The sequence below is a fragment of the Streptomyces sp. NPDC047971 genome, from assembly GCF_040653355.1.
Lineage (GTDB): Bacteria > Actinomycetota > Actinomycetes > Streptomycetales > Streptomycetaceae > Streptomyces.
On record NZ_JBEZNW010000002.1, the window covers coordinates 113,848 to 170,228 of the forward strand.

Below are 56,381 nucleotides of genomic sequence, written 5' to 3' on the forward strand. Positions count from 1 at the left end.
GACTGGCTGGTCGGGTCCGGCCTCGGTGCCGGCCCGCGCGGAATCGCCTGCGACGCCGGCTGCCGCGCCTTCGACATCCGGGGCATCGTCACGGACGACATCTACGCGGCCGGGGATGTCGCAAGGTCTCCGAACGCTCTGTTCAACTACCAGTTCCTGTCCCTGGAGCACTGGGGCAACGCCGTGTCGCAGGCCGAGGTCGCCGCGCACAACATGATCAACGTCAGCGCGGAGCGCCGCCCGCACATGGGAGTTCCCTCCTTCTGGTCCTCCCAGTTCGGGGTGAACATCAAGTCGGTCGGCGTGCCCCCGATGGGCGACGAGATCATGTTCACCCAGGGCTCGCCCAGGGAGCGTCGCTTCATCGCCGTGTACGGCCATCAGGGCCGCGTCATCGCGGCCGTCGGCTTCGACAACTCGCGGTGGCTGGACTTCTACCGGCGCCTGATCGAGACGGGCGCGCCCTTCCCGGTGGAGTTCCCGACCGTCGACCGGCGGCCGGAAGGCCGCCGACCCGTCCCGGCCGATTTCCCCGACCCGTCCCTGCCGACCCACGGCCCGACGGTGACCCTCAGCGGCTACTCGCCCACCGACCAGCAGCTGGTCTTCACCCCGGCCCATCGCTGACCGACGCCCGTCCGGCCCTCTCGCCCCGAGGACACCCCATGACGCATGCCACCTCGCTCCTGCGCCAGATCACCGACTACGCCCATCGCGCGAACCCGTACCCGCTGTACGCGAAGCTCCGCGAGACCCCGGTGCTTCAGGAGGAGGAGGGCGGCCCCTTCGTCGTCAGCTCCTACTACGACATCCTCGGTCTGCTCCACGACCCCCGGATCAGTTCGGACGCCGCCAACCTCGCCGCGTCGAGCGCCGACGGGGGCTCCGCCGACATGGGCGGCCCGGAGGAGACGGGGCTGCCGCCGAGCTTCATCCGGCTCGACCCGCCCGAGCACGACCGGCTGCGGCGGATGGCCAACCGGCCTTTCGGGCCGCCGCACAGCCCCCGTCGGATCGACTCCATGCGCGAGGAGTTGGCCGAGATCGTCTCGGATCTGATCGACGGCCTCGGGGGCGCCGGGGAGATCGATCTGGTCGACCGGTTCGCCTACCCGTTTCCCGTCACCGTGATCTGCCGGCTGCTCGGCGTGCCGCGTGAGGACGAACCGCGCTTCCGCTCCTGGGTCGACCCGATCGTGGCCAGCCTGGACCCGGACGCGGACGGTGACACCGCCGAACGGCGCGGCGAGGCGCAGGAGGCCCGTCGGCAACTGGGCATGTACCTGGCCGGACTGGTGGAGCAGCGCGGCAACGACCCTCGCGACGACATGCTCTCCGAACTGGTCACGAACCGGGGCGGGGACGGCCCCATGACGACGATGGAGGTGCTCAGCACCGCGGTCCTGCTGCTGATCGCGGGCCACGAGACGACGGTCAACCTCATCACCAACGGCATGCTCACGCTGCTCCGGCACCCGGACGTCCTGGACAGGCTGCGCCACGAGCCGGACCTGGTCGTCAACATCGTGGAGGAGCTGCTGCGTTACGAGCCTCCGGTGCAGCTGGTGCCCCAGCGCACCTGTATCGCGGACATCGAGCTGCGCGGCGTCACGATCCCGAAGGGGTCCAGGATCTGGCTGGTGCTCGCCTCGGGCAACAGGGACCCGGAGCGCTTCCCGGATCCCGACCGGTTCGACCCGGACCGCGAGGACATCCAGCATCTCGGTCTGGGAAGCGGCATCCACTCCTGCTTCGGCGCGCCCCTGGCCCGGCTGGAGGCCCAGCTGGCCCTGGCGGAACTGGCCCGCCGCCTCGACGCCCCGCGGCTGCTGGAGGACCCGCCGCCGTACCGGCACAACGCGGTGCTGCGCGGCCCGCGCCATCTGCGCATCGCCATCGACGGAGTAAGCCCCTGAACCTCCGCGGCGACGCCCGCTCCCCGGTCACCCGGTCGCCTCCGCGGCGGCGAGCGGCTGGGGCCGGGTCCGCATGCCCCAGCGGGCAAGGGACGGGCCCGCGGCGCCCAGCCCCGCGAAGAACAGCGCCAGCAGCAGCCAGCCCGCCGTACCGAGGCCGAGCACCGTCGTGGTGAGGATCGCGGGCGCCAGGGCCTGGCCCGTGCTGAAGCCGAGGCCGAGGAGGCCCTGGTACTGGCCCTGGGCGTGGTCGGGGGCGAGACCGAAGCCCAGGGCGAAGCCCGCCGAGGACTCCCAGATCTCGCCCAGACTGTGCGCGAAGATCGCGGCGACGAGCAGTCCGGCCGCCGCCCAGACGGGGGCGTGCGCGGCGAGCGCCATCATGGGGCAGCTGACGAGGAAGAGCAGTCCCGCGGTACGGAAGGCCCTGCCGCCGTCGCGCGGGGTCTCGATCCGGGAGCCGATCCTGGTCTGCAGCAGAACGCAGAAGGCCGCGTTGACGGCGAAGACGGCGGCCACCGTCCAGCGTGGTGCCTCGGTGTGTTCGGAGATCCAGATCGGCAGGAGCAGGGACACCACCGAGTACTGCAGCCCCATGGCCCCGTACAGGGCCGTGAACGTCAGGAACGGACGGTCCGCCAACGCGATCCAGCGACGACTGCGCGGCGGTGCCGCCTGCACCGGGTAGTGGGGCAGCAGGAGCAGGAGCGCGGCGCACAGGGCGAAGCTCGCCGCGTTCCCGAGGATCAGCGCGACATAGGCACCGCGGGTGTCCACCGCCACCGCCAGCCCGGAGCCCACCGTCCCGAGGATGACGCCCAGGTTGACGAAGGTGCGCAGCTTCGCCCGGAACAGTGCCGGGCGTTCGGTGCCCACCCGGGCCACCAGAACGCCCCAGGCCGCCCCGCCGACCGCCGCGGCGATCTGGTCGACCGTCGCGATGAGCGTGAGGGCGGCCCAGCTCTCGACGAGGACGAGAGCGGACATCGACACCGCCTGGACCACGAGGGCGAGCATCATGATCGTGCGCGCGCCGCGCCGGTCGGCGAGATGGCCCCCGGGTACGCCCGCGAGCAGGCCGATCAGTCCGGCGATGGTGAGAGCGGCCCCGACCTGTGCCGCCGGCAGGTCCACGATCACCGTGAAGTAGAGCGCCGACGCCGCGTTGAACAGGCCGTTGCCGACCCGGTTGACGAAACTGGCGGCGATCAGCACGCGCTCCGGCCCGCTGCCTCCCGCCATGCGGGCTATTCGGCCCGCCGGGCTGCCCTTGATCATGATCGGCAGGCTAGCAGCGGGCCCGCCACCCATCGGGGCCGTACGAACACGCCGTACGGGCACGGCGTGCGAAAACGCCGCACGGGTCCGCCGGAGCGCGGACTCCCGAGGAGCCGTCGCCCCTGCCGACGAGGCGCCTCATGACGGACAATCCTCGTAGGGGCGGGTCTGTCCGCACCCGACCGACCGCAGGGACCGCCATGTCCGATCCGCCGGTACCCACCGCACGCACGCGCGTCTTCCTCGTGGACGACCATGAGGTCGTCCGCAGGGGTCTTCGCGACCTGCTCGACGACGAGCCCGACATGGAGGTGGTCGGTGAGGCGGCCACCGCCGACCAGGCCGTGGCCCGGGGGCCGGCTCTGCGGCCGGACGTCGCGGTTCTCGACGTCCGGCTGCCCGACGGCGACGGGATCGCCGTCTGCCGCGAACTGCGCTCGCGGATGCCGGAGCTGGCGTGCCTGATGCTGACCTCGTTCGACGACGAGGAGGCACTCCTCGACGCGATCATGGCAGGAGCCGCGGGGTACGTCCTCAAGCAGATCAAGGGCTCCGACCTGGTGTCGGCCGTACGGACCGTGGCCACGGGCCAGTCGATGCTCGACCCGGCCACCACCGCCCGGCTGATGCGCTCGCTGCGCCATCCCGAGGAGGCGCGGCCACCGGAGGACGAGCGGCTCGCGGTGCTGTCGGAGAGGGAGCGGGCCGTGCTCGATCTCATCGGCGAGGGTCTCACCAACCGCCAGATCGCCGAGCGGCTCTACCTGTCGGAGAAGACGGTCAAGAACCACATCTCGCGGCTGCTCGGCAAGCTCGGCGTGGAGCGCCGCGTCCAGGCCGCCGTCATCGCCGCGCAGGCCCACGAACACGACGCCGAGCACGGCTAGGGCGTGGGTTCGACGATCAGGGCTGGGGCATGGGTCGACGATCAGGGCTGGGGCATGGTTCGACGATCAGGGCTGGGGCATGGTTCGACGATCAGGGCTAGGGCGTGGGTCGACGATCAGGCGGGGCTCGCGGCGCCCGGCACACCGCCTTGGGCGCGCCCGACCGCCGCGACTCGGGCCGTTCACTCCCCCTCGGCCGGCAGCGGGATCCGCCACTCCAGCACGGTGCCGCTGCCCGGCTCCGCCCGCGCGGACACCGACAGGGTGCCTCCGAGCCGCTCGGCCCGTTCGGACAGGTTCCGCAGTCCGCTGCGGCCGCCATCCCGTGGCATGCCCACGCCGTCGTCACTCACCGTGACCGCCAGGACGCCGTCGGCGGCGACGACGGACACCTCCGCCCTCCCCGCCCGGGCGTGCCGCGCCACGTTGGTCAGCCCCTCCCCGAGGACGGCGAGCACTTCCTCGGCCGCGTCGGGCGGCACGTCCGTGTCGAGCAGCCCCTCCATGCGCAGCGCGGGAGCGAATCCGAGCGTCGACGCGGCCGAGTCCACGGCCTTGACCACGCGGTTTCTCAGCTTCGGGTCGGTTCCTGGGGTGTCGTGCTCCCGGAGGCCGAAGATGGTCGAGCGGATGATCTTGATGGTGGCGTCCAGGTCGTCGATCGCGCGCGTGAGCCGGTCGGCGGCTTCCGGGTGCTCGACGAAGCGCCGGGCGCTCTGCAGTGTCATCCCGGTGGCGAACAGACGCTGGATCGCCAGATCGTGCAGGTCCCGGGCGATCCGGTCGCGGTCCTCCAGAAGGCTCACCTGCTCCGCGTCACGCCGCCGGTCCGCCAGTTCGAGTGCCAGCGCCGCCTGTCCCGCGAATCCGGGGAGCGCCGTGACCTCGGCGCCCGCGAAGGGGGGCCGGCCGCAACGCCGGGCCAGCATCATCACACCGCTCAGGCGCTCCTTCGTGCCGACCGTGACGGCCACCGCCGGCCCGAAGCCCTTCCAGCGCTCCGGCCGCACCGTCACCCGTGCGTCGTTCTCGACGTCGACCACCGTGACCAGGCCGTCCCGCTGCGCGAGGGCGGCGGCGGCAAGGGTTCCCTCGCTGCTCGGCAGGACGACACCGCGGTGCCCGTCGGCCCCCTCACCGCGCGCCAACGAGCCCCGCAGCTCGCCTCCCTGGCCCACGAGGTAGAAGACCCCCACGTCGGCGCCGACGATGTCGACGGCCCGCTCCAGCATGGCGTCGAGCACCTGGGACTCCTCCGCGCCGGACAGCAGGGCGCTGGTGAGGTCCGAACTGGCGGCCAGCCACAGCTGCCTGAGCCGGCCCTCCTCGTAGAGGCGGGCGTTCTCGATCGCGATGCCCGCGGCGACCGCCAGGGTCGTGACCACGGCCTCGTCCTCGGCGTCGAACTCGGCCCCTCCCCGCTTCTCCGTGAGGTAGAGGTTGCCGAAGACCGCGTCGCGGACCCGGATGGGCACGCCGAGGAACGAGTGCATCGGCGGATGGTGGGGCGGGAATCCGTACGAGGCGGGGTGTTCGGACAGCTCGGAGAGCCGCAGCGGCTTCGGGTTGCGGATCAGTTCCCCGAGCAGGCCGTGTCCGGAGGGCAGGTCGCCGATCCGCTCGCGCAGCTCGTCGTCGACGCCGATGGGGAGGAACTCGGAGAGCCTCCGGTCGTCGCCGATGACGCCCAGCGCCCCGTACTCGGCGTCCACGAGGGTCACCGCGGCCTCCACGATGTCCCGCAGGACCTGCGGGAGTTCGAGTTCCCGGCCCACGGAGATGACGGCCTGGAGAAGCCCGTCGAGCCGGTCCCTCGTGCCGCGCATCTCGTCGACGCGTACCTGGAGCTCGTCGAGCAGCTCGTCGAGTCTCAGCCTCGGAATCCTGCTCTCCGTGGGCCCCGGACCCTCACGCCCCATCGACACCTCCAGCAGCATCGGGCGCATTGGCGGCGCTCATGGCGTGCCTTTCCAGCGTAGTCCGGACCCACCACCCGTTCCTGTCGATTCCCCCGGTGGAGGGAGACCTGACAGGACGCGGGCCGTCGTGGCGCGGGCCTGGGGCGGGCCTGGGGCGGGTTCCTCACCGGGAGGGTCCCGCGACGGTGTCGCGGCGTTCCCTGGTGCCACCGGTCATGACGTGCCACCGGTCATGACGCGCTACCGGTCATCACGCGTTGCGGGTCATCACGCGTTGCCGGTCATGACGTGCTGCCGTGTCCGGCTCCGTGCCGGGGTACGAGCTCCACCGGGCAGTGGGCGTGCTGCACCAGGCCGAGCGTGGTCCGGCCGAGCGTCGGTCCGAGGTACCCGGGGGCCCGTCGGCCGCCGACGACCAGGAGGTCGGCGTGGCTCGACGCGTCGACGAGGGCGCCGGGCACACTGCCGCTCCTCTCCACGTCGACGTCCACCGTCAGATCCGGGAACTCCTGCCGGACACGGCCGGCGACCGTGTCCGGTGCCGTGCCCGCGCCTCCGGCCGACCGCCCGTTCCCGATGTGCAGAATCCGGAGGGGAACCTCGCGCAGCAGGGCTTCGTCCGCCGCCTGCAGGGCGCTGCCCAGGTCGTTCCGGTCCCGGACCGCCACGAGAACCCTCCCGGCCGCGCCGGTCTCCCCGTCGCCCCGCACGACGACCACCGGGGTGGTCGCGTTCGCCACGGCTTCGAGACCGACCGAGCCGAGCAGGAGCGAGGAGAACCCACCGAGGCCGCGATGTCCCACGACGATCGTTCCGGTGATGGCGGCGGCCTGCCGCAGGCCGGGACCGGGCGCGCCGCCGGTCAGCGCGTCGATGACGGAGAGCGACGGGTGGCGCGCGGCGACGGTCGCCGCGGTCCGGTCGAGGAGCGCGCGGCCCGCGCTCCGGACCCGACCGGCCTCCTCGGAGGAGAGGTACGAGGAGCGCCCCTCCGTGTTCGTCGCGTGGACGAGGCACAGGCTGGTGCCGCGCAGTACCGCCTCCGCCTCTCCCCACGCCACCGCGTCCTGGGAGGACGGGGATCCGTCGACGCCGACGACGACCCTGCCGAGGCGGGGACGGTCTCGCGTTCCGTCCATCACTCCTCCTCACCGGTCCGTGGGGACTGATCTCACCGTGGCATCCGACGACGGGCGGCGGGAGGGCCGTCGGGGGCAAGGACGGGGCCGAAGGTCCCGCCCGGGTCGGCGGGGCTGGGCAGGGGCGGGCCGGTCGGTCCCGACGGTGGACCGTTCGGCCCTCGCGGGTCCAGGGCGTGCGAGGGACGGTGAAGGCGCGGGGCCCACAGCGCCCGCCGTCACGGCGCATGCCGGGGAAGCGGCGGCGGACGCCACGCGGCCGATGGTGCTCTCAGCCCCCGCACCGACCGCTCACGACCTCTCCCGGTGACTCCCTCACAGACAGGACGCACCGTGTCCACCACCGCTCCGACCCGACCGCTCGTGACCTCGCTGGTCGAGGACGCCGTCATGGCGCCCTCGATGCACAACGCCCAGCCCTGGAAGTTCGTCCACCGCACGGGCACCGACACGATCGAGCTGCACGGCGATCCCGAACGCGCCATGCCGCGCGAGGACCGCGACCATCGCGCCCTCCACCTCGGCTGCGGCGCCGCCCTCTTCGGCCTCCGCGTCGCGGCCGCCCACCGTGCCCGGGCCGCGGCCACGCGGCTGCTGCCCGACCCGGCGAACCCCTGGCATCTCGCCGACATCCGGCTCGGCGGCCCCGGGAGTGCCGACGGCGAACTGGCCGCACTCCACCCCGCCCTGCCGCGCCGGCACACCAGCCGCGCCCCGTTCACCGAGGAGGAGATCCCCTCCGAGGTCGTCGACGGGCTCCGCTCCGCAGCCCTTCTGGAGGGCTGCGAACTGGTCGTACCGGGGGCCTGGCACACCGACACCGTGCTCGGGCTCGTCCACGAGTCACAGATGCTCGAGGCCGCGGACGCGGCCGTCCGGGCGGAGATCGCCGCCTGGACGCGCACGGGCGCGGCCGGGGAAGGGCCCGACACCGAGGGAATCCCGTCGTACGCGTTCGGTCCCCGGCAGTTCGACGTGACCTCTCCCGTCCGGGACTTCGACTCCCGCCGCCGCGTCCCCGGCCGCGCCTCCGCGGTGTTCGAGAAGAGGCCCCGGATCGCGCTGCTCGGCACGGTCGAGGACTCTCGGGAGGACTGGCTGAGGGCGGGCCAGGCGATGCATCGGGTGCTGCTGCGGGCCACCCTGGACGGACTCGCGACCTCCCTCGTGTCCCAGCCGCTGGAGTGGCCCGAACTCCGTTCCGTCGCACGGGATCCGGGCTCCGCCCTGGGCTTCGTCCACATGGTGTTCCGGCTGGGCTACGGTCCCCCGGGCCGGGCCACGCCCCGCCGCCCCGCCGCCGACGTCCTCACCTTCGTCTGATCGTCCGTCACATCCGGAACCAGCGCTCCTCCCCCGGGGAGAGGGCGATCCTCCGCCCCTCGGGGAGCACGACGGCGAGCGGCCCCAGGGACGACTCCGGAACCCTGATGGCGAGCCGTCCGGGAAGCATCCGCAGCCGCACCCCCCGATGCCCGAGGACGCAGAGGGAGAAGGCGAAGCGGGGGACCTCGCGCAGCGCCACCGGCGCGATGCGCAGCCCCTCCGGCCCCGCTTCCAGGCCGGTGATCCCGCGCTCGACGAGATCGACCGTTCCCGCCATCGCGCCGAGGTGGATCCCCTCACCGGTCGTCCCGCCCTGCACGTCGGCGACATCGGCGAGCAGCGCCTCCTCGCAGTACCGCCAGGCGTCGGCACCCTTCTGGCGGGTCAGCACCCAGCCATGGACCAGGCTGCTGAGCGTCGAGCCGTGGCTGGTGCGCCGCAGGTAGTACGCGACGGTCGCGCGCCAGGTCTCCTCGTCCAGCGCGTATCCGAGCCGGGCGAAGAGGCCGTGCAGCTCGGCAGGGCGGAACAGGTAGCCGAGCATCAGGGTGTCGGCCTGCTTCGACGCCTGGTAGCGGTTGACCGTGTCGCCCTCGGCCTCCAGGATCCGGTCGAGCCTGCGGATGTCGCCGTACCGGTTCCGGTACGCGTCCCAGTCCAGCTCCGCCAGGTCGCCGTAGCCCTCGAACTGGCTGACCACGCCCCGGTGGAACGGAACGTACAGGCGGTGGGAGACCTCTTCCCACCGTGCGCGTTCCTCGTCGTCGACCGCCAGCCTCTCCGTCAGTTCCGCGCGCCGGGCGTCGGGCAGTTCGCCCAGCAGGTCGAGCCCTCGGGCGAGGACCCAGGCCGCTGTCGCGTTGGTGTACGCGTTGTCGTCGATGCCGGGATTCGTGGCGTCGGGATAGGCGTCGTGGTACTCGTCGGGGCCCATGACGCCGCGGAGCCGGTACCGGTCGTGCGCGGCGTCGTACGTGGCCGCGCCGGCCCAGTGGCGGGCGACCTCCAGCAGGATCTCGGCCCCCGCCGAGTGGAGGAACCCCCGGTCTCCTGTCGCCTGCGCGTACCGCCAGGCGTTGAGCGCCACGGCCGAACCGACATGGCGCTGGAGGTGCGAGTGGTCGGGGAGCCAGCGGCCCGATCGCGGATTGAGGTGCAGTGTCTGGGTCTCCTCGCGTCCCGAACTCGCGCTCTGCCAGGGATAGACGGCGCCCCGGCCGCCGGCTCGCCGGGCGGCCGCGCGTGCGGCCGGCAGCCGACGGTGGCGGTACATCAGCAGAGCGCGGGCCACCTCGGGGAAGTGGACGGTGAGATAGGGCAGCACGAAGAGTTCGTCCCAGAAGACGTGCCCCCGATAGGCCTCGCCGTGCAGCCCGCGGGCGGGGACGCCGACGTCGAGGTCCGCCGTGTTCGGGGAGAGCGTCTGGAACACGTGGAACAGGTGCAGCCGGAGGATGCGCCCCGCCTCCCCGGGAACGCGCAACTCGCCCTGCTCCCACAGCCGATGCCAGCACGCGCGGTGCGTGGAGAGCAGCCGGGAGAAGGCGGGGGCTCGCGCGGCGGCGTCCACGGCCTCGGCGAACGGGTCGGTGGCGGGCCGGTCGAGCGAGGTGCGCAGCGCCATCGTCTTGACGACCGTCGCGGAGCGCCGGGGCCCCACGGGCAGGCGGTAGGTCTGCACGGTGCCGGTCCTCGTGGCGTCCTTCCTCGCCGGGCAGACGGGGCGGGTGACCGTGCGGACGGCCAGGGCGACGCGGATGCCCGGATCGACGGTCCGACAGGTGAGCCAGCCGATCCCGTCCTGCTCGAAACCGGTGCGATGGTCCACGAGGTGCCGCCCGTCGAGATGCCGGTATCGCTCGACTCCGGCGTTGGTGACGTCGCCGTCCAGTACGGACTCCACCTCGACCACACCGCTCCAGCCGTAGGCGCGGAACGCGGTGCGCTGGACCGCCAGCCGGGGATCCCCCATGTGAACGACCCGTAGATGGCTGACGCGCAGACCGAGCCCACGGTCGTCCCGGTAGAACAGACGCCGGGCGAGCACACCCGCGCGCAGGTCCAGCTGTACGCCGTAGGTGCGCAGGGAATCGGAGTCGGGCGTCAGCCACGCCCCGGGTGGGGCGTCGTCCGGCAGGCACCGGTAACGCAGGAGCGTCCAGTTGGGGAGGTTGACGAGGTCCTCGTTCTCGATCCGCTCGCCCTCGACGACCGAGGTGAGCCGGTCGTAGCAGCCTGCCAGGTACGTCCCCGGATAGTGTGCGGGGCCGGCGGTGCACTCGGGCGCCGAGCCCCGGGTGGCGAACCGGCCGTTGCCGAGGGTGCAGAGGGCTTCCACCAGCCGCTCGCGCTCCGGGTCGTAGCGGTCGCTCCCGGTCCAGGTCCAGCCCTCGGTCATCCGGGCTCACCCCACACACGACGGACCAGCGCCGCGAGATCGGGGACCGTCAGGTCGGCGCCCTGTTCGCGGAGCCGGGTGGCGTGGCGCCGGTCGGAGGTGCGGTCGAGGCCGACGACGAGTCCGAAGCCTCCACGGCGCGCCGCCGCGACTCCGGAGAGTGCGTCCTCGACCACGGCCGTGGTCCCGGGAGGTGTGCCGAGCAGGGCGGCCGCGTGGAGGAACAGCCCGGGGTCCGGCTTCCCGGCGATGCCGAGACGGGCCGTGTCCCGGCCGTCCACGACCACGGTGAGCAGCCGGTCGAGCCCGGCGGCCTCGAGCAACGCCCGGGCGTGCCGGGACGCGGACGCGGCGGCGCACGGCACCCCGGCCGCCCGCAGGACGGCGAGTGCCGGGCCGGCGTCCGGGAAGCACGCGACTCCCCGGGTCCTGAGCGCCTCCTGGAACGCCTGCTCCTTGCGCGCGGCGACCGCCCAGACGGTGGCGCAGCCGGGCGGATCGTCGGGTGTGCCCGCCGGGAGCGCGAGGCCCCGTGCCGTCAGCAGGGCGTCCGCGCCGTCGAAGCGGGACTTTCCGTCGACGAACCGGCGGTACTCGGCGTCGGCGTCGAAGGGCGGCTGCGTCCCGTGACCCCGGCCCCCGAGAGCGAGGCAGGCGTCGAACGCGACCTTCCACGCCGCCGCGTGCACGGTGGCGGAGTCGAGCAGGACGCCGTCGGTGTCGAAGACGACCCCGCGCGGCGCCCGGGAGCCCGGGAGGGGCCCGCTCACCCTGCCGCCCCCGCTGTCCCGGGGGCGTGGGGACGGTCACCGGAAGGACGTTCCCGGTCGGGGGCGGCCATGGGGGGGGATCCTCCTCGACTGCGGACTCTTCCAGGGTTTCGCAGAGCCGCGGGGGCGCAACCGGAAGCGGTTCGCCCGGGGCGCCTCGGAGCCCGCGGCCGTCGTGGTCACCAGGGCCGTTGTGGTCACCGGGGTGGACGGCCCTCCCGGCCGCCGCGACGGTCAATGGCGTCGACCAGTGGCGTCGATCAGTGGCGTCGATCAGCGGCGTCGATCAGTGGCGTCGATCAGTGGCGTCGATCAGTGAGCGGCACCGAGTTCGGTTCCGATGTGGTGGGCCCACGTCCGGATCATCTGCGGATTGCGGAAGTCTCCGCCCTTGCCCCGGCTCACCATGTGCCGGGCGACCGGATCCGACGTCTCGGCGGTCAGGGCGCCGCCGAAGGTGATGTGTTCACGAGCCCCGAGCTTCTTCATCCGTCGCGCCACTCCGGGAACGGGCGGGATGTCGCGCTCCTCCGCCGAGTCGTCCACGGGGCCGCTGCTGAAGAGCCAGAGGGGTCGGTGCCTGAGTTGTTCGGCGTTGCGCCGGGCACACCGCCGGGCCTTGCCGTTCCAGTGCCCCGCGTAGAGGGCCCCGCCAAGGACGACCGCGTCGTAGCCGCTGACGTCGGTGACGGTGTCGGCGGGCAGCACCACGGCGTCGAATCCGTCGTCCCGGAGCGTCTGGCCGATCTGTTCGGCGATCCCTGCGGTCGCGCCGGACTTGCTGCCGTAGGCGACCAGGACCCGTTGGGTGTTCATGACGCCCCTCCCTCGCCCGTGGAGTCGGACCGCTTGACGGGGATGCTCCTGGCGGTCCCGGTCTCCTCGTCGGGCATCGGGATGCGGATGGTGAGGATGCCGTCCGCGTATCCGGCGTCGACGTCGTCCGCGGGAATGGTGGCCGGGAGGCGCACCGTCCTGCGGAAGGAGCCGTAGCGGAACTCCGAGTGCTCCCTGTCCTCCGTGCCCTCGCGGTGCTCCGCGGTCACGGTGAGGAGGTTGCCGTCGACGGTGACGCCGATGTCGTCGGTCGGGTCCACTCCCGGCAGTTCTGCGCGCAGCACGTACACGCCGTCCCCGCTGGTCGTCTCGATCGGGATGGAATGGGCAGCCGTGGCGGGACGCCACCCGGGCAGCCCGGGGAACTCCCTGTTGAACCAGTCGTTGAAGTCGGGGAAGCGACTGCGCCTGTGTTCGACCTTGCCTCCGGTCATGTCGTGCTCCTGGTGTGCGGGTCCGAGGACGGTGCCCCTGGGCGGGTGACCGCCGTGGCCTGCGGACCGGTTCACGGAGCCGGGTCCGACTCCGTCTCCCACTGTCGCGCCGGGGTCCGGTCAGGGGCAGTGCCCGACGGGGCCGTCGAGGGGGGCCGAACGGGCCTGCCCGGGGAGGGACCGACCGGCCCTGGCACGTCATCCCCGCGTCCCGGAGGTCGCGCCGGTCACCGGGCCGGGCGGTCGCCCGTGTCACCCCGCTGTCGGCGCCCGGGTCGCCCGCTTCCGACCGCTGTCGGCGCCCGCGGCGCCCGCTTCCGATCGGCTCATCCGGCCGGGGCCGGTCGTTCCGCACCGGTGAGGGACCGGACGGTCCCCACCCCGCCACCGGCCCACCGCTCGCGCCGTGCGAGGGGCACGGTGATCAGCGGGCACACGGCGCGGTGCAGCAGGCCGTGGACCGTCGATCCCATCCGCATTCCCGCGTAGCCGCCGCGGCCTTCTCGACCGACCACCAGAGCGGGGGACTCCTGCGACGCCAGGGCGAGTTGCTCGACCGGGTGCCCTCGTACGACCTCCTCGGAGACGACGACGTCCGGGTACCTCTCCGCCCAGCCCGCCACCGACTCGGCGAGCAGCCTGCGCCGCTCCGCGAGCCCCTCTTCGCCGTCGTCGTGGGAGAGGACGGATCGGGGCCAGACCCATACGGCGCGCAGCCGTGCCCCACGCAGGCTCGCCTCCTCGACGGCGAAGGCGACGGCGGCCCGGGAGGACTCGCTGCCGTCCACGCCGACGACGAGGGTGGGTGGGTACGCGGCGGTGGGCCCGGGGGCGTGGACCACGACGACGGGACAGTCGGCCCGTGCCGTGAGCGGTCCGGCCACGGAGCTCTCCGTGAACGTCTCGGCCGCCCCGCCCTGTCGGCGCGATCCCACGACGACCATCGCGGCGTGTGCCGCGAGGTCGCGCAGCACGGTCGTCGGCATGCCGTTCGCGAGGTCCGTCGCGATCCGCACCCCTCCGCACAGTTCCCGTACCAGGTCCTCCGCGTTGGCGATCGCCGACTCGGCCCGCATGCGCAGGGCGCTCTGGTGGGCGAGCGCGTCGAACCGCAGCCCGTCGGGGACGGGCGGCACGGCGACGACCAGGCGGAGCGGCAGTCCCCGCCGCAGGGCTTCGTCCGCGGCCCAGACGAGAGCCGGGATCGACTGCTCCCCCGGATCGACGCCGAGAACGATCTCCTTCGCGGCTCCTCCCCCGACGCTCCCGAGCTCCGGCCGGGTGAGGGTCTCGCTGGCCATGGCTCCTCCTCGGGGGCATGTCCCGGCCGGGCAGGCGTTCCTCCGGGCGACACCTCCCACTCTGCCGTCGGCCCGGGCCGCCTCGGGATGGGCCCTTCGGCCCCGATCGAGTCCGGTCGGCCCCCTCCCATGCCTGATCGCGGCGGCCGCGCGGGGCGTTCGCGTCGTGCGGTGTCAGCGGCGTACGCGGGGCATTCCCAGGCCGATCCAGGAGATGATCTCGCGTTGGATCTCGTTGTTCCCGCCGCCGAAGGTGAAGATGACGGCGGAGCGGTAGCCGCGTTCGAGTTCGCCGTGGAGGACCGTGCCGGCGGAGCCTTCCTTGAGGGCGCCGGCCGCGCCGACGACCTCCATGAGCCAGGCGTAGGCGTCGCGGCGGGCCTCGGAGCCGTAGACCTTGACCGCGGAGGCGTCCTGGGGGGTGAGAGTGCCCTGCTGGACGGCGTTCACCATCTGCCAGTTGAGGAGCTTCATCGCGTCGAGCCTGGTGTGCGTCCGGGCGAGGCTCCGGCGCACCCAGCCGAGGTCGATCACGCGGCGGCCGTCCGCGAGCTTCGTCTCCCGGGCCCAGCGCTGGACGTCGTGCAGCGCGCGGATCGCCATCGTGCCGTGGGCGGCGAGGGTGACGCGCTCGTGGTTGAGCTGGTTGGTGATCAGTCGCCAGCCCTTGTTCTCCTCGCCCACGCGGTGGGAGACGGGGACGCGGACGTTCTCGTAGTAGCTCGCGGTCGTGTCGTGCGAGGCGAGGGTGTTGATCAGTGTGCAGGAGTAGCCGGGGTCGCTCGTCGGTACGAGGAGCATGGTGATGCCCTTGTGGGCGGGGGCGTCCGGGTCGGTGCGGACGGCCAGCCAGACCCAGTCGGCGGTGTCGCCGTTGGTCGTCCAGATCTTCTGCCCGTTCACGACGTACTCCTCGCCGTCCCTGACCGCGCGGGTCTTCAGGGCGGCGAGGTCGGTGCCCGCGTCGGGCTCGCTGTAGCCGATGGCGAAGTCGATCTCGCCGGAGAGGATCCTCGGCAGGAAGGACGCCTTCTGCTCCTCGGTGCCGAACTGCATGATCGTGGGACCGACGGTGTTCAGGGCCATCAGAGGCAGCGGGACGCCGGCCTGGGCGGCCTCGTCGAAGAAGATGAACTGTTCCATCGGGCTCAGCCCGCGACCGCCGTACTCGGTGGGCCATCCCACCCCGAGCCAGCCGTCGGTGCCGAGCCTGCGCACGGTCTCCCGGTAGAAGCGCTTCTGGGCGGCGGGGTCGGCGTAGCGCGCGTGGACGTCCTCGGGGACGAGTTCGGCGAAGTACGCGCGCAGTTCCGCGCGCAGGCGGTGCTGAGCGGGCGTGTACTCGAGGTGCATGGGGGCCTCCCGTGGCAGCGTCCTTCGTACCGTGCGCGCGACGGCGGCCACGGTAGAACGTGTTCCACAAATGGGGAAGCCCCGTGACGCCTCCGCGAGCGCGCACGGCCCCGGCCCGGCGGGGGCCGGACCGAGGCGGTGTGTCACGGGGACGAGGTGATCCCGGGTCCGAGATGCGGGAGCCCGCGGAGTCACCGGCCCGCGGGGTGTCAGGGCAGGAGCTCGTCCAGGGAGGCGCGTCCCTTCTCCGCCATTCGGCGCTCGGCCCACGCGAGGCTCTTCGGATTCACGTCACGACCTGAGGCGAGGACCAGGTCCTCCGCCGTGTATTCGCCCTCCGACCCGGCATGCAAGAGGCGGTCGGGCGTCGGGCTCTCCCCCGGAGATGTCTTGTCGGACTCAGCGTTCATGCCGCCTCCTACTAGTTCTTCCGGCACTGGCCATTCTCGTGTCCGGCCCCCGGTCCCGCATCCGGGCCGGACGGGACCCGGTCCCGGGCGGGACGGGACACGGCGGCGGGGCGGTACGGGCGCTGCGGCGAGGTCTGAGGGGCCGGGGCCCACGGGGCCGGGGGCTGAGGGGGCGGAGGCTCAGGGGCCGGGGCCCACGGGGCCTGGGGTTGAGGGGCCGGGGGCTGAGGGGGCGGGGTCCGAGGGCCCGGGGGTCTGAGGGCCCGGGGGTCCGAGGGCCGGGGCATGGGGCAGGGGCAGGGGCAGGGGCAGGGGCAGGGGCAGGGGCAGGGATTCATGGACCCGAAGCAGAAGGCGGCGTTCGAGGAGTTTCTCGCCCGGCAGGGCCCCGTCGACGAGCCGTGACGGCGCGTGCGCGTGGCCCGTCGGCCGGAGCGGCGATCCGGCCGGTGCCGGTCAGTGACCGCCGCGGACTCCTCGGGCCGGCGACGGCTCTGGGCCGCTGATACGGGCCGGCCGGCCTCAGGCGGCCCGTACGAGAGCCGCCGCCTCGCGCACCGTGAGGGTGCCGCCCTCCGCGTACCTCCTCGTGTACGTCTCCGGGGGCAGCGCCGCCCGCAGCGCCCGCTCGGCCCGTTCCCGTACCAATGCCTCCGTCTGGCCGGTGAAGGGCCGGAAACCCGCGCCTCCCGCTTCTCCTCGATGGGCGTCGTACGCGCCGAGGAGCCGGGCTCCGTCCTCGGCCCGGGCCGTCGTGCCGTGCCCGGCGCTCGCCCAGGCCGCCGTCGCGAACTGGCAGACGACGAGGTCCGGCGCCACGAGGTAGGCCAGGGCCTCGACGTCCCGCACGGCCCGGGCCAGGTGCGCGGCGGCCTCGTCATAGGCACCGTCGAGACAGTCCAGCCAGCCCCGCAGCCCACCGGTCAGGCCCGCGAAGAGGTCGGGCGCGTTGCCCGGGAACTCGCCTTCGATGCGGTGGAGTTGTTCGCGCGCCAGGTTCGTGCGCCCGGTGTGGGCGTAGTGCTGGGCCAGCAGGAGCCGGGCCGTGCTGACGGGCTCGCCGGTCGGTGCGCCGGTCTCCTCCGCGGCTTCCGCGAGCAGGCGTTCCGCCTCCTTCCGTGCCGTCGCGTCGGCGGCCGGAAGGCGCAGCCGGACGGCGGCGAGTCGGGCCGTGAAGACGGGGACCTGGGAGCGGGCACCGAGCCGGGCCGAGGCCCGCGCGGCGCGCTCGAAGTCGGCGGCGGCCTCGGGGAGACGGTCCGCCCTCTCGTACGCCTGCCCTCTCGCGCAGAGTGACTCGGCGATGCCCCACGCGTCCTGCTCGCGTTCGAAGAGCGCGAGCGCCCGCTCGGCGTCGTCGAGTCGGTCGCCGAGGAGTTTGGCGCGCAGGAGGAAGGTGAAGGCGAGGTCCCAGCCCGCGCCGTGGGCGCGGCAGGCGGAGACGAGGGCGGCCAGCGTGTCGTCGAGACCGTGGAACTCTCCGGTCATCAGGCGGGCGAAGTACCACATCGAGCCGGGCTGGCGGCAGTTCTGCGGCATGCCGTGACCGTAGGCGGAGACGATGGCCGCCAGTCGGGCGCGGGTCTCGGGCCGCTCCATGGCGGTCGCGCCGTCGCCGCCCTCGGACGCGAGGACCAGCATCCGGCATCCGCGTCTCGCCTCCCACAGCCGCCCCTCGCTCCATGGGGGCGGTGTGTCGGTGCAGCGCCCGTCGAGGGGCACGGCGCGCCGGACAGGTGACGCGAACGGGTCGGGGCCGAGAGTTGCCGCCTCCCCGGCCCAGGATCGGGCGTCGGCCTGCCGGGCACGCAGCTGCCAGAACCAGTTCATGGAGAGGACGAGGCAGAGCGCCTCCTGTTCCTCCGCGCGGTCGACGGCGGTCCGCAGCGCCGCCGTCACGTTGTCGTGCTCGGTCTCGAGGCGGCGCAGCCAGGCGTCCTGCTCGGGCCCTCTGAGCCCGGCGTCCCCGGCGCGGGAGAGTTCCCGGTAGTGGGTGAGGTGGCGCCGCTCGGCGGCGGCGCGGTCGCCGCTCTCGTCGAGGCGTTCGGCGGCGTACTCGGCGACGGTCTCCAGGAGGCGGTAGCGCATCGTCCCGTCGCCGTCGGAGGGCACGGCGACGACGAGCGACTTGTCGACAAGCGCGCCGAGGAGGCCGAGGACATCGTCCGGCCGTACGACAGCTCCGGCGCCCCGGCCGGCACCCTTCGCGTCCTCCCGGACGCCCCCAGCGTCCCAGGCAGCGCCCCGCGCGTCCCCGCCCGCGCCGGTCGCGTCCCGGGCAGCGGCCCTCCCCTCCCCGTCGGCGCCCGATGCGTCCCGGGCAGCGGCCCTCGCGTCCACGTCTGCGGCCGATGCCTCCCGGGCAGCGGCCACCCCTTCCTGTTCAGCGCCGGCCGTCGCGCAGACCGCTTCCGCCGCCGGCAGGTCGCAGCCGCCCGAGAAGACCGACAGCCGGCGCAGCACGGACCGTTCGCCCGCGTCGAGGAGGTCCCAGGACCAGTCGACCACCGCACGGAGCGTCTGCTGCCGGGGCAGCACCGTCCGGGCCCCGGTGGTGAGCAACGGGAAGCGGTCGTCGAGCCGTTCCGCGATCTGGCGCGGGGCGAGCAGGCGCAGGCGCGCTGCCGCCAGTTCGATCGCCAGCGGCAGACCGTCGAGGCGGCGGCAGATCTCCGCGCACGCCGCGGGGTCGTCCGCCGGGTCGAACCCGGCCCGCGCGGCCGCCCCCCGCTCGGCCAGCAACCGCAGTGCGCCGTCCGGCGGCAGCGGCTCCACCGGGCGTACGAACTCTCCCGGTACCCCCAGCGGTTCGCGGCTGGTGGCGAGCACCGTGACGCCCGGACAGCGGGCCAGCAGCCGCTCCACCAGCTCCGCCGCCGCGCCCACCACGTGCTCGCAGTTGTCGAGGACCAGCAGCAGACGGCGTCCCGCGCAGTGATCCACGAGCCGGGTGAGCGGGTCGGGCGCGCCCGGCTCGACGACGGCGGTCCCGCTCCACAGTTGCGTCTCCCGGGCGCCGACGGCGGAGAGGACGGCGGACGGAACATCGGATTCGGCGCGTACGGAGGCGAGTTCGGCGACCCGTACGCCTTCCCGCCATCGCGGCGCGGCCTGCTCGGCCGCCTCCAGGGCGAGCCGCGTCTTGCCGACCCCGCCGGTGCCGAGCAGTGTGACGAGGCGCCGTTCCCGCAACTCGGCGACGAGAGCGTCCCGTTCCGCCTCCCGTCCGACGAAGGAGGTGAGCCGGGCGGGGACGCGGGGCCGTTCCGGCGCGGGGGCGTGCGGGCTCGGGGCGTCGCCTGCCAGCAACTCGGCGTGCAGTGCTCTCAGTTCCGGCCCCGGTTCCGTTCCGAGGCGGTCCGCGAGGAGCGCGCGCACGTCGGCGTACACCTGCAGCGCCTCGGCCGGCCGTCCGGCCGCCCGCAGCGCTCGGACACGGAGGGCCTGGAGGGGCTCGTCCAGCGAATGCTCCGCGGCCAGCGCCGCCAGCGGGGCGATGGCGCCGGCCGGCCGGCCGAGGGCCACGTCGGCGGCGAGGCGGTCCCTGCGGGCCTGCGCGTGGCCCCGGTCCACCCGCACGACGAGCGCGTCGGCGTCCCGGCCGGGGAGGTCGGCGAGGGCGGGTCCGCGCCAGAGCCCCAGCGCCTCGTCGAGGAGCCGGGCCGCGCGGGCCGGGTCCCCCGCCGCGAGCGCGGCGGAACCCTCGGCCGCGAGCCGTTCGAACACGTGGAGGTCGATGTCCTCGGGACCGGCGGCGAGCCGGTAGCCGCCCGCGGTGGAGGAGACGGCCTCCCTGCCGAGTGCCCGCCGCAGCCGCCCGACCAGCGCCTGCAACGCCCCTGCGGGATCCTCGGGCGGCGTGTCCTCCCAGATCAGGTCGATCAGCCCGGCCACCCCGGCCTCGCGCCCGGCGCCGGCGGCCAGGGCCGCCAGCAGGGACCGGAGCCGGGCACCGCTGAGCACGGCCTCGTCGCCGTCGGCCCTGAGGGCACGGCTCGGACCGAGGACGCGGTAGCGGAGGATCACCGGCCCATTCTCCCCCGGTGGGTCACAACTCCAGTACGCCGCGTGTCGCCGCCATGGCGTTGAGGGGGTACGGGTTCGACAATGGTGAGGATGACCGATGACGACCGGGGCACGCACAGTGGCGAGATCGGGCCCACCGAGCGGCTCGCCATGAATCGGACCGGCAGCTTCGACTGGGACCTCGACACGGGCACCATCGACGTCGACGAGGCCGGGCTGCTGGTCTTCGGGCTGGAATCGGGCGGGTTCGACGGACGCCCGACCTCGCTCATCCAACGCCTCGACCCGGAGGAGAGGGCCCGGCTCGACGCGGTGATCCGCCGTGCGATCACGAGCGGCGAGACCTCGTACGCCGCGCACTTCCGGACGGAGGACGAGGACGGTACACCCCAGTGGACGCATGTCCAGGCACGAATTCTGCGGACCGCCGACGGCATGGCCCACCGGATCGTGGGCATCGTCCGGGACACCACCACCGAGGTCGCGCACTCCGAGATCGTCCTGGAGCTGGAGAAGCGCCGCGAGGTGCAGACCAGCATCGTGGAGCGGACCACGCACGCGCTGTCGCGGGCCGTCACCGTCGACGACGTGACGGCGGCGATGACGGGCCCCGGCGGCCTCGCCCGGCTCGGCGCGGACGGGCTCGCGCTCGGTCTGGTGGAGAACGGCTCGCTGAACGTCATCGCGCTGAGCGGGGAGTCCCTTGACGCCCTGAACGACTTCCGTTCGCGGCGGCTGGACAGGGGCCTGCCGCTCGCCGAGACGGTGCTGAGCGGGCGGCCGCGGTTCGTGCCCGCGTTCGCCACGCTCGGCCGGGACTTCCCCGAGCTGGCTCCGTACATCGAGCGGTTGCGGTTCACGTCCGCCTGCTACCTGCCCCTGGTCGCCCAGGCCCGCTCGCTGGGCGGCATGGCGCTCTTCTACCGGCGGCGTTCGTCCTTCAACGCCGACGAGCGCAATCTGCTGCTCGGTCTCGCCGCGATCGTCGCCCAGTCCCTCCAGCGCGCCCTCCTCTTCGACGAGGAGCGAGAGCTCGCCACCGGGCTGCAGGAGACGATGCTCCCCCGCCGGATTCCGGCGATCTCCGGCGGCGAGATCGCGGTGCGCTACCACGCGGCGTGGAGCGGGCGACAGGTCGGCGGTGACTGGTACGACGTGATCCCGCTGCCCCGCGGGCGCGTCGGGGTGGTGGTGGGTGACGTCCAGGGTCACGACACCCACGCGGCCGCGATCATGGGCCAGTTGAGGATCGCGCTCCGGGCCTACGCGGGTGAGGGCCACGCCCCCTCGACCGTGCTGGCCAGGGCCTCGCGCTTCCTCGCGGAGCTCGACACCAACCGCTTCGCGACCTGCACCTACGCCCAGGTGGACCTGGGCACCGGCGCGGTCCGCGCGGTGCGGGCCGGACATCTGGGGCCGCTGATCCGGCACACCGACGGCCGGGTCGGGCAGCCGAAGCTCCGCGGCGGGCTGCCGCTCGGCCTGGCGACCGTGTTCGGGGACGAGGAGTTCCCGGAGACGCGGCTGGACCTGGTGCCGGGCGAGACGCTGGTGCTGTACACGGACGGCCTGGTCGAGCAGCCGGGCTCCGACATCCAGTCCGGTCTGGAGGCGCTGTCGGGGGCGATGAGCAGCGGTCCGCCGCAGGCGGAGGCGCTCGCGGACCATCTGTCGGAGCAGCTGTGGGAGCGGTGGGGCGCGGGGGACGACGTGGCTCTGCTGGTACTGCGGCGCAGTCCGGACCCGGGCACCCCGCGGGCGCCCCGCATCCACCAGTACATCCACCAGGCCGATCCGCAGGGGCTCTCGGACGCCCGGGCCGCCGTGGGCCAGGCGCTGCGTGACTGGAACATGCCCGAACTGGCCGACGACGCGGAGCTGTTGACCGGCGAGCTGCTGGTGAACGTGCTGCTGCACACCGAGGGCGGGGCGGTGCTCACGCTGGAGGTGCTGCCCGAGCCGGTACGGCGGGTGCGGCTCTCGGTGCAGGACCGTTCCAGCGCGTGGCCCCGACGGCGTACGCCGGGCGAGGCGGCGACCTCGGGACGCGGGCTGCTGCTCCTGGACGCGCTGGCCTCGCGGTGGGGTGTCGAGCCGCGCGGCGAGGGCAAGGCCGTGTGGTGCGAGATCGGCCCGGCGCGGGTGGCGACTGCCGAGTCACCGGTACGAGGGTGAGGTGCGCCGATGGACCCCGTGGCGGCGCTGGACCGGATCGCGTTCCTCCTCGAACGCTCCCAGGCGCCGACCTACCGGGTCCGGGCGTTCCGTATCGCGTCCGCGGCCGTCGCGGCGATGGCGGCGGGCGAAGCGGAGCGGCGGGCGAAGGCCGGCACGCTGGAGTCGGTGAAGGGCATCGGGCCGAAGACCGCTGCGGTGGTCCGCGAGGCCCTGGAGGGCCGGGTGCCGGAGTACCTGGAGCGTCTGGAGGCCGAGATCCCCGTGCCGGAGGTCAGCGGCGGCGAGGCACTGCGGGCGGCGCTGCGGGGCGACTGCCATCTGCACTCCGAGTGGTCGGACGGCGGCAGCACGATCGAGGACATGGGGCGCACCGCCGCGCGGATCGGGCACGAGTGGGCCGTCCTGACGGACCACTCGCCGAGCCTGAAGGTCGCGCGCGGACTGTCTCCGGACCGGCTGCGTGAGCAACTGGACGTGGTGGCGCGGCTGAACGAGGAGTGGGCGCCGTTCCGGCTGCTGACCGGGATCGAGTGCGACATCCTGGAGGACGGTTCGCTGGACCAGGAGCCGGAGCTGCTCGAACGGCTGGACGTGGTGGTCGGCTCGGTGCACTCGAAGCTGCGGATGGACGCGCCGGCGATGACCCGGCGGATGGTGAAGGCGGTACGCAATCCGCTGATGGACGTCCTCGGTCACTGCACGGGGCGACTGGTGAGCGGAGGGCGGCTGCGGCCGGAGTCGGCCTTCGACGCGGACCGGGTCTTCGCGGCTTGCGTCGAGTCCGGGACGGCGGTCGAGATCAACAGCCGCCCGGAGCGCCTCGATCCGCCGCGCCGGCTGCTGCGGCGGGCGGTGGAGGCCGGGGTGTGGTTCGCGGTGGACACGGACGCGCATGCGCCGGGTCAGCTGGAGTGGCAGATCTTCGGCTGCGCGCGGGCGGAGGAGTGCGGGGTGCCGGTGGAGCGGGTGATCAACACGTGGCCCGCGGATGAGCTGCTGCGCTGGACGCGGGACCGGTAGTGGTGACGGCGCTCGGAGGTCAGACGCGCTGCCAGACGGTCGTGGCGTTGCAGAACTCCTTGATGCCGTGGCCGGAGAGTTCGCGTCCGTAGCCGGAGCGCTTCACGCCTCCGAACGGGAGCGCCGGGTGCGAGGCGGTCATGCCGTTGACGAAGACGCCGCCCGCCTCCAGGTCCCGCACGAAGAACGCGATGTCCTCGGCGTTGCGGGTCCACACGTTCGAACTGAGCCCGAAGGGCGAGTCGTTGGCGACGGCGACGGCCTCCTCGATGTCGGCCACCGGGTAGACGGTGGCCACCGGGCCGAAGGTCTCTTCCAGGTGGATGCGCATCTCGGGGGTGATGCCGGTGAGCACGGTGGGCTTGTAGAACCAACCGCGGGACCGGTCCTCGGGGCGGCCCCCGCCGCACAGCACGGTGGCGCCCTTCTCCACGGCGTCGTCGACCAGTTCCTCCAGGTCCGCGCGGCCCTGCTCGGTGGCCAGGGGCCCGATGTCGGTGGACTCGTCGAGGGGATCACCGACCGTCAGGGCGTTCATGGCGGCGGTGAAGCGTTCGGCGAAGTCGTCGTAGACGTCGTTGTGGACGATGAACCGCTTGGCCGCGATGCAGGACTGGCCGTTGTTCTGGACGCGTGCCGTGACGGCCGTCTTGACGGCCCGTGGGAGATCGGCGGAGGGCATGACGATGTACGGGTCGCTGCCGCCGAGTTCCAGGACGGTCTTCTTGACCTCGTCGCCCGCGATGGAGGCGACCGAGCGGCCGGCGGGCTCGCTGCCGGTGAGGGTGGCGGCGACGATCCGGCTGTCGCGCAGTACGCCCTCGACGGCCGAGGAGCCGATGAGGAGCGTCTGGAAGCAGCCCTCGGGGTATCCGGCGCGGCGAAAGAGATCGCCGAGGTAGAGGGCGGTCCTGGGGACGTTGGAGGCATGTTTGAGCAGCCCGGTGTTGCCGGCCATGAGGGCGGGCGCGGCGAACCGGACGACCTGCCAGAGCGGGAAGTTCCAGGGCATCACGGCGAGGATGGGGCCGAGGGGCCGGTAGTGGACGCGGGCGGTGTCGGCCCCCGAGTCGTGTACGTCGGCGTCGGCGGGGTGCTCGTCGGCGAGCAGGGACTCGGCGTGATCGGCGTACCAGCGCATGGCCTTGGCGCACTTGGCGGCCTCGGCGCGGGCGGCGATGATCGGCTTGCCCATCTCCGTGGTCATCGTGTGGGCGATGTCCTCGGCGTCCTCGTCGAGCAGGTCCGCGGCCCGGCGCAGAAGGCGGGCGCGTTCGGCGAAGGACGTGGTGCGGTACTGCCGGAACGTCTCGTGAGCGGCGGCGATCCGCCGCTCCACCTCGTCGGGCCCGTGGGCGTCGTACGTCCGCAGCGTCTCACCGGTCGCGGGGTTCACCGTGGCGATACCCATGTCATCTCCTCTGCCCGTCCGTCCCACAGCACCCTCCCGCGCCCCACCCGTGCCCGCAAACGGGGAGGGGGCGCGGGAGTGACGCGATCCGGGGCGGCCGGCCGGGCGGGCTCCGGCGCCGGGGCGCTGCCGAGCCCCGGGAGACGGCGGCCCGGTGCGCCCGGGCGGTGGAACCCGGGAGACGGCGGCCCAGTGCGCCCGGGCGGTGGAACCCGGGAGACGGCGGCCCAGTGCGCCCGGGCTGTGTCTGAGGGCCCGGGGCGGAGTCCGAGGGCCCCGGGCCGTGTGCGGTGGCTCGGGCGCACCCACCGGGTCCGCTCCCCCGCTCCGGCGCCTGGGCTCCGGGCTCCGGGTTCGTCAGCGCTCCGGGGAGCGACGGGGTGGCGGAGATCCCCCGCCCGTCACCCAGCGCAGCGCGCCCGCCAGGTGGGCCCTGAACATCTCGTCCCGGTAGGCCGCCTCCTCATGGCCCAGCGCCGTGAACAGGACCCGCCCCCCGTCGCCGTCGCGGCACCACACCAGCGGGTGGTCGGGGCCCAGCGTCCCGCCCCGGTAGGTCGACTCGTCCGCGCGCGCCAGCACGCGTATCCCTGGCCCCCGCGGGTTCGAGGTGAAGTTGTACCACTCATCCGTCCACTCCCACCGCCCCGGCAGCGGCGCCGTCCCCGGGTGGTCGTGGGCGTCCACGCACACCACGCCCGGCTGGATCTCCGGGTGGCCGTCGAAGCGGGTGCCGAGGAGGTCCCCGTAGAAGGGCCAGTCCGGCTCCGCGTTGGCCGCCGCGTGGATCGCGAGGAATCCGCCGCCCCCGCGGACGTACGACTCGAAGGCCGCCCGTCCCGACGGCGTCAGGACCGTGCCGGTCGTCGACAGGAAGACCACCGCGGCGCACCGCCCCAGCCGCTCCGCGGTGAACGCCGCCGGGTCCTCGGTCGCCTCCGCCGCGAAGCCCATCGCCTCCGCCAGCTCCCCGAGCGCCGCCGCTCCGGCCGGAATGGAGTCGTGACGGAAGCCCGCGGTACGGGTGTAGATCAGGACGTCCGGTGTCGCCACGTGGTCAGCTCCCTGGAGTAAGCGCTTTCTCCGCGCGACCGTAGTCACCCTGCGCCCACCCCCGCAAGACCCGATCCGCGCGATCCATTGGCGCATCGGATACATCTCTGTATCTTTTGGCGGGCGCCGTGTCCCACCCGCCGTGAGGAGCACCCATGAGCACTCTCCCGCCCGCCCTGGCCGCCGCCGTAGGACCCGTGCCCGAGGGCGTCACGATCCCCCTGCCGCCCACCTTCGACACCGTCGAGGAGGAGCGCCGGTACCGCAAGGAGCAACTCGCCGCGGGCTTCCGGCTCTTCGGGAGGTTCGGCTTCTCCGAGGGCGTCGCCGGGCACATCACCGTCCGCGACCCCGAGAACCCGCATGCCTTCTGGGTCAACCCGTTCGGGATGAGCTTCCACCAGATCAGGGCCTCGGACCTGATTCTGGTGGATCAGGACGGCACCCTGCTCCACGGCGACCGTCCCGTGAACCGCGCCGCCTTCGTCATCCACTCCCAGGTCCACGCCGCCCGCCCCGACGCGGTGGCCGCCGCCCACTCGCACTCGCTGCACGGCAAGGCGTTCTCCAGCCTCGGCATCCCCCTGGATCCGATCACCCAGGACGCCTGCGCCTTCTTCGAGGACCACGGGATCTACGACGACTACCGGGGCGTCGTCAACGAGCTCGACGAGGGCGAGCGCGTCGCGAAGGCGCTCGGCGACCACAAGGCCGTCATCCTCAAGAACCACGGGCTGCTCACGGTCGGGCACTCCGTGGCCGAGGCCGTCTGGTGGTTCATCACCATGGAACGCTCCTGTCAGGCCCAGCTGTTGGCGATGGCGGCGGGCACGCCGCAGCTCATCGACCGTGAGACGGCGCTGATCACCCGCGGGCAGGTCGGCACCCACCTCGCCGGCTGGTTCCAGGCCCGCCCGCTCTGGGATCAGATCACGGCGTCGGACCCCGACCTGTTCGACTGACCGACGCCTCCGTGGGGCCCTCCCGCTCGCCCTCCTGCCCCGCTCCGGGCGCGATCTCCCGCGTGGAAGCCGCCAACAGCGGGGCGAGGAACTCCCGTTCCAGGCTCCCGGGCGGGAGTTCGTCCGGTTCGACGTAGCTCTGGGCGAGTCCGCCCTCGCGCAGCGCGATCAGCATCCGGGCGAACCGGTCGGCGTCCACGGTGAGTTCCCGCCCGGCCCTGCGCAGTACGGACGTCAGCCCTCGGGCGATCTCCGCCCGCAGCCGGGCGTCGTGCCGGGCGAGCACCCACGCCGCCTGCCGGTCGCGGATGGCGTGCAGGGTGAACTCGGTGGTGACGAGGTACCAGTCCCGCTCGTCCGGCTCCACCCGGGAGGCCAGCTCGGCCAGCCGCTCCAGGGTGTACTCCTCGGCGGTCAGCGCGTCGATCGACTCCGCGAGTCGGCGTACGGTCCGCTCGCTGTGCTCGTCGAAGAGGGCGAGGAACAGCTCTTCCTTGCTCGCGAAGTTCGAGTAGTAGGCGCCCCGGGTGTAGCCGGCCCGCTCGCAGATCTGCTCGATCGAGGTGGCGTGGAAGCCGTGCTCCGCGAAGGCTTCGAGGGCGGCCCTCAGCAGGGCGGCCCGGGTCCGGGGCCGACGCTTGGTGACACCTTTCGGCACGGTGGGGCCCTCCTTCGTCCACGATCGGGGCACCGCTCGTCCACGACCGGGCGACCACGATACCGGCGCCTCTCGCAGGCACGGATGCGCCCCGGAAGATAAAATTCACGCATGGGAGAGCGGCCCGTCGCGCCTGCCGCACCCGAGCTCGTCCTCGAGATGAACGGGGACGCGACCGTGATGAGTCCGAGCCGGGTCTACCGCATCGGGCGCGACCCCACCAGCGACATCGTCCTCGTGGACGACCGGACGTCCTGGCACCACGCGGTCCTGCGGGCCGTCGCGGGGCACTGGACGCTGGAGGACGAGGGCAGCACGAACGGCACCTACGCGGACAGCCACCGCGTCGCCGTGCGCGAGGTCGGGCCGGGTACGGTCATCCGGTTCGGACACCCCGGGGACGGCCCGCGCGCCGTCCTCTCCGGCGCCGCGCCGCCGGCCCCCCAGGAGCCGGACGCCGAGCCCACGGCGGTGTACGAGCCCGACGCCGGACGCACGGCCGTGTACGACCCGGCCGTCGGACAGGTCGGTCCGCACGAACCGGAAGCCGAGCCCACGGCCGTTCAGCGGCCGCCCTCCCAACCCGCCACCCCGGAATCGCCGGCATCCCAACCCGCCACCCCGGAAACGCCGGCATCCCAACCCGCCACCCCGGAAACGCCGGCAGCCGAACCCCTCGCCCCCGAAAAGCCCGAAGCCGGACCCACCGCCCCGCAGGGGCCCGCCGTCGGATCGGAACCGGCACCTCCGGGCACGCCCGACTCCGCGGCGACACAGCTGCACCAGCCGCCACCGTCTGCGCCCGCCCCGACACCCCCGCGGGAGCACGCTCCCGCACCCGCGCCGTCCGCGCCCGCCCCGCACGAGCCCGGACCCCCCACCCCCGCGCCACGTCCCGTGCCGGCCCCCGAGCCGCCGAGCCCCGCGCCCCCTCCCGTGCCGGCCCCCGAACCTCCCGCCCCCGCGCCGCCGCGCACCCCGCCGCGGCCCTCCTCCGTGTCGCATCCGGCCGCGACGGGTACCTTCCGGCAGCCCACCTCCGTGCGCCCGCTGCCCACCCGTACCGTGCGCATCGGGCGTGGGCCGGACAACGATCTGGTCGTCGACGATCTCGTCGTCTCCCGGCGCCACGCCGAACTGGTGGCCCAGCCGGACGGCACGTACTGGATCCACGACCTCGGCAGCCACAACGGCACCTTCCTCAACGGCCATCCGGTGGACAGGGCCCGCGTGACCCCGGACGACATCGTCGGCGTCGGCCACTCCGCCTTCTGCCTCATCGGCGGGCAGCTCGTCGAGTACACCGACACCGGTGAGGTCTCCCTCGACGTGCAGGATCTGGCGGTGACCGTCGACAAGGGCCAGAAGACGCTCCTCGACGACGTCTCCTTCCCCGTCGGGCAGAAGTGCCTCCTCGCCGTCGTCGGACCGTCCGGCGCCGGCAAGTCCACCCTGCTCGGCGCGCTCACGGGGCAGCGGCCGGCCGACCGCGGCACGGTGCTCTACGACGGCCGGGACCTCTACCGGGACTACGCGGAGCTGCGCCAGCGCATCGGGCTCGTCCCCCAGGACGACATCCTGCACCTGCAGCTCACCGTGCGGCGTGCCCTCGGGTACGCGGCCGAGCTGCGCTTCCCCGAGGACACCGCGGCGGACGAGCGCCGCGCCCGGGTCGACGAGGTCATCGCCGAACTCGGCCTCGGCGAGCGGGCCGAACAGCCCATCCACAGCCTCTCCGGCGGTCAGCGCAAACGGGTCAGCGTGGCCCTGGAGCTGCTCACGAAGCCGTCGCTCCTCTTCCTCGACGAGCCGACCTCCGGCCTCGACCCGGGCATGGACCGCTCGGTGATGCACATGCTGCGCGGGCTGGCCGACGACGGCCGTACGGTCATCGTCGTCACCCACAGCGTGCTGAGCCTGGACGTCTGCGACCGGCTGCTCGTGCTCGCCCCCGGCGGCCGGGTCGCCTACTACGGGCCGCCGGACGACACCCTGGACTTCTTCGGGTTCGCCCAGTGGCCGGAGGCGTTCGAGGCGTTCGAGAAGGAGCGCGGCCGCGACTGGGCGGGCCAGTACCGCTCCTCGCGCTTCCACCGGCGGTACATCGCCGACGCGATGGACCGGACGAGCCTGCCGAGCGCCGGCGCGGCACCGGAGATCGGCGCGCCGCCCAAGGCGCAGAGCTGGGGCTCCCAGCTCCGCACGCTGGTGCGCCGCTACGTCGCCGCGTTGGCCGCCGACCGGATGTTCCTGGCGATCATGATCGCTCTGCCGTTCGTGATGGGTGCGATGGCCCGGGCCCTGTCGGAGGGCAGCCTCAACCCCGAGTCGACCCTGAACGTCCTGCTCATCCTCTGCGTCGGCGGCGTCCTGACGGGTGCGGCCAATGCGGTGCGCGAACTGGTGAAGGAACGCACGATCTACCGGCGCGAGAGAGCCGTCGGCCTCTCGCGCTCCGCGTATCTCATGTCGAAGGTCGTGGTGCTCGGTCTGATCACGGTCGTGCAGGCCGTGGTGCTGACCCTGGTCGCGCTCATCGGCGTGCCGCTGAACGTGCCGGACGGAGAGGGCGTGTTCCTCCCACCGCTCGTGGAGCTCACGCTCGCGGTCGCGCTGCTCTCCTTCACGGCGATGATGCTCGGTCTGTTCGTCTCCGCCCTGGTGCGCAAGGAGGAGATGACGATGCCGCTGCTCGTCCTCCTCGCCATCGTCCAGGTGGTGTTCTGCGGGGCGCTGCTCAAGGTCACCGGGACCCCCGTCCTCGAACAGCTGGCCTGGCTGGTGCCGTCGCGGTGGGCGTTCGCGGCGATGGGGGCGACGATCGACATCGGGACGATCGCGCCGAGCGAGAAGACGACAGATCCGCTCATGGACCACACCCTGGAAGCCTGGCTGTTCGACATGGGGATGCTGGTCGTGCTCTGTCTCGTCCTCGGCTTCGTCGTCGCGCGGCTGCTCCGGCGACAGGAGCCGGTGATCATGCGCAAGTGAGCAGAGAGGCAGGCGGTCCATGGGTGTCCCGGCCACTCCCCCGGTACCGGAGTACGTACCGGACTTCCGGCCGACGCATGTCGTGCCGCGCGACGGGCTGCCCGCGTGGGAGGCGCCCGATCCGGGCCTGCCCACCGTGCCCCTCGACGCGTTCCTGCCCGTGGAGCTCCTGCAGCGGGTCGGGGACTGGGGACAGATCCTGTGCTCGAACGGCTGGGACGCCTGGGTCGACGCCCGGCTGCTCGTCTCCGTGCCCGTGGACCCTCCGGAGGCCCGCAAGCCGCTCGCCAGGACGGCAGACCCCCGCCCTCTGATCGCCCGGGCGGAGGAGTCGCTGGGGCGCTTCCGCCGGGCCGCCGAGGAGCTGGCGGCGGGCCGGGCCGACCGGGACACCTTCCGGCGCCGCACGTTCGGACTGCGGGTCGGCATGGTGGTCGACGGCGAGTCGCTGTGGCTGTACGACGGGGAGCACGAGCGCTGGGTGTACTGCGACGGGACCGGGCTGAGCACGTACGCGGCCTCTGCTGCGCCCTCGGCCTCGGCGCCGGTGCCCGCGGGCGAGGCGGACGGCGCCGGGCACCCGCCGACGCGTGTGGTGCCGCGGCTCGACGAGGGCGACGGAGCCGACGGGAGCGCCGAGGACAGGAAGGGCCGGGAGGACGACGGCCGGAAGCCCCCGGCCGGGCCGCCGCCGCCCACCCGGATCGTGGACGCCGGGGACCTGCAGGGTGAGGACCGATGACCGACGCGTCCCGGGACACGGATCTCCCCGTCGGCCGGGACTCCGGGCTCGTCGGCAAGCAGATCGCGAGCTACGTCGTGGAGGCGGAGATCGGGCGCGGCGGCATGGCGGTCGTCTACCGGGCGCGCGATCTGCGGCTGGACCGGACGGTGGCCCTGAAGCTCCTCGCGCCCGAACTGGCCCGCAACGACACCTTTCGCAAACGGTTCGCGCACGAGTCGCGGGTGGCCGCGGCGATCGACCATCCGCACATCGTGCCGGTCTTCGAGGCGGGCGAGACGGAGGGCGTGCTGTACATCGCGATGCGGTACGTCGCCGGGCAGGACCTCAGGGCGCTCCTGGACCGGGAGGGCGCGCTGTCGCCGGTGAAGGCGGGGCGGATCGCGATTCAGGTGGCGTCCGCGCTGGACGCGGCGCACGCGCACGACCTGGTGCACCGGGACGTGAAGCCGGGCAACATCCTGGTGGCCGAGGGCACCGACAGGGACCATCCGGAGCATGTGTACCTCACGGACTTCGGGCTGACGAAGAAGTCCCTGTCGCTGACCGGGCTGACCACGGTGGGGCAGTTCGTGGGCACCCTCGACTATGTGGCGCCGGAGCAGATCTCGGGGAAGCCGGTGGACGGGCGGTGCGACGTCTACAGCCTGGCCTGCGTGGTCTACGAGACGCTCACGGGGGCTCCGCCGTTCCGGCGAGACGACGACATGGCGCTGCTCTGGGCTCATCAGTACGATCCGCCGCCGCCGGTCTCGTCGGAGCGGCCGGAACTGCCCGAGGCCGGGGACGAGGTCCTCGCGAAGGCGCTGGCCAAGGCGCCGGAGGAGCGGTACGGGACGTGTCTGGAGTTCGTCGGCGCGCTGCGCGCGGCGCTGGAACGGGGCGGCAGGGGCCCGGGCGGGAGCAGCGCCACGCGCCGCGGTCCGGAGCCGCCGACTCCTCCCCCGCCGCCGCCGACCTGGGCGCGGCCGGTGTTCCGCGATCCGGCCTGACGGCGACGGGAGGGAACGTCGGGCGACGGCCGGGAACGTCAGTCCGTCCGGCCCTCGTCCACCTCGCCCCGGCGGTGGACCGGTTTGGCGAGCAGTCCGCCGAGGAACCCCGCGACGAGCCCCCAGAGGACGCCGAGGCCGGCCATCGCCCAGACGGCGGGTCTGAGCACCACCTGTCCGCCCAGTGACGCGAGTTCGCCGATACCGAGGATGGAGAGCCCGAACCGCGCCTCGACGAGCGTGACGGGGGTGATCACCAGCATGGTCAGGCCGAAGGCGATCGCCATGCGGAGGGCGTGCTGCCAGAGCCGGGTGCGGGCGGGCGAGCGGACGGCGGCGAGGAAGGCCACGGCCAGCACGAGGACGGCGGCCACCGGGAGCAGCCACCAGGCCCGGGAGTCGTAGGAGGTGAGGGAGGAGAGGTCCACCGTGGAGAGCCCGCCCGTGTCCGTCCGCAGCACGGCGTCCAGGATCGGGGGCATGGGCAGCCCGAACGGCCCCTCGACCGTGCCCTCCCAGGAGCCTCCGATGCCGACGCCGAGGGCCAGCCAGCTGACGTTGGGCAGGCCGAGCAGGATCACGGCCCAGGTCTCCGCGGCGTGGCCCCTGGTGGTCGCGACGACGATGCCGATCACCAGACCGACGACGACGTACGCGAGCACCAGGATCAACATGGTGTGCGCGACGGGGCGTACGGCCTCCTGGTGGCGGACGAGGCGGGGCGGCAGGGGGCTGCGGGAGACCAGCAGGGCGATCAGGAGGACGCCGAGGATCCACAGGAGACCGAAGCCGAGGGTGGCGCCGAGGTCGGTGCGGAAGCCGACGGTGGGGTCCGCCGCGTCGAGGAGTTCGCCGAACAGGTCGGAGATCGTGTCCTCGCTCTCGCTCTCGCCCCCGCCGATGGAGACGGGGAAGTCGTGCTGGGCGAGGGCGGAGAGGCATGCCAGGCCGACCAGCCAGAGCAGGACGGTGCGCCCGGCCCGGGCGAGGAGGTCGCGGGTGCTCGCGACGGCGTGGTGGCGCAGAGGGAGCAGGAAGCAGAAGCCGGTGGCCAGTGCGCCCACAAGGGTGACGGTGAGCGGCATGGCGGTGAGATCGGCGTTCGTGCCGGCGAGCGCGCCGGCGTCGCCGGAGAGGTCGATCCGTCCGCCCGCCGCCATCACCATGACGGCGGCGACGACGTTGACGAAGCCTCCTGGCAGGTCGGCGGCGCCCGCGGCCCAGAGGCCGAGCGCGGCGACGACGGCCATCGCGAGGAAACCGGCGAGGACGGCGGCCAGGGCTTCGCCCCAGTGGAGGGCGATGTGCCGGGCGCCGTGCGCCGGTCGGGAAGGGGTGGGCGGCTGGCGGCTCACGCTGTCCACGCTAGTACCGGCGGGTGCCGTCCGCTTGCGGGCGGGGCCCGTTCCACGCACACAATGGGCGCGGAACGGAAGAAAGGGAAAAACGTGACTTCCCACCCGCCGTCCGGCCGCCCCTCGGTTCCCCCCTCAGGTCCGCCCTCGGGTCCCCTCTCGGGCCCGAGCACCCGACCAGGCGCCGCCGGTCCACCACCGCCCCCCGATCGGCCGCATGACGGTTCGGGGGGCGGCTCGGGCGGTTCCGGTGGCTCCGGTGGCCCGGGCGGCGGAGGCGGCGCGAGCGGCGGTGCGGGCGGTGGCTCGGGCGGCCCCTGGTGGCGCTCCGTGCCCAAGGTCGCCTCGGTCACCGCCATCGTGGTGGCCGCCATCGCCCTGGTGGTCGTCCTCACCCGGCCGGGCGGCGACGGGGGCGACAGCGGCGCGGGCGGCGGTGAGGTCTTCCTGCAGAACGCCTCCGCCGCGGGCCCCGACCCCTTCACCGAGTCCACGGCCCGCACCTCCGGCGCCTCGCCGACGGCCGCGCCGTTGCCCAGCCCGACACGAACGGCCGACGCCAACGCGACGCGCACGGTCTCGGGTTCGGCGGCGGGCCTCTACGGCGGTACGCGCAACGTGGCGAGCTGCGACGTCGAGCGACAGGTCCGCTATCTGACCGACGAGCCCGCCAAGAACGCCGCCTTCGCCTCGGCGCAGAAGATCTCCGCCAACGAAGTCCCCGGCTACCTTCGCTCCTTGACCCCGCTTCAGCTGCGGGTCGACACCCGGGTGACCAACCACGGCTACCGGGGCGGCGCCGCCACCCCGTACCAGGCGGTGCTCCAGGCCGGCACGGCGGTGCTGGTCGACGACCGGGGCGTACCCCGGGTGCGCTGTGCCTGCGGCAATCCGCTGACGACTCCCGTCCCCCAGAAGGACCCGAAGACGACCGGCGCCGCCTGGCCCGGCTATCAGCAGTCCCAGGTCGTCGTCGTGGCTCCCGCGGCGCAGGTGGTCAACGTCTTCGTCGTCTACGACCCCGAGGACGACCGCTGGTTCGCCCGCAAGCCGGGCGACACCAAGGGGAATCAGGACAAGCCGACCACACGGCCGACGGCGCCGCCGTCGCCGTCCGTCTCCGAGTCGGGGACCCCCACGACGTCCGAGTCCACACCGGCGACCTGCGTGACGCCACGCGGCGCCGAGCCCGGGACGGCGTGCCCCACGGAGTCGGCGACCACGTCCGCGCCGGTGACGGAGTCCCCCGTCACACCACCGGAGTCGGATCCGGCGACGGAGGGCACGACCTCGGGCGAGACGACGGGCGGTACGACCGACGACGCCACGGACGGGACTACCGGGTCGGCCTCGGCGGAGAACCCGCAGACCTCGGTCAGCAGCCCGCTCGCCCCCGGGTCGGGGAGCGGCTCCTCGCCCGGGCCGGCCCCGGGGCCCGGACCGGAGGCCCGGCCGATCGCCTGACCGCCCGTCGGGCGAGGCCCGCCCCTCGACGGGTTCGGACCGCGCGGGCGTCACCCACGCGGCCCTGCCACCGAGACCCCCGTACCGGCGCCCTCCGGTTCGGGGGTCTCGGTGTTCACACCTGCCCGCAGGGGTGCTGTCGGGACGGGACCGCAGCCGTCCACCGTCGGGTCTCCCGCGGTCGGGTCTCCCGGCGGCGGGTCTCCCGGCGGCGGGCCATCACGGAACCGAGCCCGTGGATCCAGGCACCGATCCGCAGGGGCTCCGCCACCCGCTCCTCGGCACGCCGCTGCCACGCCCTCTCGTCACGGTCGGTGAGGTGTCCGGTCATCGCGCGTCTCCCTCCAGGTCGCTCCGCCCTTTCCGGACGGGATCGCCAGGCCACTGCTCCGGAGTCTGTAGGCTCATTGGTCCGGACAGCAGAGCCAATAAGGAGTGATTGGCATGGCAGAGGGCCGCGTGGTCCGCACTGTGGACCGCACGCTGACGGGCCGCCAGCTGGCAGCGCTGCTCACCCGTCCGGCGGAGGGCAGGTTCGGCTACCGGGAGCTGGCCCGCGCCATCCGGGAGGCCCTCCTCGACGGCCGGGTCGCGCTGCGGATGCGGCTGCCCGCCGAGCGGGAGCTGGCGACAGCCCTGGCGGTCAGCCGGACGACCGTCACCGGCGCCTACGACCTGCTGCGGGAGAGCGGATACGCGCACAGCAGACGGGGCGCGGGCACCTGGACGGCGCTCCCGGACGGTCAGGCTCCGATCAGCCTCGCCACGTTCCAGGACCACTCCGACACCGCGATCGACCTTGCGCTCGCCGCCCCCGAGGCCCCGCTCGACGAACTCACCGACGCGCTGGCCACGGCCTCGGCCGAGCTGCCGCGGCACGCCCGCGCCCAGGGCTACCACCCCTTCGGGCTGCCGGAGTTGCGCACCGCCATCGCCGACCGCTACACGCGGCGCGGGCTGCCCACCCGCCCCGAACAGATCCTCGTCACCACCGGGGCCCAGCAGGCGGTGTCCCTCGCCCTGGCGCTGCTCGGCGGTCCGGGAGACCGGGCACTCGCCGAGAACCCCTCGTACACCAACGCCCTGGACGCCATGCGCGGCCGGCGGCTGCGCATCACCCCGGTACCGGTCACCGAGTCGGGCTGGGACAGCGGACTGATCGAGGCCGCACTGCGCCAGACGGCACCCCGGCTCGCCTATCTCATCCCCGACTTCCACAATCCGACCGGCCATCTGATGCCCGAGGCCCAGCGCCGCGAGGTGGCGCGATCGGCGCATGCCACCGGCACCTGGCTCGTGGTCGACGAGACGCTCGCCGACATCGCCCTGGACGTGCCCGCCCCTCGGCCCTTCGCCGCGGTCGCCGGGCCCGGACACGGCGAGCAGATCATCTCGGTCGGTTCGCTCAGCAAGGGCTGCTGGGGCGGGCTGCGGGTCGGCTGGGCACGGGCGTCGGCACGCGTGGTCACCGAGCTGGCCCGGGTCCGCATCACCGCGGATCTCGCGGGCTCCGTCCTCGACCAGCTGGTCGCCACCGAGCTGATCGACCGGCTCGACACCTTTCTGCCGCGGCGCGCGGAGGAGCTGCGCAGGCGCCGCGACGCGCTGACGACGGCGCTGGCGCGCCATGTCCCGGAGTGGCACTGGACCCTGCCCACCGGCGGGCTGTGCCTCTGGATCGACCTCGGCCGGCCGATCGCCACGTCACTGGCGGCGCGGGCGCTGCGCCACGGTGTGCGGGTCGAGGGCGGCGCGCGGTTCGGGGTGGATCCGGGCACCCACGAGCACCGGCTGCGCCTCCCCTTCGCGCTTCCGGCCGACGTCTACGACACGGCGGCCGAGCGCCTGGCGGCGGCCCTGTCGGGGGCTCCGGCGCGGATCCCGGACCCCGGCCTGCCGGACTGGGTGGCCTGAGGCACGGCAGCGGCGGGCGCGGGCGGACCCAAATCCGGATGCCCCCACGGACAGATCCGTGTACGGTCCACCGAGTGGAACCTCTCACCGACCAACAGATCCGCTCGTCGTTCGTGAACTGCACGAAGGGCGAGGCGAGCCGGCTCAAGCTGCCGCTCGACTTCGCCGAACTGCCGTGGCAGGACCTGGACTTCCTCGGCTGGATCGACCCGGGCGCGCCGCTGCGTGCCCATCTCGTCGTCCCCCGCGAGGACGGCCCGCTCGGGATCACGCTGCGGGTCCCGGCGACGAGCCGCACCAGCGCGGTCAAGTCCAGCCTCTGCCAGGTCTGCCTCACGGGGCATGCCTCCTCCGGCGTGACCCTGCTCGCGGCGCCGCTCGCCGGCAGCCGCGGACGCGAGGGGAACACGGTCGGCATCTACGTCTGCGCCGACCTGGCGTGCTCCCTCTACGTCCGCGGCAAGCGGCAGCCCAAGCTGCGGGCGGGACGCCACGAGGAGTCGCTGACCGTCGAGGAACGCGTCGGGCGGATGACGGAGAACCTCGACGCCTTCCTCACGAAGGTCACGGCGGGCTAGCGCGCCTCTCCCGGATGCCTCCCGCCCCGCGACGCCTCGCACGCCCGGGCGCCGCGGTCGCCCGCCCCGCGGCGCTCGGGCGCGAGGATCAGCGGAAGGCCTGCTCGCCCGTGAGGGCCTTGCCGATGACCAGCGAGTGGACCTCGCTGGTGCCCTCGTAGGTGAGCACCGACTCCAGGTTGTTGGCGTGGCGCATCACCGGGTACTCCAGGGTGATGCCGTTCGCGCCCAGGATCGTGCGGCACTCGCGGGCGACGGCGATGGCCTCCCGTACGTTGTTCAGCTTGCCCACGCTGACCTGCTCGGGGGTGAGCGTCCCCGCGTCCTTGAGGCGCCCCAGGTGCAGCGCGAGCAGCATGCCCTTGCCGAGCTCCAGGGACATGTCCGCGAGCTTCGCCTGCGTCAGCTGGTAGGAGGAGAGGGGGCGTTCGAAGACGACGCGGTCGCCCGCGTACGAGATCGCCGCCTCCAGGCAGTCGCGGGCGGCGCCGAGGGCGCCGAAGACGATCCCGAAGCGGGCCTCGTTCAGACAGCCGAGCGGCCCGGACAGGCCCCGCGCCTGGGGCAGCATCGCCTCCGCGGGCAGCCGGACGTCCTCCAGGACCAGCTCGCTGGTCACGCTGGCCCGCAGCGACAGCTTCTGCTTGATCTCCGGAGCGCTGAAGCCAGGGGTGCCGGCGGGCACCAGGAAGCCGCGTACCCCTTCGTCCGTACGGGCCCAGACGACCGCGACATCGGCGACCGAGCCGTTCGTGATCCACATCTTGGTGCCGTTGAGCACCCAGTCCCCGCCGTCCCGCTTGGCGCGGGTGCGCATCGATCCGGGGTCCGACCCCGCGTCCGGCTCGGTGAGCCCGAAGCAGCCGATGTACTCGCCCGCCGCCATCCCGGGCAGCCACTGCTGCTTCTGCTCCTCGGAGCCGTACTTCCAGATCGCGTACATGGCGAGCGAGCCCTGGACGGAGACCAGGCTCCGCAGGCCGGAGTCCACGGCCTCCAGCTCCAGGCAGGCCAGACCGTAGGCGACGGCGTTGGTGCCCGCGCAGCCGTAGCCCTCCAGGTGCATGCCGAGCACACCGATGCCGCCCAGCTGTCGCGCGAGTTCGCGGGCGGGGATCGCGCCCCGCTCGAACCACTCGGCGACGTGCGGGCGCAGGTCGCGGTCCGCCATCGCGCGGACGGTCCGACGGATCTCCCGCTCCTCGTCGGTCAGCAGTCCGTCGATCGCGAACAGCTCGAAGGGGTGGACGGGGGACGACTTCGACGCGTTCGACGACTGCGGCGACGGCTTCACGGACGGCCTCCAGGCGGGTGCGGCTACTCGGCGTGCCGAAGCGTAGCCGGAGATCGGATTTTGGATCCAGTATTGAATATCTGATCTCCGATCCGTACGTTCCCCCTGGATCCGATCGCCGGAGGAGAGCCGCATGCACCAGGACCACCAGAGCACACCCCCCGTCGGCGCGCTGTCCGGGATCGTCGTCGCCGACTTCGGCCGGGTGCTGGCGGGTCCGTACATGACGATGCTCCTCGCCGACCTCGGCGCCGACGTCATCAAGATCGAGCGGCCGGGGTCCGGGGACGACACGCGCGCGTGGGGCCCTCCCTTCGCGAACGACGAGGCCACCTACTTCCTCGGGGTGAACCGGAACAAGCGCTCCGTCGCCCTCGACCTGACCGACCCCGCCGGCCGGGAGGCGGCGCGGGCGATCGTCGACCGCGCGGATGTCCTCGTCGAGAACTTCCGCCCCGGCACGATGGAGAAGCTCGGCCTCGGGTACGAGGAGGTGCGCGCCTCGAACCCCGGGCTCGTCTACTGCTCCGTGACCGGTTTCGGCGCGGCCGAGGGCGCCCGGCTGCCCGGCTACGACCTTCTCGTCCAGGCCATGGGCGGTCTGATGAGCATCACCGGCGAGCCCGGCGGGCAGGGCACGAAGGCCGGGGTGGCGCTCGTCGACGTGATCACCGGGCTCCACGCGGGCCTCGGTGTCCTGGCGGCCCTGCGCCATCGGGAACGCACCGGAGAGGGTCAGCGCGTCGAGGTCTCACTGCTCACCTCGCTGCTCTCCGCGCTCACCAACCAGTCGGCCGCCTACCTCGGCGCGGGAGTCGTCCCCCGGGCGATGGGAAACCGGCACCCCAGCATCGCCCCGTACGAGGTGTTCGAGGCGGCCGACCGGCCGCTCGTCCTCGCGGTGGGCAACGACCGCCAGTTCCGGGCGCTGTGCGCACGGCTCGGGCTCTCCGGTCTCGCCGACGACGCCCGGTTCGCCACCAACGCCGCGCGCGTCACCCACCGGGAGGAGCTGCGCGAGGCCCTGGCCGGTCCGCTCGCCGAGCGGTCCGCCGACGACTGGTTCGAGGGGCTCACGGCCGCCGGCGTGCCCTGCGGGCCGATCAACGATCTGGCCGCCGCCTTCGACCTGGCCGAGCGTCTCGGCCTCGAACCCCGCGTCCCCACCGAGGCCGCGGGCCCGGGGCAGGTCGTGAACCCGATCGCCTTCGGCGCGACCCCGCCCCGGTACCGCACCGCTCCCCCGCGGCTGGGCGAGCACACCCGGTCCCTCCTCGCCGAGCTGGGACTTCTCCCCCGCGAGCCGTAGGAAGATGTACGGATCGGCGCCGCGGGACCGCGCGCCGGTCAGGGAACAGCAGAAAGGTCACAGGCGATGAGCAGCGCGGTGCCGAAGCGACGGCCGCCGACCGCCCAGCAGTTCGTGCTCGAGGAGCTGCGGCGCGCCATCACCACCGGCGAGCTGCGGCCCGGCGACCAGATCCGCCAGGACGCGCTGGCCGCCCGCCTCGACGTCAGCCGGGTGCCGCTGCGCGAGGCCCTGAAGTCCCTGGAGGCCGAGGGTCTGGTCGTGCACCACGTCCACCGGGGCTACTTCGTGGCGGAGTTGTCCCTCGCCGACCTGGAGGAGGTCTACCGGATCCGGGAACTGCTGGAGACGGAGGCGGTGCGTCTGGCCGTCGTACGCGGCGGGGACGGGCTGGTGGCCGCGTTGGAGGGGATCCAGCGCGAGGTGGAACGGGCGGCCGGCGCCGGGGACGTGACGGCGATGGCGGCCGCCAACCGGCGCTTCCACTTCACCCTGATCGAGGCGTCCCGGATGCCGCGCCTGGTGCGGCTGATCTCCACGCTGTGGGACGCCACCGACGCCTACCGCTCGCTGTACTACACGGAGGAACCGAACCGGGAGCTGGCCGTGCGCGAGCACCGGGCGGTCATCTCGGCGGTGCGCCACGGTGACGAGAACGCGGCGGTGCGCGAACTGAGCGATCACCGGGCACACGCGGTCGCGGCGCTGAGAGAGGTCCTGGACCTGGCCTGAGGCGCCACCCCGGAGCCGCGCCGGAGATCCGCCCGCCGCGCATTCCCGTCCGTCCGGTGGCGCCGCTCGCCGCGGCCGGCCGCCGGGCGGAAATCCGGATGCCCGCTCCGCCCCACCCCCTCTAGCCTCGACCGCATGGATCACGGACGACTGCTGAACATCGTCGACGTCGAGGCGACCTGCTGGGAGGGGAAGCGGCCGCCCGGAGCGGTGAGCGAGATCATCGAGATCGGTCTCACCGTGGTCGACCTGGACGCCGGGGAGCGGGTCGGCCGGCACCGCGTGCTCGTCAAGCCCGCGCGCTCGACGGTCAGTTCGTTCTGCACGGAGCTGACCGGGCTGACGCAGGCGGAGGTGGACACCGGTCTGGACTTCGCCGCCGCCTGCCGGCTGCTGGCCGTCGAGCACGCCGCCGGGGCGCGCCCGTGGGCCAGTTGGGGCGACTACGACCGCAATCAGTTCACGCACCAGTGCCGGGTGACGGGTACGGAGTACCCCTTCGGGCACCGTCACACCAACGCCAAGGCCGTCTTCACCGAGGCGAACGGCCTGCCCAGACGCCCGGGCATGGCACGCGCGCTGGAGATCGCGGGGATCCCTCTCGAAGGCCGGCACCACCGGGGCGAGGACGACGCCTGGAACATCGCCGCGCTCGTTCTGCGCTTGAACGAGCGCGGCTCCTGGCCCGCGTAAATCGTTCAGAAGGTTGACAGGGTCATCACACGCTCACCATTCTGAGAGCGCTCTCAGCTCCCTGTTGCCCCCCACCCCTGAGGAGCATTCCCCATGCCTTCCCGCCATCGACGCAAGGCAGCGCTGCTCGCCCCGGTCACCGCCGCGGCCCTCGTCGGCACCGCCGTGATCCTCGCCGGGCCCTCCCCCACGGTCCAGGCCGCCGGCACCGGAGCCGCCGTCGCACCGGCCGCCGTCCCCGCCACGATCCCGCTCACCTTCACGAACAACTCGCGCCGCGGTGAGCAGGTCTACGTCTACAACCTCGGCACCGAACTCTCCACCGGCCGCCAGGGCTGGGCGGACGCGAACGGCACCTTCCACCCCTGGCCCGCCGGGGGCTCCGTCCCCGTCCCCGCGCCCGACGCGTCCATCGCCGGCCCGGCGAACGGCGCCTCCATGACGATCCGTCTGCCGAAGTTCTCCGGACGGATCTACTTCAGCTACGGCCAGAAGCTCGATTTCAGGCTCGCGACGGGCGGCCTCGTGCAGCCCGCCGTACAGAACCCCAGCGACCCCAACCGGAACATCCTCTTCAACTGGTCCGAGTACACGCTCAACGACTCCGGACTCTGGATCAACAGCACCCAGGTCGACATGGTCTCCGCCCCGTACGCCGTCGGCGTCAAACGGCCCGACGGGAGCGTCGCGACCACGGGTCGGCTCAAGGCCGGTGGATACAAGGGCTTCTTCGACTCTCTCAGGGCCCAGCCCGGCGGCTGGGCGGGGCTCGTCCAGACCCGGAGCGACGGGACCGTGCTGCGGGCCCTCGCCCCCGGCCACGGCATCGAGGCCGGCGCGCTCCCGGCCGGCGTCATGGACGACTACATCAATCGTGTCTGGACCAGGTACGCCGGCTCGACGCTGACCGTGACGCCCTTCGCGAACCAGCCGTCGGTGAAGTACTTCGGCCGGGTCTCCGGCAACGTCATGAACTTCACCAACAGCGCGGGGGCCGTCGTCACCTCCTTCGAGAAGCCCGACTCCGACAGCGTCTTCGGCTGCTACAAGCGGCTCGACGCCCCGAACGACCAGGTCCGCGGCCCCATCTCCCGTACCCTCTGCGCCGGATTCAACCGCTCCACCCTGCTCACCAACCCCAACCAGCCGGACACCTCGTCCGCCGGCTTCTACCAGGACGGCGTGACGAACCACTACTCGCGCAAGATCCACGCGCAGATGGCGGACGGCAAGGCCTATGGCTTCGCCTTCGACGACGTCGGCGCGCACGAGTCGCTGGTCCACGACGGCGACCCGCGGCAGGCGTACGTGACGCTCGACCCGTTCGACTGACCTCCCGCCGTCCCCCGGCTCCTGCTCCTTCTCCGGCTCCGCGTGAGGGATCATGGACGAAGGAGCGGAGAAGGGACGGAACCGACCATGCGGAACCGCAGTGTGGCCGACCTGATGACGCCGACCGCGGTGGCCGTGCAGCCGGGGACGTCGTTCAAGGAGATCGCGCGACTGCTCGACGAGTACGGCATCACGGCCGTGCCGGTGGTCGACGAGGACAACCGGCCCGTGGGCGTGGTGTCCGAGGCGGATCTCCTGCGCCGCCACACCGCCAAGGGCGGGCCGAGCACCGCGGGGGCCATGATGTCCAGCCCCGTGGTGGTGGCCCGCCCCTCCTGGACGGCGATCGAGGCGGCCCGGCTCATGGAGCGGCACCGGGTGAAGCGGCTGCCGGTGGTCGACGCGGGCGGCCGGCTCATCGGGGTGCTCAGCCGGAGCGATCTGCTCCAGCTGTTCCTGCGGCGCGACCGCTCCATCCAGGAGGAGATCCTGGAGGACGTGGTCATGCGCATCCTGGGGATCTCCCCCGCCGCGCTCCATATCGACGTCGACGAGGGCCGGGTGACGCTCAGCGGCACGCTGGAGCGCAGGAGCATGGCGCCGGTGTTCGTCCGGCTCTGCGAGAGCGTCGACGGCGTGGTCGAGGTCGTGGACCGGCTGACCTACGAGGACGACGAGCGGGACGTGACCGACGGCGACGCCCCGGCCAGGGCCGAGAGCGAGGTTCCGCCCCTTCCCTGACAGGGGAGCGGGCCCGTCGGCGGGGCGCCGACGGGCCCGTCCGGCGATCCCGTCAGGAGACCGCCTCGGGCCAGCCGTATCCGGGACCGGTGTGCTGGGGTACGGTCCCCGCGCCCACCGCCTCCATCTCGCGGTTGGCCTCTCGCATCAGCTGGCCTGCCAGGTCCTTCATGGCGCGGCTCGCGGCGAGCTCGTCGCCGATGGCCGGTACGTCCACGTCCGACGGGTTGCACCGTGCGCTGCCGTGGCCGGTGAGGGTCGACGTGCCCGTGTTCAGATGCGCCTCGGCCTTGGTCCTGCCGTCCTCTTCGACCAGTTCCAGGCCGACCGTCCACTCAAGGGTCCGTGTCATGGTCTGCCTCCTCGCACCGTCGGGACGCGTGGGACCGCGGTGCGTCCCTTCCTCCTCCCAGGATCCATCGCCGCGCGCGTGGGCGCGCGGCGACGGACTCCCGATCGCGTCAGCTCTTGACGCGGACGCGGTTCAGGGGCGCCGGGGAGATCGTCCTGTGGGCCCTGAGGTAGTCCACGAAGCTCTCGTGGTCGGGACCGTTGCGGACGGGGGCGGTGTAGCCGGCGAAGGCGCTGTAGCCGTCGGCTCCGATGACGGTGTACGCGAGCGCGGCCACCCGGTAGGTGCGGGCGGGGTCCAGCGGCCGGCCGTCGATCAGCACGTCGCGCGGGGACACGCGGTCACCGGCCGGGCGCGCCGGGTCGTACGCGTACGAGACGTTGCGGGACACGGCGAGCGGGGCGGCCTTCACCGTCCCGTCGGCCTGCTTCTGCCACTGCTGTTCGAGGATGGCCTCCAGCCGACGCCCCGTCACCCCGACGGTGAGGACCGGGTTGCCGTAGCCGTAGGCGCTCCAGGACTCGCCGAACAGGACCCGGCCGTCCGCGTCGCCGGGGAGGCTCCCCTTGGCGTACGGCAGATCGCCGCGTACGGCGTTGCTGCCCTTGGCGGGGCGGGCGGCGATCAGGGCGAGATCGGCCCGGCCCTCCCGGGTGCGATTGGCGTTCCAGAACTGCACGTCGGCGTAGAGGTCGGCCGCCGTGCTCTCCCCGGCGGCGTTCGGGGTGCGGGTGAAGGAGCCGGTCTGCCTGGCGAGCGGTTCGGCGGAGCGCCGGGCACCGCGTGCGGACCAGTAGTCGGCGATCTTCTGGACCTCGCGGTCCGGCGGCACGTCGCGGGTCACCGCGTGGTTGACGGACCGGGTGCGGTTGCGCAGCACCTCGCCCGTCCTCGGGTCGAGGGACAGGGTGATCTCGCTGATCAGCGCGCCGTGGTTGCCGGCCTCCACGACCGGGCGCGGCACGCCGGCCGGATCGGGGACCATGCAGTTGAAGCGGGAGTGCCAGTCTCCGGTGACGATCGCGTCGATCTCCGGTGTGACCCTCTTCGCCAGCTCGATCACCGGTCCGTAGGCGGAGTCGCACGCGTTGTAGCCGGAGGTCGTGGCGGACTGCGGCGAACCTCCCTCGTGCACGTTGAGGACGATGGCCTCGACCCCGCGTCGTTTGAGTTCCTCGGTGGAGCGCTGGATGGTCCGGGCCTGGTCGAGTGCGCGCAGCTGCGGCTGGTAGGACGTCGAGCCGGTGACGGCGGCTTCCACCGTGGTGCTGATGAAGCCGACCGGGACGCGCCTGCCGCCGGGAGCGGGGAACCACTCGACGCGGTAGGGATCCACGACCGGGCGGCCGGTCCGCGCGGAGACGATGTTGCCGGACTGGAAGTCGAAGTCGGCCCCGTGGAAGCGGCGTCCGGTGGAGTCCGTGAAGCAGCTGTCGACGTCGACCCTGCCGAAGCACCGGCCCTCTTCGATGTGCTCGACCAGGAAGTCGGGGGACACGTCGAGTTCGTGGTTGCCCACGGCCGAGAAGCGCAGGCCCAGCTTGTTCAGGACCTCGATCGTCGGCTCGTCCTGGAAGGCGTCCACTTCGAAGGGCCAGCCGGCGAAGCTGTCGCCGGTGGCGAAGAAGACGGAGTTGGGGTGCCCCGACCGCAAGCGCTTGAGGTGGGTCGCGAGGTAGGCGGCGCCGCCGACGGTGACCGAGGTGCCGCGGCCCGTGGGGATGGTTCCGCCCTGTGCGGCCGTGGGCGGCTGCAGGTAGCCGTGGAAGTCGGTGATGCTGAGGAGTTGGACGTCGACGGTGTCGTCTGCGGCGGCCGGGGAGACGGAGAGCGCACCGGTCAGAAGGGCGGTACCCGCGGCGATGACGCCGATTCGGCGAAGGACGTTTCTCAAGGCGATGACTCCTTCGGAGTGGGACGAGCAGACTCATCTCAGCTCCGTCTGATGTCATGGCCATGAACGTCGCCCTGCGATCCCAGGCATGGGGAATGACCGCTTCAGCGAGGCGCCGCCGCGTGCGCGGGCGAGGGGAACGCGGGGTGGCCGGAGGCCCAACCACCGTGGTATCAGACCCGAAATCGGGTCTCGTCGACGGCTGCCGGTGCGTCAGGGCGCGCGTGGGTGCGTGGTGCCGGCGGGGACGGGAGCGCCGACTCCAGCTCGTCGAGGGCGCGCCGGGCCGCGGCGATCCGCTCCCGCAGGCGTGCCCCGTCGGCGGCCCCGTCGGCCGCCTTGGGCTCGTCACGGGCGGCCTGGGCGGCCTCGTCCTTCTCCGTCACCGCCTTCTCGATCTCCCGCGCCTCCTCCAGCGAGTTGATGACGACCCCGATCAGCACGTTCACCAGGACGAAGGAGGCGATGAGGACGTACGAGACGTAGTAGAGGAAGCTCCAGCGGGAGATCTCCAGACCCGCGTGCACCGCGTCGCCGAGTCCGTCGAGGGTCATCAGCAGGAAGAGGGTGAGGACCGCCCGGCCGATGGATCCGAAGTGCTGGGGGTCGTGGTCGGCGAAGAAGACCCAGCCGACCATGGCGTACACATAGAGCAGCAGCGCGCCGACCAGCAGGAAGCTGACGGTACCGGGCAGGCTGCGGCCGACGGCGACCAGGACGATCCGCAGCTGGGGCAGGAACCGGGCCGCCCGCAGCACGCGGGCGAGCCGCAACAGGCGCAGGACCGTGGAGTTCTCGCGGGCGGCGGGGACGAACGCGGCGAGGACCACGACGAGGTCGAAGACGTTCCACGGGTCGCGGAAGAAGTCCCCCGGCCGGACGGCGTGCACACCGGCGCGCAGCAGCATCTCCGTCGCGAAGGCCGCCAGGAAGACGTGCTCGACGAGCTGGAGTTCCTCCTGGAACCGGGCGGTGACGCCCGCGTAGGTCTCCACCCCGAGGACGGCGGCGTTGCCGAGGATGAGGAGGAAGACCGCGGTGGCGAACCAGCGGGCCTCGGTGATCTCACGACACCGTTGCGCCACCCGGACCCGGTGGCTGCGGCCCGCCACGGCGGACTGATCGGACATCCCGACGCTCCTCGATTCGCTGAACCATGGTCATGAGTTCCAACGGCGAGGAGGCGTAACGGTTCTGGGTGCGCCGGTGGCGCCCCGAGGTTCCCGTCAGGGTGCGGTGAAGAGGCGGGGGAAGCGGGGGCCGAGCCAGGGCTTGCGACCCCAGCTGAGCGCCCGGCCGGTGGCGATGGCGCCCCAGGGGCCGGTGCGCCCGAGGCCGAGCAGCAGGAAGGCCACCGGCTCGGTGAGGATCGTGCAGTCCGGGCGGGCCGGCGGCTCGGCCGTGGCCAGGACCGCGTTGTCGGCGACGGTCACGCCGAAGCGGGCGCCGCCCCACAGGCGCACGGCGAAGCGGGCGGTGAGGCCGTCGACGGCGGCGGGATCGACGACCCGGGGCATGGCGGTGATCATGAAGGGGAGCGTCAGCTCGATCCGGGAGCGGTCGAGCATGTGGGGCCTGCCGAGGGCCAGCGCCAGGTCGTAGCCGTGCCCCAGCATGTGGGTGAGCAGGTACGAGCCGAGCACGGCGGGTCCCATCGGGCCGAGGGGCGTGTCGAGGACCTCCTCGGGAGCCCGTTCCTCGATCGCCGCGAGGAAGGCGTCCGCCTGGTCGGTGATCATCTCGGCGAGGGGCCGGGCCGCCCGTTCCCCGAAGGCCGCGAGAGCCACCTCGTTGGCCGCGGCGAGGCTCTGCGGGGTGCCGTCGCCGTGCGCGCGCCGGTGTCCCGCGGCGATCGCCGCCATCAGCTCGTTGGCCTGCGCCAGGTGGGCGGCGGCCTCTCCGACGGTCCAGGTGGACCGGGGCACGGGCCGTGCGGTGTCCGTGGCGTCGCGCAGCACGTCGGCGATGTCCGCGGCCGTTGCCCGTATCGCCTCGGCGAGCCCTCGGGGCAGCACGCCCCCCGACCGTTCGTCCCGCACTGTCACCATGCTCCGCCCCTCGGTTCAGGACTCCTTCGGCGCTTTGGCGCGCCGTTCGGCGACAAGGTACGCGATGCCCGGCAGCGTGAGCAGGGCGGTGCCCCAGAGAGGCATGGCGAGCAGCGTCGCGTTCCCGGCCAGCTTCTCCGTGAGGAAGAGGGCCGGGATTCCGACGCCGAGTCCCACGATCCAGCCCTTGCGGAAGCCGAGGGAGCCCCGGCGCAGTTCGAGGAGGACCGTGACGACGCCGATGCTCAGCCAGAAGGCCAGCCGCCCCGGCCCGACGTCCACGACGGTGGTCCAGTTGATGAGGTGCGTGTACAGCAGCAGGCTGCCGACGACGAACGGGATCAGCGCCGCCATCCTCAGCACACGCCGGTGCAGCGGCATCCTCGCCCGGGCCCAGGACGCGGCGAATGCCTTGACGTCACGGCCGACGACGTCCTGGGGCGTACGGCCGGCCGCGGCGGCATCCTCCAGGTGGGCGGTGAGTTCGGCGAGCATCTCGCGGACGGAGGCGTCGTCGATGCCCCGGTACTCCCAGTTGCTGCGGCAGACCGCAAGTACGCGTTCGTTCGTCATGGTGTCGTTCCCCCGGTGGGTGGTTCGGTCTCGGTCGTCACGGTCGGCGACGGCGTCCCGGTCGGTGCGGGCGGGCCGGTGACGATGCGGTCGGCCTGGAGGGCGAACTCCCGCCACACCGCCCTCCCGTGGTCCAGTTCGGCCCGGCCGGCATCGGACAGCCGGTAGTACTTGCGTGGGGCACCGCCGCTGGACGACGGGGCGCGGTACGACTCGACGAGCCCCGCACGCTCCATCCTGGCCAGCAGCGGGTAGATGCTGCCCTCGCTCACGAGCTCGAGCCCGCTCTCGGTGAGCGCCTCCACGAACTCGTAGCCGTATCGCGGCCGTTCGGCGATGAGGGAGAGCAGGCACAGATCGAGCACACCACGCAGGAGCTGACTGCGCCGTTGGTCACCGGTCGTCGGCAGCTCCTTTGTCATGCGGTGCATGATAGTCATGGACTACCTTGCGCCACAAGGCAATCAAGGGTCGGACTCAGTACTCGGCGGTGCCGAGCGCCACGGTCGCCCACAGGGCGACGGCGACGGGCACCACGACGGCCACGGCTCCCAGCACGGTTCCCGCCCGGGCGCGACGACGGGCGATGGCACCGGCACCGCCGCCGAGGCGCAGCACCCTGGCGCCGGCGACGATCGCGCAGATGCCGACGGGAACGATCAGGTACACCGGGACGTAGCGCACCATCGGAGGAATCGACTCGGGCAGCCAGGGGAAGCCGCCCAGGGCCACGGCGCCGAGGCCGAGGAGCAGCGACCCGGCGCCGGTCACCGGCGCCGGAACACGATGATCGGAACTCATGGCGGGGAGCCTACGCACCCCCCGTCCGGGGGCGCATGGGCTCGGCTACTCAGATCGTCACGCGATACCCAGGCGTCCGACCAGGCCGTTGTGGACGAGAGCCGTCCCGTCGGCGGGCCGGACCCCGGTCCAGGAGGCCCCGACGGCGAGCACCGCGGCCGCGCTGGCGACACCGAGGACGGCGCCCGCCGCCACGTCGCCGGGGTAGTGCACTCCGGTGTGCACCCGGGAGTAGCCGACGGCGCTCGCGAGCACACCGAGCGGTGCCGCCGCCACGGGCAGGACGACGCCGACGGCGGTGGCGAACGCGACGGCCGAGGCCGTGTGCCCGGAGGGGAACGAGGCGGAGGCCGGCATGGGGACGTGCCGGCCGACCGCCACCCGGGCCGCCTCCCGGTCGGGCCGGCTGCGGCGGATCACTCGCTTGCCGACCAGATTGGCCACGGCCGAGGCGACGGCGATCGCTCCGACGCCCGCCAGCGCCGCCCGCCGCGGGCGACCGGGGACGACCGCGAGGGCGGCGGCGACCGTGAAGGAGATCTTGGAGTGGTCCGCCGCCCTGGACAGCCGTCGCAGCCCGGCGTCGAGCGTGGGTGTGGGGGTCGCGGCCACCGCCGCGTACACGGCGCCGTCGACGACGCGCAGGTCGTGGAGCGCGGCGGCGACGCTCCGCCGCAGCTCCCGCGGCCCGCGCCGCCCGTGCGTCTCGACGGGGGCTCCCCTCGTCTCCTCCTCGTGCGCGGGGCTCACCGGGCACGCCCCAGGGCGAGTGCGGTGACCCAGCGCCAGTTCAGCGGTGAACTCGGTGCCTCGGTCCCGGGCCGTTGACGCGGGACGAGCACGCGCAGGGCTCGCGGCCGGACGGTGCAGACGACCGGGGTGGGCAGGGTCAGCGCCTCGCCGTCCACCGCGACGGGGATGGTGTCGGTTCCGGCCGTGACCTCCACGTGGCGCGCCGTCAGGAAGTTGAGCCCTTGGGAGCGCGACCCCCGTATGGCGAGATCGGCGGCGTGGACCGCGCCCTCCAGACGGAGCGCGAGCACACCGAGCCTCCCGCGGTCGAGCCGGGGCCGGAGCCCCGCGGCCATCGGGTCGGGAGTGGCATAGGGGTTGTTGGTGACCAGGATCGCCTGCTGCTCCGTGAGCCGCTTATCACCGGCGGTCGCGTCGAGGCGACGACCGCTCTCCTGGAGGAGCTCGGGCAGGAGGTTCAGGGCGGTCCCCGCCTTCGCGTCGCGGTACTCGGGGCGCTGCACGATGTCCGCGTACACCCCGAACGACACGGTGTTGACGAAGGGGCGGCCGCTGACGGAGCCCAGGTCGATCCGGAGTTCCTCGCCGTCGGTCAGGGCGTCCAGACACCGGGCCGGGTCCGTACGGTCGAGTCCGAGGTCCATGGCGAAGTGGTTGCGCGTGCCGGCGGAGATCACCAGGAAGGGCAGGTCGTGCTCGGCCGCCACGCCCGCGACCAGCGCCTGCGTGCCGTCACCGCCCGCGACCCCCAGCAGGTCGGCTCCGTCGGCGACGGCCTCGCGGGCCAGCGCCTCCACATCGGTCCCGCCCTCGGGGTCGAGGAGGTGCACCGTGGCGCCCAACTCCTCGGCGCGCTCCACCAGCCGGAACCGGCCGACCTTGCCGCCTCCCGACTTCGGGTTCATGATCAGGACGGGCTTGCGGGGCAGCGGCCGCGTCTTCCCGCGCATCACGTACGCCTTGCCGGTGGCGCGCATCGAGGCCCGCGCGCAGATCAGGGCCAGGCCGTAGAGCGCGAGGGCGATGAGCGCGTTGCCCCAGACGCCCTTCTCGACGTAGTGGATCAGTACGCCGACGGGGGCGCCGACCGCGAGCAGCACGCCGAGCAGCCGGAGCGGTCCGCGGCCGGCGACCAGCCACCACAGTCCCACGGCGGTCAGCACGAAGCCGGCGAGCCCGGTCAGAAGGACCACCGGCCCCGCCCGGCCGAGCGCCAGGAACAGCACGACGACCGCCGCCGTGAGCGCCAGCAGCGCACAGCGCGCCAGGAACCGGGCCGCACCCCTATGCCGTCCGGAACCACGCACCGACACCACCTCCTGAACCAGCCTCGCCCACGCGGCCCTCACCGGCTCCCTGAACGGCGCCGTTAGGGAGACGCTATCCGATCACCTGACACGGAAACATGAGAGCGGTCGGCCGACGATCTTCTTTGACGGGTCGTCAATCGGCCGACCGCTCGACCTTGCTCGTCGCCCGGTCGGCGGCACGGTGCGCGTCCCGTGCCGCGCGTCCGGCGTCCTTCACGGCCTTCGCGGCCTCGGCCGCCGCGTCCCTCGTGGCGCGCCTGTTCTCCTTCGCCTCCGTCAGCTGCCGCTCCAGCTCGGCGACGCGCTCGTCCGCCGTGGCGACCTCGGCCTCCGCCGCGCCGCGTTCCTCCTCGGCCGCGCTGAGCGCTTCGTCGCGGGCGCGGGCCTCCGCGACGGCGGCCTCGGCCTCCCGCCGCTCCCGCTCGCGCCGCTCGGCCTCCGCCCTGCTCGCGCGCTTCGCGCCGGACTTCGAGGGCTCGACGCCCGGGGGCGTCGAGGTCGTCGCGGGCCCTGCGGCCCCCGACCGGCGTCCTTTCGCCTCGGGAAGGACCTCGCCGAATCCGACCGGCGCCTCGGGTGCCTTGACGAGCCTGCCGGCCGCCCACCGCTCGGCGACGTCGGAGCCGGCGAGGACGGCGTGGAAGATCTGCTCGACGTCGTGGAGGACCGCGTCGCTCACCGGCTGTCCGGCCTCCCGCGCCCGTCCGGCCGCCTCGCGGGCCAGCGCGGCGACCACCTTGTGCCGCTGTCCGCTCGCGTCCCGCATCTTCGCGGGGTCGAGCGTGCGATGGGCCTCCCGCAGGGCCTCACCGAGCGCGAGCAGGCGATCGACGTCCCCCGGCCGTTCCCGTACGAAGAGGTTCGACACCCACGCCGCCGTCGTGGGGCGCCGGAGCCCCGACACCGCCTTCACGGCCTGCGCGTCCCCCGCCGCGCGTGCCTCGACGACGTACGCGTCGCGGGCGGCGGTGAAATCCTCGGGCCGCAGCCCGTACAACTCCTCGATGACCTGCTCGACGTCCACGCCTCCACTATCCGACCTCGGGCGCCGATCACCGCGCAGGACGTGCCCGGCCCCGGGGAACGGCGGAGGGCGCCACGGCAGGCCGCGTCGGTACGGGCACGCATGAGACGCCCGGACGTGGGCAACCGCGCGAGTGTCAAGGGCGCGCCCCCGGAACGGGGCATCGCCCCCCGTTCCCTCGGAGGTGACGTCATGGTCCCGCTCCTGCTGGTACTGCTGTTGATTCTCGTCCTGTTCGGAGCCGGTTTCGCCGCGGAGGTGCTCTGGTACATAGCCATCGCCGTGCTGGTGCTCTGGGTGCTGGGCTTCTTCATGCGCGCGGGCAGCTCGCGCTGGTATCGCTGGTGACGGACGGGAAGGGGCGGGCTCCGAGCGGAGCCGCGCCTCGTCGTCGGCGCACCGCGCCGTGACGAACGGGGCCGGGGCGAGAGCGCCCCGGCCCCGTCGGCCTGACGTTACGGCGCCATCTCGTACGTGCCCGAGAGGGCCTCGACGCGCTGCCACACCCGGCCCGAGCGGGCCTCGTCGACGACCGGGCGCCGTACCGCTCCCAGCGCCCAGAGCTGCTGCTGTTCGGTGGCGGAGTCCTTGCCGTGCAGCTCGACGGCGTGGGCGGAGAAGTCCCGGACGAGGACGGCGAAGAGTTCGTCGAGGACGTCCTCGTCGAGGCCCGTCAGGCGCGCCTGCTCCAGGACCAGCTGACCGTGGACGACGAGCGCGAACAGCTGGCCGACGGCGAGGAGCAGGTCGAGGTCGCGGCTCTGCTGCTCGTCGGGCGCGGCGGTGAGCACGAACTCGCACAGCGCGTCCGCCTGCTCGCGGAAGCGGGCCACGTTCGCCACACCGGCGTACGCGTCGTACGCGGCCCGCCAGTCGTGGAAGCGGACGGAACCCAGGCCGCGGGCCGGACCCTGCCGGAAGAGGAAGGTGTCGTCGGCGGCGTCCAGACGGGTCGGTACGGGCTCGTACGCGGCCGGGTCCAGCAGGTGGTTGCGCATGAACTTGAGGATGAGCGCCAGGTTGACGTGGACAGTGCCCTCCAGCTTCGGCAGGCCCCGGATCTCGACGGCCGCCTGGGCGAAGTAGTTGTCCTTCTCGAAGCCCTTGGCGGCGATGACGTCCCACATCAGGTCGATGACCTTCTCGCCCTCCGTGGTCACCTTCATCTTCGTCATCGGGTTGAAGAGGAGGTAGCGGCGGTCGTCGGGTCCCGCGGTGCGGAAGTAGTCGACGGCGCGGTCGCTGAACAGCTTCATGCCGACGAGACGGACGTACGCGTCGGTCAGCTCGCGGCGCACGTGCGGGAAGGCGGTGACGGGCCGGCCGTAGAGGATGCGGTTGTGGGCGTGGGTGACGGCCTCGTACATCGCGTGCTCGCAGATGCCGATGGAGGCGGTGCAGAGGTTGAACTTGCCGACGTTGACGGTGTTGAGGGCGGCGTCGAAGGCGGCGCGGCCGGTGTGCAGGACGTCCTCGGGGGCGACGGGGTAGTCCTCCAGGCGGAACTCGCTGACGTACTTCGAGGAGTCCACGACGTTCTTGACCAGGTGGTACGCCGGACGGCGGCTGTCGGCGGCGAAGAAGACGTAGCCGTCGGGGCCCTCGACGTCGGTGCGGCGGCCGAAGACGGACACGAGCCCTGCCGCGTTGCCGTTGCCGATGTAGTACTTGGATCCGGTGGCCCGGAAGCCGCCCTCGCCGTCGGGGGTGAGGAGCATGTCGGTGGAGTAGATGTCGGCGCCGTGGGACTTCTCGGAGAGGCCGAAGGCGAACACCTGCCCCTCGGAGAGGAGTTCGGCGGCACGGGCACGTGCGGTGGCGTTGTCGCTCTGCCAGACCGGGCCGAGGCCGAGGATGGTGACCTGCCAGGCGTACCAGTAGTCGAGCCCGTAGAAGCCGAGGATCTCGTTGAGGGCCGCGATGCGGGCGGTGTCCCAGCGCTTGTCGCCCTGTCCCTCGGCGGCGTCGGCGGAGGGCGTCAGGAAGGTCTCGAACAGCCCTTCCTTGGCGGAGAAGGCCAGGAAGTCCGCCAGCCAGGCCCGGGTGCGGTAGTCCTCGATCAGACGGCGCTTGCCGCGCTGCTCGAACCAGTCGACGGTGGCGCGCAGCAGTCGGCGGGTCTCGGGATCGAAGTGTGCCGGGTCGTAGGTGTGCGGGTTGAACAGCAGCGAGTCGGCCATGTGCTCCGTCTTTCGGTCCGATGGGGTGCGGTGGTCGTGGTGGCGCGGGTGGGCGTGGCGGGGTGGGGCGGTCAGCGCTCGGCGGCGAGCCGGTGGAGCGTGGCGAGGACGTCGTCGAGCCACGCGAGCGTCATCCGCTCGTACGCGATGCCGCCGCGCAGCACGACGTGCTGGAGCTCCCGGCCCGCGTCGAGGGCGCCGGAGGCCGCGGGGGCCCGTCCGTCCGGGAAGTCCCGTTCCTCGCCGGCGAGGTAGTGGGCGAGGCGCTCGGTGTGCGCGCGCCGGTGCCGTTCCACTTCGGGGATCAGCGCGGCCGGGTCGTCGAAGGCCGCGCCCCGGATCTTCACGGCGAGGTCGTGCCGGATGCTCTCGGGTTCGATGGGCTCGTGGAGCCAGCTGGACAGCACCGCCTGCCCGAGGTCCGCGACGGTGTACTCCTTCTTGTCCGGGCGGCCCTGCTGCGGAACGTCCCGGACGTCGACCCAGCCGTCGCTCTCCATCCGCTTGAGCACCCGGTAGATCTGCTGGTGGCTGGCGGTCCAGAAGTAGCCGATGGACCGCTCGAAGCGCCGGGCCAGCTCGTAGCCGGAACCGGGCTTCTCCAGCAGGGACACAAGAATCGCGTGTTCGATCGCCACACCCGGAATCTTTCTATGCAACTCGTTGCATAGGCAAGCGCGACCGCGCGGGTGAGACGCGGCTCACCCGCCCGGCACGGCACGGGACGCCTCGTGGCGGCTGCCGGCCGGCGCCGCGCACGGCGGGTCGTCCGGTCGACGCGGGTCAGCGGCGTTCGGTGGCCTTGTCGAGCTCCTCGTCGAGGGCCATGGCCGCGGTGATCAGCGAGAGATGGGTGAACGCCTGCGGGAAGTTGCCGAGTTGCTCACCCGTCGGGCCGATCTCCTCGGCGAAGAGCCCCACGTGGTTGGCGTAGGTCAGCATCTTGTCCATCGCGAAGCGGGCCTGTTCGAGGCGGCCCGCCCGGGCCAGGGCCTCGACGTACAGGAAGCTGCAGAGCGAGAAGGTGCCCTCGGCTCCCCGGAGGCCGTCGGGGGACGCCTCGGGGTTGTAGCGGTAGACCAGGCTGTCGGTGACGAGCTCGCGGTCCATGGCGTCCAGTGTCGACAGCCACGAGGACGCCCTCGGGGAGATGAATCCGACCACCGGCATGAGCAGCAGCGACGCGTCGAGCACCTCGCTGTCGTAGTGCTGGACGAACGCCTCGATCCGGGGGTTCCAGCCGCGATCCATCACCTGGACGAGGATCGCGTCGCGCTGCTCGGTCCAGCGGGCGAGGTCGGCGGGGCGGGCGTACTGGGTGGCGAGCCGAATGCCGCGGTCGAGGGCGACCCAGCACATCACCCGGCTGAACGTGAAGTGCTTGCGGCCGCCACGGGTCTCCCAGATCCCCTCGTCGGGACGGTCCCAGTTGTCGGCGAGCCAGTCCAGGAGCGCGGAGAACCCCTTCCACGCCTCCCAGCCCGCTACCTCGGCCAGGTCCGCGGAGTGGGTCATGGCGTAGGCGAACTCGCCGTAGATGTCGAGCTGCAGCTGGTCGACCGCTCCGTTCCCCGCCCGCACGGGAGCGGAGTCGCGGTAGCCGGACAGGTGCCCCAGGATCTCCTCGGACAGGTGGGGATCGCCGTCGATCCGGTACATGATCTGCATCGGCTCGCCCCCGGCGGGGCGCGGCGTGCGGAAGCGCGCGCCGAGCCAGAGCCGGAAGGCGTCGGCCTCCTCGAAGTAGCCGAGGTCGAGCAGCACGCGCATGGAGAGGGACGCGTCGCGGATCCAGGTGTAGCGGTAGTCCCAGTTCCGCTCGCCGCCGATCTGTTCCGGCAGGCCCATGGTGGCGGCGGCGACGGGCGCGCCGGTCGGGGCGTAGATGAGCAGTTTGAGGGTGATGGCCGAGCGGTTGACCATGTGCTGCCAGCGGCCCCGGTAGCGACAGCGGCTGATCCAGTCGTGCCAGAAGACGCGTGTCTCCTCCATGGCCGCTTCCATGGCCTGTTCCGTGACGGGCTCGGGGGCGG

The 56,381-nt window shown here is 73.0% G+C and carries 49 protein-coding genes (2 of these 49 only partly in view); 19 read left to right on the plus strand and 30 right to left on the minus strand.

Annotation, left to right across the window (positions count from 1 at the left end; all coding sequences use genetic code 11):
- On the plus strand, window positions 1–627 hold the 3' portion of the coding sequence (locus AB0D99_RS03090) for an FAD-dependent oxidoreductase (protein WP_362356262.1). 768 nt of this gene lie to the left of the window's left edge; only the last 627 of its 1,395 coding nucleotides appear in the window; its start codon lies beyond the left edge, outside the window; its stop codon occupies window positions 625–627.
- A gap of 38 nt (window positions 628–665) precedes the next feature.
- Window positions 666–1,916 (plus strand): cytochrome P450, encoded by a 1,251-nt coding sequence (locus AB0D99_RS03095; RefSeq protein ID WP_362356264.1) that lies wholly within the window; start codon window positions 666–668, stop codon window positions 1,914–1,916.
- 27 nt (window positions 1,917–1,943) lie between these two features.
- Here the strand turns inward: AB0D99_RS03095 and AB0D99_RS03100 are convergent, their stop codons facing one another.
- Window positions 1,944–3,194: an MFS transporter gene (locus AB0D99_RS03100; RefSeq protein WP_362356266.1), complete on the minus strand. Its 1,251-nt coding sequence runs from the start codon at window positions 3,192–3,194 to the stop codon at window positions 1,944–1,946.
- A 200-nt stretch (window positions 3,195–3,394) separates the two neighbouring features.
- Between AB0D99_RS03100 and AB0D99_RS03105 the strand changes: the two genes are divergently transcribed.
- A complete protein-coding gene (locus AB0D99_RS03105; protein ID WP_362356268.1) occupies window positions 3,395–4,081 on the plus strand; it encodes a response regulator transcription factor in 687 nt (228 codons plus the stop codon).
- Between the two features lie 182 nt (window positions 4,082–4,263).
- Here the strand turns inward: AB0D99_RS03105 and AB0D99_RS03110 are convergent, their stop codons facing one another.
- Together AB0D99_RS03110 and AB0D99_RS03115 are read right to left on the minus strand one after the other, a co-directional pair.
- Window positions 4,264–6,000: a GAF domain-containing protein gene (locus AB0D99_RS03110; protein WP_362356653.1), complete on the minus strand. Its 1,737-nt coding sequence runs from the start codon at window positions 5,998–6,000 to the stop codon at window positions 4,264–4,266.
- Window positions 6,001–6,281: 281 nt separating this feature from the next.
- The gene (locus tag AB0D99_RS03115; protein WP_362356270.1) at window positions 6,282–7,139 is read right to left on the minus strand and encodes a universal stress protein; all 858 of its coding nucleotides are present in this window, start codon (window positions 7,137–7,139) and stop codon (window positions 6,282–6,284) included.
- Window positions 7,140–7,529: 390 nt separating this feature from the next.
- Between AB0D99_RS03115 and AB0D99_RS03120 the strand changes: the two genes are divergently transcribed.
- Window positions 7,530–8,462: a nitroreductase gene (locus AB0D99_RS03120; protein WP_362356655.1), complete on the plus strand. Its 933-nt coding sequence runs from the start codon at window positions 7,530–7,532 to the stop codon at window positions 8,460–8,462.
- A 7-nt stretch (window positions 8,463–8,469) separates the two neighbouring features.
- On the opposite strand, the gene AB0D99_RS03125 is transcribed toward AB0D99_RS03120, so the two are convergent.
- From AB0D99_RS03125 to AB0D99_RS03160, 8 genes are all read right to left on the minus strand, one after another.
- Entirely contained in the window at window positions 8,470–10,863 is a 2,394-nt protein-coding gene (locus AB0D99_RS03125) for a glycoside hydrolase family 65 protein (protein WP_362356272.1), read from the minus strand.
- Window positions 10,860–11,633 (minus strand): HAD-IA family hydrolase, encoded by a 774-nt coding sequence (locus AB0D99_RS03130; RefSeq protein ID WP_362356274.1) that lies wholly within the window; start codon window positions 11,631–11,633, stop codon window positions 10,860–10,862. The genes AB0D99_RS03125 and AB0D99_RS03130 overlap by 4 nt, the downstream gene beginning before the upstream one ends.
- A 312-nt stretch (window positions 11,634–11,945) precedes the next feature.
- Window positions 11,946–12,449, minus strand: coding sequence for a flavodoxin domain-containing protein (locus tag AB0D99_RS03135; protein ID WP_362356276.1), 504 nt, complete (start codon window positions 12,447–12,449; stop codon window positions 11,946–11,948).
- Window positions 12,446–12,904 (minus strand): Hsp20/alpha crystallin family protein, encoded by a 459-nt coding sequence (locus tag AB0D99_RS03140; protein WP_362356278.1) that lies wholly within the window; start codon window positions 12,902–12,904, stop codon window positions 12,446–12,448. The genes AB0D99_RS03135 and AB0D99_RS03140 overlap by 4 nt, the downstream gene beginning before the upstream one ends.
- Before the next feature lie 326 nt (window positions 12,905–13,230).
- Window positions 13,231–14,205 (minus strand): universal stress protein, encoded by a 975-nt coding sequence (locus tag AB0D99_RS03145; RefSeq protein ID WP_362356280.1) that lies wholly within the window; start codon window positions 14,203–14,205, stop codon window positions 13,231–13,233.
- Window positions 14,206–14,379: 174 nt separating this feature from the next.
- Window positions 14,380–15,558 (minus strand): acyl-CoA dehydrogenase family protein, encoded by a 1,179-nt coding sequence (locus tag AB0D99_RS03150; RefSeq protein ID WP_362356282.1) that lies wholly within the window; start codon window positions 15,556–15,558, stop codon window positions 14,380–14,382.
- A 209-nt stretch (window positions 15,559–15,767) separates the two neighbouring features.
- Complete coding sequence (locus AB0D99_RS03155; RefSeq protein ID WP_147981931.1) at window positions 15,768–15,968, minus strand: hypothetical protein; 201 nt, start codon at window positions 15,966–15,968, stop codon at window positions 15,768–15,770.
- A 522-nt stretch (window positions 15,969–16,490) separates the two neighbouring features.
- Window positions 16,491–19,994: a BTAD domain-containing putative transcriptional regulator gene (locus AB0D99_RS03160; RefSeq protein WP_362356285.1), complete on the minus strand. Its 3,504-nt coding sequence runs from the start codon at window positions 19,992–19,994 to the stop codon at window positions 16,491–16,493.
- A 90-nt stretch (window positions 19,995–20,084) separates the two neighbouring features.
- On the opposite strand from AB0D99_RS03160, the gene AB0D99_RS03165 reads away from it, so the two are divergent.
- Together AB0D99_RS03165 and AB0D99_RS03170 are read left to right on the plus strand one after the other, a co-directional pair.
- Window positions 20,085–22,169, plus strand: coding sequence for a SpoIIE family protein phosphatase (locus AB0D99_RS03165; RefSeq protein ID WP_362356287.1), 2,085 nt, complete (start codon window positions 20,085–20,087; stop codon window positions 22,167–22,169).
- 9 nt (window positions 22,170–22,178) lie between these two features.
- The gene (locus AB0D99_RS03170; RefSeq protein WP_362356289.1) at window positions 22,179–23,192 is read left to right on the plus strand and encodes a PHP domain-containing protein; all 1,014 of its coding nucleotides are present in this window, start codon (window positions 22,179–22,181) and stop codon (window positions 23,190–23,192) included.
- A gap of 19 nt (window positions 23,193–23,211) precedes the next feature.
- On the opposite strand, the gene AB0D99_RS03175 is transcribed toward AB0D99_RS03170, so the two are convergent.
- Window positions 23,212–24,603 carry an NADP-dependent succinic semialdehyde dehydrogenase gene (locus AB0D99_RS03175; RefSeq protein WP_362356292.1) on the minus strand — a complete coding sequence of 464 codons (1,392 nt, stop codon included), beginning with the start codon at window positions 24,601–24,603 and terminating at the stop codon, window positions 23,212–23,214.
- Window positions 24,604–24,960: 357 nt separating this feature from the next.
- Window positions 24,961–25,656 (minus strand): ThuA domain-containing protein, encoded by a 696-nt coding sequence (locus AB0D99_RS03180; protein WP_362356294.1) that lies wholly within the window; start codon window positions 25,654–25,656, stop codon window positions 24,961–24,963.
- Between the two features lie 155 nt (window positions 25,657–25,811).
- On the opposite strand from AB0D99_RS03180, the gene AB0D99_RS03185 reads away from it, so the two are divergent.
- Window positions 25,812–26,618 carry a class II aldolase/adducin family protein gene (locus AB0D99_RS03185; protein ID WP_362356296.1) on the plus strand — a complete coding sequence of 269 codons (807 nt, stop codon included), beginning with the start codon at window positions 25,812–25,814 and terminating at the stop codon, window positions 26,616–26,618.
- Here AB0D99_RS03185 and AB0D99_RS03190 read toward each other — a convergent pair.
- On the minus strand, window positions 26,587–27,276 hold the full coding sequence (locus tag AB0D99_RS03190) for a TetR/AcrR family transcriptional regulator (RefSeq protein WP_362356298.1): 690 nt from the start codon (window positions 27,274–27,276) through the stop codon (window positions 26,587–26,589). The genes AB0D99_RS03185 and AB0D99_RS03190 overlap by 32 nt on opposite strands.
- Window positions 27,277–27,387: 111 nt before the next feature.
- Here AB0D99_RS03190 and AB0D99_RS03195 point away from each other — a divergent pair, with 111 nt between their 5' ends.
- The 3 genes from AB0D99_RS03195 to AB0D99_RS03205 are packed head-to-tail and all read left to right on the plus strand — an operon-like array spanning window position 27,388 to window position 32,001.
- Entirely contained in the window at window positions 27,388–30,267 is a 2,880-nt protein-coding gene (locus tag AB0D99_RS03195) for an FHA domain-containing protein (protein WP_362356300.1), read from the plus strand.
- Window positions 30,268–30,286: 19 nt separating this feature from the next.
- Window positions 30,287–31,009, plus strand: coding sequence for a hypothetical protein (locus tag AB0D99_RS03200; protein ID WP_362356302.1), 723 nt, complete (start codon window positions 30,287–30,289; stop codon window positions 31,007–31,009).
- On the plus strand, window positions 31,006–32,001 hold the full coding sequence (locus tag AB0D99_RS03205; RefSeq protein WP_362356304.1) for a serine/threonine-protein kinase: 996 nt from the start codon (window positions 31,006–31,008) through the stop codon (window positions 31,999–32,001). Before AB0D99_RS03200 ends, AB0D99_RS03205 begins: the two co-directional genes overlap by 4 nt.
- A gap of 38 nt (window positions 32,002–32,039) precedes the next feature.
- Here the strand turns inward: AB0D99_RS03205 and AB0D99_RS03210 are convergent, their stop codons facing one another.
- The gene (locus tag AB0D99_RS03210) at window positions 32,040–33,356 is read right to left on the minus strand and encodes a streptophobe family protein (protein WP_362356306.1); all 1,317 of its coding nucleotides are present in this window, start codon (window positions 33,354–33,356) and stop codon (window positions 32,040–32,042) included.
- 93 nt (window positions 33,357–33,449) lie between these two features.
- Between AB0D99_RS03210 and AB0D99_RS03215 the strand changes: the two genes are divergently transcribed.
- A complete protein-coding gene (locus AB0D99_RS03215; RefSeq protein ID WP_362356308.1) occupies window positions 33,450–34,820 on the plus strand; it encodes a DUF6777 domain-containing protein in 1,371 nt (456 codons plus the stop codon).
- Window positions 34,821–34,935: 115 nt separating this feature from the next.
- On the opposite strand, the gene AB0D99_RS03220 is transcribed toward AB0D99_RS03215, so the two are convergent.
- Window positions 34,936–35,151: a hypothetical protein gene (locus tag AB0D99_RS03220; protein WP_362356310.1), complete on the minus strand. Its 216-nt coding sequence runs from the start codon at window positions 35,149–35,151 to the stop codon at window positions 34,936–34,938.
- A 113-nt stretch (window positions 35,152–35,264) separates the two neighbouring features.
- Here AB0D99_RS03220 and AB0D99_RS03225 point away from each other — a divergent pair, with 113 nt between their 5' ends.
- Both AB0D99_RS03225 and AB0D99_RS03230 read left to right on the plus strand, forming a co-directional pair.
- Window positions 35,265–36,734: a PLP-dependent aminotransferase family protein gene (locus AB0D99_RS03225; RefSeq protein WP_362356312.1), complete on the plus strand. Its 1,470-nt coding sequence runs from the start codon at window positions 35,265–35,267 to the stop codon at window positions 36,732–36,734.
- A gap of 74 nt (window positions 36,735–36,808) precedes the next feature.
- Entirely contained in the window at window positions 36,809–37,312 is a 504-nt protein-coding gene (locus tag AB0D99_RS03230; RefSeq protein ID WP_362356314.1) for an FBP domain-containing protein, read from the plus strand.
- An 88-nt stretch (window positions 37,313–37,400) separates the two neighbouring features.
- On the opposite strand, the gene AB0D99_RS03235 is transcribed toward AB0D99_RS03230, so the two are convergent.
- Window positions 37,401–38,546 (minus strand): acyl-CoA dehydrogenase family protein, encoded by a 1,146-nt coding sequence (locus AB0D99_RS03235; RefSeq protein ID WP_362356657.1) that lies wholly within the window; start codon window positions 38,544–38,546, stop codon window positions 37,401–37,403.
- Window positions 38,547–38,739: 193 nt separating this feature from the next.
- Between AB0D99_RS03235 and AB0D99_RS03240 the strand changes: the two genes are divergently transcribed.
- The 5 genes from AB0D99_RS03240 to AB0D99_RS03260 all read left to right on the plus strand — a co-directional run bounded on the left by AB0D99_RS03240 (window position 38,740) and on the right by AB0D99_RS03260 (window position 43,413).
- Window positions 38,740–39,915, plus strand: a complete 1,176-nt coding sequence (locus tag AB0D99_RS03240) for a CoA transferase (RefSeq protein WP_362356316.1) — start codon at window positions 38,740–38,742, stop codon at window positions 39,913–39,915.
- Window positions 39,916–39,981: 66 nt separating this feature from the next.
- On the plus strand, window positions 39,982–40,647 hold the full coding sequence (locus AB0D99_RS03245; protein ID WP_362356318.1) for a GntR family transcriptional regulator: 666 nt from the start codon (window positions 39,982–39,984) through the stop codon (window positions 40,645–40,647).
- Between the two features lie 135 nt (window positions 40,648–40,782).
- The gene (locus AB0D99_RS03250; protein ID WP_362356320.1) at window positions 40,783–41,340 is read left to right on the plus strand and encodes a 3'-5' exonuclease; all 558 of its coding nucleotides are present in this window, start codon (window positions 40,783–40,785) and stop codon (window positions 41,338–41,340) included.
- 93 nt (window positions 41,341–41,433) lie between these two features.
- The gene (locus tag AB0D99_RS03255; protein ID WP_362356322.1) at window positions 41,434–42,672 is read left to right on the plus strand and encodes a glycoside hydrolase family 64 protein; all 1,239 of its coding nucleotides are present in this window, start codon (window positions 41,434–41,436) and stop codon (window positions 42,670–42,672) included.
- A gap of 87 nt (window positions 42,673–42,759) precedes the next feature.
- Window positions 42,760–43,413 carry a CBS domain-containing protein gene (locus AB0D99_RS03260; protein WP_362356324.1) on the plus strand — a complete coding sequence of 218 codons (654 nt, stop codon included), beginning with the start codon at window positions 42,760–42,762 and terminating at the stop codon, window positions 43,411–43,413.
- Window positions 43,414–43,465: 52 nt separating this feature from the next.
- Here AB0D99_RS03260 and AB0D99_RS03265 read toward each other — a convergent pair whose 3' ends face one another.
- The 10 genes from AB0D99_RS03265 to AB0D99_RS03310 all read right to left on the minus strand — a co-directional run bounded on the left by AB0D99_RS03265 (window position 43,466) and on the right by AB0D99_RS03310 (window position 52,168).
- Window positions 43,466–43,765, minus strand: a complete 300-nt coding sequence (locus AB0D99_RS03265) for a DUF1876 domain-containing protein (RefSeq protein ID WP_362016706.1) — start codon at window positions 43,763–43,765, stop codon at window positions 43,466–43,468.
- Window positions 43,766–43,874: 109 nt separating this feature from the next.
- On the minus strand, window positions 43,875–45,659 hold the full coding sequence (locus AB0D99_RS03270) for a bifunctional metallophosphatase/5'-nucleotidase (protein ID WP_362356326.1): 1,785 nt from the start codon (window positions 45,657–45,659) through the stop codon (window positions 43,875–43,877).
- 173 nt (window positions 45,660–45,832) lie between these two features.
- The gene (locus tag AB0D99_RS03275; protein ID WP_362356328.1) at window positions 45,833–46,789 is read right to left on the minus strand and encodes an ion transporter; all 957 of its coding nucleotides are present in this window, start codon (window positions 46,787–46,789) and stop codon (window positions 45,833–45,835) included.
- A gap of 96 nt (window positions 46,790–46,885) precedes the next feature.
- A complete protein-coding gene (locus AB0D99_RS03280; protein ID WP_362356330.1) occupies window positions 46,886–47,707 on the minus strand; it encodes a maleylpyruvate isomerase family mycothiol-dependent enzyme in 822 nt (273 codons plus the stop codon).
- Between the two features lie 15 nt (window positions 47,708–47,722).
- The gene (locus tag AB0D99_RS03285) at window positions 47,723–48,280 is read right to left on the minus strand and encodes a hypothetical protein (protein ID WP_362356332.1); all 558 of its coding nucleotides are present in this window, start codon (window positions 48,278–48,280) and stop codon (window positions 47,723–47,725) included.
- Window positions 48,277–48,702: a PadR family transcriptional regulator gene (locus AB0D99_RS03290; RefSeq protein WP_362356334.1), complete on the minus strand. Its 426-nt coding sequence runs from the start codon at window positions 48,700–48,702 to the stop codon at window positions 48,277–48,279. Before AB0D99_RS03290 ends, AB0D99_RS03285 begins: the two co-directional genes overlap by 4 nt.
- A 55-nt stretch (window positions 48,703–48,757) precedes the next feature.
- Complete coding sequence (locus AB0D99_RS03295) at window positions 48,758–49,081, minus strand: hypothetical protein (protein WP_362356336.1); 324 nt, start codon at window positions 49,079–49,081, stop codon at window positions 48,758–48,760.
- A 57-nt stretch (window positions 49,082–49,138) separates the two neighbouring features.
- The gene (locus AB0D99_RS03300) at window positions 49,139–49,759 is read right to left on the minus strand and encodes a phosphatase PAP2 family protein (RefSeq protein ID WP_362356659.1); all 621 of its coding nucleotides are present in this window, start codon (window positions 49,757–49,759) and stop codon (window positions 49,139–49,141) included.
- Window positions 49,760–49,827: 68 nt separating this feature from the next.
- Window positions 49,828–51,141, minus strand: coding sequence for a diacylglycerol kinase family protein (locus AB0D99_RS03305; protein WP_362356338.1), 1,314 nt, complete (start codon window positions 51,139–51,141; stop codon window positions 49,828–49,830).
- Between the two features lie 136 nt (window positions 51,142–51,277).
- The gene (locus tag AB0D99_RS03310) at window positions 51,278–52,168 is read right to left on the minus strand and encodes a hypothetical protein (protein WP_362356340.1); all 891 of its coding nucleotides are present in this window, start codon (window positions 52,166–52,168) and stop codon (window positions 51,278–51,280) included.
- A 192-nt stretch (window positions 52,169–52,360) separates the two neighbouring features.
- Between AB0D99_RS03310 and AB0D99_RS03315 the strand changes: the two genes are divergently transcribed.
- On the plus strand, window positions 52,361–52,516 hold the full coding sequence (locus tag AB0D99_RS03315) for a hydrophobic protein (RefSeq protein WP_362356661.1): 156 nt from the start codon (window positions 52,361–52,363) through the stop codon (window positions 52,514–52,516).
- Between the two features lie 107 nt (window positions 52,517–52,623).
- Here the strand turns inward: AB0D99_RS03315 and AB0D99_RS03320 are convergent, their stop codons facing one another.
- The 3 genes from AB0D99_RS03320 to AB0D99_RS03330 all read right to left on the minus strand — a co-directional run.
- A complete protein-coding gene (locus tag AB0D99_RS03320; protein ID WP_362356342.1) occupies window positions 52,624–54,348 on the minus strand; it encodes an acyl-CoA dehydrogenase family protein in 1,725 nt (574 codons plus the stop codon).
- Between the two features lie 71 nt (window positions 54,349–54,419).
- The gene (locus AB0D99_RS03325) at window positions 54,420–54,986 is read right to left on the minus strand and encodes a PadR family transcriptional regulator (RefSeq protein WP_362356344.1); all 567 of its coding nucleotides are present in this window, start codon (window positions 54,984–54,986) and stop codon (window positions 54,420–54,422) included.
- A gap of 145 nt (window positions 54,987–55,131) precedes the next feature.
- Window positions 55,132–56,381: the 3' portion of a glycoside hydrolase family 15 protein gene (locus AB0D99_RS03330; RefSeq protein WP_362356346.1), read on the minus strand. The gene runs 574 nt beyond the window's last position; 1,250 of the gene's 1,824 nt are visible here — the last part of the coding sequence; its start codon lies beyond the right edge, outside the window — the gene reads right to left on this strand; its stop codon occupies window positions 55,132–55,134.

What these genes read in the sequence shown, in the direction of transcription:
- AB0D99_RS03095 (WP_362356264.1), top strand. Translation starts at nt 666, where the DNA reads ATGACGCATGCCACCTCGCTCCTGCGCCAGATCACCGACTACGCCCAT.
- AB0D99_RS03100 (WP_362356266.1), bottom strand. Translation starts at nt 3,194, where the DNA reads ATGATCAAGGGCAGCCCGGCGGGCCGAATAGCCCGCATGGCGGGAGGC.
- AB0D99_RS03105 (WP_362356268.1), top strand. Translation starts at nt 3,395, where the DNA reads ATGTCCGATCCGCCGGTACCCACCGCACGCACGCGCGTCTTCCTCGTG.
- AB0D99_RS03110 (WP_362356653.1), bottom strand. Translation starts at nt 6,000, where the DNA reads ATGGGGCGTGAGGGTCCGGGGCCCACGGAGAGCAGGATTCCGAGGCTG.
- AB0D99_RS03115 (WP_362356270.1), bottom strand. Translation starts at nt 7,139, where the DNA reads ATGGACGGAACGCGAGACCGTCCCCGCCTCGGCAGGGTCGTCGTCGGC.
- AB0D99_RS03120 (WP_362356655.1), top strand. Translation starts at nt 7,530, where the DNA reads ATGGCGCCCTCGATGCACAACGCCCAGCCCTGGAAGTTCGTCCACCGC.
- AB0D99_RS03125 (WP_362356272.1), bottom strand. Translation starts at nt 10,863, where the DNA reads ATGACCGAGGGCTGGACCTGGACCGGGAGCGACCGCTACGACCCGGAG.
- AB0D99_RS03135 (WP_362356276.1), bottom strand. Translation starts at nt 12,449, where the DNA reads ATGAACACCCAACGGGTCCTGGTCGCCTACGGCAGCAAGTCCGGCGCG.
- AB0D99_RS03140 (WP_362356278.1), bottom strand. Translation starts at nt 12,904, where the DNA reads ATGACCGGAGGCAAGGTCGAACACAGGCGCAGTCGCTTCCCCGACTTC.
- AB0D99_RS03145 (WP_362356280.1), bottom strand. Translation starts at nt 14,205, where the DNA reads ATGGCCAGCGAGACCCTCACCCGGCCGGAGCTCGGGAGCGTCGGGGGA.
- AB0D99_RS03150 (WP_362356282.1), bottom strand. Translation starts at nt 15,558, where the DNA reads ATGCACCTCGAGTACACGCCCGCTCAGCACCGCCTGCGCGCGGAACTG.
- AB0D99_RS03155 (WP_147981931.1), bottom strand. Translation starts at nt 15,968, where the DNA reads ATGAACGCTGAGTCCGACAAGACATCTCCGGGGGAGAGCCCGACGCCC.
- AB0D99_RS03165 (WP_362356287.1), top strand. Translation starts at nt 20,085, where the DNA reads ATGACCGATGACGACCGGGGCACGCACAGTGGCGAGATCGGGCCCACC.
- AB0D99_RS03170 (WP_362356289.1), top strand. Translation starts at nt 22,179, where the DNA reads ATGGACCCCGTGGCGGCGCTGGACCGGATCGCGTTCCTCCTCGAACGC.
- AB0D99_RS03175 (WP_362356292.1), bottom strand. Translation starts at nt 24,603, where the DNA reads ATGGGTATCGCCACGGTGAACCCCGCGACCGGTGAGACGCTGCGGACG.
- AB0D99_RS03185 (WP_362356296.1), top strand. Translation starts at nt 25,812, where the DNA reads ATGAGCACTCTCCCGCCCGCCCTGGCCGCCGCCGTAGGACCCGTGCCC.
- AB0D99_RS03195 (WP_362356300.1), top strand. Translation starts at nt 27,388, where the DNA reads ATGGGAGAGCGGCCCGTCGCGCCTGCCGCACCCGAGCTCGTCCTCGAG.
- AB0D99_RS03200 (WP_362356302.1), top strand. Translation starts at nt 30,287, where the DNA reads ATGGGTGTCCCGGCCACTCCCCCGGTACCGGAGTACGTACCGGACTTC.
- AB0D99_RS03205 (WP_362356304.1), top strand. Translation starts at nt 31,006, where the DNA reads ATGACCGACGCGTCCCGGGACACGGATCTCCCCGTCGGCCGGGACTCC.
- AB0D99_RS03220 (WP_362356310.1), bottom strand. Translation starts at nt 35,151, where the DNA reads ATGACCGGACACCTCACCGACCGTGACGAGAGGGCGTGGCAGCGGCGT.
- AB0D99_RS03225 (WP_362356312.1), top strand. Translation starts at nt 35,265, where the DNA reads ATGGCAGAGGGCCGCGTGGTCCGCACTGTGGACCGCACGCTGACGGGC.
- AB0D99_RS03240 (WP_362356316.1), top strand. Translation starts at nt 38,740, where the DNA reads ATGCACCAGGACCACCAGAGCACACCCCCCGTCGGCGCGCTGTCCGGG.
- AB0D99_RS03245 (WP_362356318.1), top strand. Translation starts at nt 39,982, where the DNA reads ATGAGCAGCGCGGTGCCGAAGCGACGGCCGCCGACCGCCCAGCAGTTC.
- AB0D99_RS03250 (WP_362356320.1), top strand. Translation starts at nt 40,783, where the DNA reads ATGGATCACGGACGACTGCTGAACATCGTCGACGTCGAGGCGACCTGC.
- AB0D99_RS03255 (WP_362356322.1), top strand. Translation starts at nt 41,434, where the DNA reads ATGCCTTCCCGCCATCGACGCAAGGCAGCGCTGCTCGCCCCGGTCACC.
- AB0D99_RS03260 (WP_362356324.1), top strand. Translation starts at nt 42,760, where the DNA reads ATGCGGAACCGCAGTGTGGCCGACCTGATGACGCCGACCGCGGTGGCC.
- AB0D99_RS03265 (WP_362016706.1), bottom strand. Translation starts at nt 43,765, where the DNA reads ATGACACGGACCCTTGAGTGGACGGTCGGCCTGGAACTGGTCGAAGAG.
- AB0D99_RS03275 (WP_362356328.1), bottom strand. Translation starts at nt 46,789, where the DNA reads ATGTCCGATCAGTCCGCCGTGGCGGGCCGCAGCCACCGGGTCCGGGTG.
- AB0D99_RS03280 (WP_362356330.1), bottom strand. Translation starts at nt 47,707, where the DNA reads ATGGTGACAGTGCGGGACGAACGGTCGGGGGGCGTGCTGCCCCGAGGG.
- AB0D99_RS03285 (WP_362356332.1), bottom strand. Translation starts at nt 48,280, where the DNA reads ATGACGAACGAACGCGTACTTGCGGTCTGCCGCAGCAACTGGGAGTAC.
- AB0D99_RS03290 (WP_362356334.1), bottom strand. Translation starts at nt 48,702, where the DNA reads ATGACAAAGGAGCTGCCGACGACCGGTGACCAACGGCGCAGTCAGCTC.
- AB0D99_RS03295 (WP_362356336.1), bottom strand. Translation starts at nt 49,081, where the DNA reads ATGAGTTCCGATCATCGTGTTCCGGCGCCGGTGACCGGCGCCGGGTCG.
- AB0D99_RS03315 (WP_362356661.1), top strand. Translation starts at nt 52,361, where the DNA reads ATGGTCCCGCTCCTGCTGGTACTGCTGTTGATTCTCGTCCTGTTCGGA.
- AB0D99_RS03320 (WP_362356342.1), bottom strand. Translation starts at nt 54,348, where the DNA reads ATGGCCGACTCGCTGCTGTTCAACCCGCACACCTACGACCCGGCACAC.